This window comes from Paraburkholderia sp. BR10937, from assembly GCF_040965695.1.
Taxonomy (GTDB): domain Bacteria; phylum Pseudomonadota; class Gammaproteobacteria; order Burkholderiales; family Burkholderiaceae; genus Paraburkholderia.
Window position 1 is genome coordinate 1 of sequence record NZ_JBFRCL010000072.1, and the last position, 44,100, is coordinate 44,100.

The 44,100-nt window shown below is 64.0% G+C and carries 36 protein-coding genes and 2 pseudogenes; 21 read left to right on the forward strand and 17 right to left on the reverse strand.

Annotated elements, in window-relative coordinates:
* The first annotated feature begins 108 nt into the window (after window positions 1-108).
* Genes AB4Y44_RS36985 through AB4Y44_RS36995 form a run of 3 tightly spaced genes read left to right on the forward strand, consistent with a single transcriptional unit; the run spans window position 109 to window position 3,901 of the window.
* Window positions 109-1,662, forward strand: a complete 1,554-nt coding sequence (locus tag AB4Y44_RS36985) for an AMP-binding protein (RefSeq protein WP_368702263.1) — start codon at window positions 109-111, stop codon at window positions 1,660-1,662.
* A 41-nt stretch (window positions 1,663-1,703) separates the two neighbouring features.
* On the forward strand, window positions 1,704-2,834 hold the full coding sequence (locus AB4Y44_RS36990; RefSeq protein WP_368702264.1) for an acyl-CoA dehydrogenase family protein: 1,131 nt from the start codon (window positions 1,704-1,706) through the stop codon (window positions 2,832-2,834).
* Window positions 2,835-2,878: 44 nt separating this feature from the next.
* Window positions 2,879-3,901: a CaiB/BaiF CoA transferase family protein gene (locus AB4Y44_RS36995; protein WP_368702265.1), complete on the forward strand. Its 1,023-nt coding sequence runs from the start codon at window positions 2,879-2,881 to the stop codon at window positions 3,899-3,901.
* On the opposite strand, the gene AB4Y44_RS37000 is transcribed toward AB4Y44_RS36995, so the two are convergent.
* From AB4Y44_RS37000 to AB4Y44_RS37035, 8 genes and pseudogenes are all read right to left on the reverse strand, one after another.
* Entirely contained in the window at window positions 3,898-6,009 is a 2,112-nt protein-coding gene (locus AB4Y44_RS37000; protein ID WP_368702266.1) for a putative bifunctional diguanylate cyclase/phosphodiesterase, read from the reverse strand. The genes AB4Y44_RS36995 and AB4Y44_RS37000 overlap by 4 nt on opposite strands.
* A 52-nt stretch (window positions 6,010-6,061) precedes the next feature.
* Entirely contained in the window at window positions 6,062-6,286 is a 225-nt protein-coding gene (locus AB4Y44_RS37005; protein ID WP_368702267.1) for a hypothetical protein, read from the reverse strand.
* Window positions 6,287-6,730: 444 nt separating this feature from the next.
* Window positions 6,731-6,976 carry a hypothetical protein gene (locus AB4Y44_RS37010; protein ID WP_368688769.1) on the reverse strand — a complete coding sequence of 82 codons (246 nt, stop codon included), beginning with the start codon at window positions 6,974-6,976 and terminating at the stop codon, window positions 6,731-6,733.
* A 729-nt stretch (window positions 6,977-7,705) separates the two neighbouring features.
* Window positions 7,706-8,677 carry a T6SS immunity protein Tli4 family protein gene (locus AB4Y44_RS37015; protein WP_368702268.1) on the reverse strand — a complete coding sequence of 324 codons (972 nt, stop codon included), beginning with the start codon at window positions 8,675-8,677 and terminating at the stop codon, window positions 7,706-7,708.
* A gap of 101 nt (window positions 8,678-8,778) precedes the next feature.
* Complete coding sequence (locus AB4Y44_RS37020) at window positions 8,779-9,390, reverse strand: hypothetical protein (protein WP_368702269.1); 612 nt, start codon at window positions 9,388-9,390, stop codon at window positions 8,779-8,781.
* 28 nt (window positions 9,391-9,418) lie between these two features.
* The gene (locus AB4Y44_RS37025; RefSeq protein ID WP_368702270.1) at window positions 9,419-10,351 is read right to left on the reverse strand and encodes an esterase/lipase family protein; all 933 of its coding nucleotides are present in this window, start codon (window positions 10,349-10,351) and stop codon (window positions 9,419-9,421) included.
* A 60-nt stretch (window positions 10,352-10,411) separates the two neighbouring features.
* Window positions 10,412-10,561: a hypothetical protein gene (locus tag AB4Y44_RS37030; RefSeq protein ID WP_368702291.1), complete on the reverse strand. Its 150-nt coding sequence runs from the start codon at window positions 10,559-10,561 to the stop codon at window positions 10,412-10,414.
* Window positions 10,562-10,676: 115 nt separating this feature from the next.
* Window positions 10,677-10,799: pseudogene (locus tag AB4Y44_RS37035) on the reverse strand (DUF2345 domain-containing protein); the annotation flags it as partial.
* Here AB4Y44_RS37035 and AB4Y44_RS37040 point away from each other — a divergent pair.
* The gene (locus AB4Y44_RS37040) at window positions 10,798-11,097 is read left to right on the forward strand and encodes a helix-turn-helix domain-containing protein (protein ID WP_368702271.1); all 300 of its coding nucleotides are present in this window, start codon (window positions 10,798-10,800) and stop codon (window positions 11,095-11,097) included. The pseudogene AB4Y44_RS37035 and the gene AB4Y44_RS37040 sit on opposite strands and share 2 nt — an antisense overlap.
* A gap of 106 nt (window positions 11,098-11,203) precedes the next feature.
* The gene (locus AB4Y44_RS37045) at window positions 11,204-13,060 is read left to right on the forward strand and encodes an acyl-CoA dehydrogenase (RefSeq protein WP_368702272.1); all 1,857 of its coding nucleotides are present in this window, start codon (window positions 11,204-11,206) and stop codon (window positions 13,058-13,060) included.
* A 117-nt stretch (window positions 13,061-13,177) separates the two neighbouring features.
* Here the strand turns inward: AB4Y44_RS37045 and ugpB are convergent, their stop codons facing one another.
* The 3 genes from ugpB to AB4Y44_RS37060 all read right to left on the reverse strand — a co-directional run bounded on the left by ugpB (window position 13,178) and on the right by AB4Y44_RS37060 (window position 15,866).
* Complete coding sequence (gene ugpB, locus AB4Y44_RS37050; RefSeq protein ID WP_368702288.1) at window positions 13,178-14,518, reverse strand: sn-glycerol-3-phosphate ABC transporter substrate-binding protein UgpB; 1,341 nt, start codon at window positions 14,516-14,518, stop codon at window positions 13,178-13,180.
* 218 nt (window positions 14,519-14,736) lie between these two features.
* Window positions 14,737-15,135 (reverse strand): VOC family protein, encoded by a 399-nt coding sequence (locus tag AB4Y44_RS37055; RefSeq protein ID WP_368702289.1) that lies wholly within the window; start codon window positions 15,133-15,135, stop codon window positions 14,737-14,739.
* Between the two features lie 47 nt (window positions 15,136-15,182).
* On the reverse strand, window positions 15,183-15,866 hold the full coding sequence (locus tag AB4Y44_RS37060; RefSeq protein ID WP_342924946.1) for a methyltransferase domain-containing protein: 684 nt from the start codon (window positions 15,864-15,866) through the stop codon (window positions 15,183-15,185).
* Between the two features lie 909 nt (window positions 15,867-16,775).
* Between AB4Y44_RS37060 and AB4Y44_RS37065 the strand changes: the two genes are divergently transcribed.
* Both AB4Y44_RS37065 and AB4Y44_RS37070 read left to right on the forward strand, forming a co-directional pair.
* The gene (locus tag AB4Y44_RS37065) at window positions 16,776-17,948 is read left to right on the forward strand and encodes a porin (protein WP_368702273.1); all 1,173 of its coding nucleotides are present in this window, start codon (window positions 16,776-16,778) and stop codon (window positions 17,946-17,948) included.
* A 353-nt stretch (window positions 17,949-18,301) separates the two neighbouring features.
* On the forward strand, window positions 18,302-19,300 hold the full coding sequence (locus AB4Y44_RS37070) for a sodium:calcium antiporter (RefSeq protein ID WP_342924948.1): 999 nt from the start codon (window positions 18,302-18,304) through the stop codon (window positions 19,298-19,300).
* A gap of 18 nt (window positions 19,301-19,318) precedes the next feature.
* Here AB4Y44_RS37070 and AB4Y44_RS37075 read toward each other — a convergent pair whose 3' ends face one another.
* Window positions 19,319-20,410, reverse strand: a complete 1,092-nt coding sequence (locus tag AB4Y44_RS37075) for an HPP family protein (protein WP_368702274.1) — start codon at window positions 20,408-20,410, stop codon at window positions 19,319-19,321.
* A 163-nt stretch (window positions 20,411-20,573) separates the two neighbouring features.
* Between AB4Y44_RS37075 and AB4Y44_RS37080 the strand changes: the two genes are divergently transcribed.
* The 9 genes from AB4Y44_RS37080 to AB4Y44_RS37120 all read left to right on the forward strand — a co-directional run bounded on the left by AB4Y44_RS37080 (window position 20,574) and on the right by AB4Y44_RS37120 (window position 31,670).
* Window positions 20,574-21,176: a TetR/AcrR family transcriptional regulator gene (locus tag AB4Y44_RS37080; RefSeq protein ID WP_368702275.1), complete on the forward strand. Its 603-nt coding sequence runs from the start codon at window positions 20,574-20,576 to the stop codon at window positions 21,174-21,176.
* A 45-nt stretch (window positions 21,177-21,221) separates the two neighbouring features.
* Window positions 21,222-22,661 (forward strand): MFS transporter, encoded by a 1,440-nt coding sequence (locus AB4Y44_RS37085; protein WP_368702276.1) that lies wholly within the window; start codon window positions 21,222-21,224, stop codon window positions 22,659-22,661.
* Between the two features lie 208 nt (window positions 22,662-22,869).
* Window positions 22,870-23,259 (forward strand): hypothetical protein, encoded by a 390-nt coding sequence (locus tag AB4Y44_RS37090; RefSeq protein ID WP_342924952.1) that lies wholly within the window; start codon window positions 22,870-22,872, stop codon window positions 23,257-23,259.
* Window positions 23,260-23,388: 129 nt separating this feature from the next.
* Complete coding sequence (locus tag AB4Y44_RS37095; protein WP_368702277.1) at window positions 23,389-24,324, forward strand: LysR family transcriptional regulator; 936 nt, start codon at window positions 23,389-23,391, stop codon at window positions 24,322-24,324.
* A 40-nt stretch (window positions 24,325-24,364) separates the two neighbouring features.
* Window positions 24,365-25,039, forward strand: coding sequence for a response regulator transcription factor (locus AB4Y44_RS37100; RefSeq protein WP_042267308.1), 675 nt, complete (start codon window positions 24,365-24,367; stop codon window positions 25,037-25,039).
* Window positions 25,040-25,242: 203 nt separating this feature from the next.
* Window positions 25,243-28,515 (forward strand): efflux RND transporter permease subunit, encoded by a 3,273-nt coding sequence (locus AB4Y44_RS37105; RefSeq protein WP_368702278.1) that lies wholly within the window; start codon window positions 25,243-25,245, stop codon window positions 28,513-28,515.
* Entirely contained in the window at window positions 28,505-29,722 is a 1,218-nt protein-coding gene (locus AB4Y44_RS37110) for an efflux RND transporter periplasmic adaptor subunit (RefSeq protein ID WP_368702279.1), read from the forward strand. Before AB4Y44_RS37105 ends, AB4Y44_RS37110 begins: the two co-directional genes overlap by 11 nt.
* Window positions 29,715-31,169, forward strand: a complete 1,455-nt coding sequence (locus tag AB4Y44_RS37115; RefSeq protein WP_368702280.1) for an efflux transporter outer membrane subunit — start codon at window positions 29,715-29,717, stop codon at window positions 31,167-31,169. The genes AB4Y44_RS37110 and AB4Y44_RS37115 overlap by 8 nt, the downstream gene beginning before the upstream one ends.
* Window positions 31,170-31,397: 228 nt before the next feature.
* The gene (locus tag AB4Y44_RS37120; RefSeq protein WP_368702281.1) at window positions 31,398-31,670 is read left to right on the forward strand and encodes a hypothetical protein; all 273 of its coding nucleotides are present in this window, start codon (window positions 31,398-31,400) and stop codon (window positions 31,668-31,670) included.
* Between the two features lie 139 nt (window positions 31,671-31,809).
* On the opposite strand, the gene AB4Y44_RS37125 is transcribed toward AB4Y44_RS37120, so the two are convergent.
* From AB4Y44_RS37125 to AB4Y44_RS37145, 5 genes are all read right to left on the reverse strand, one after another.
* Window positions 31,810-32,598, reverse strand: coding sequence for a response regulator transcription factor (locus AB4Y44_RS37125; protein WP_368702282.1), 789 nt, complete (start codon window positions 32,596-32,598; stop codon window positions 31,810-31,812).
* Window positions 32,574-34,004: a sensor histidine kinase gene (locus AB4Y44_RS37130; RefSeq protein WP_368702283.1), complete on the reverse strand. Its 1,431-nt coding sequence runs from the start codon at window positions 34,002-34,004 to the stop codon at window positions 32,574-32,576. The genes AB4Y44_RS37125 and AB4Y44_RS37130 overlap by 25 nt, the downstream gene beginning before the upstream one ends.
* Window positions 34,005-34,010: 6 nt before the next feature.
* Window positions 34,011-34,685: a response regulator transcription factor gene (locus AB4Y44_RS37135; protein ID WP_368702290.1), complete on the reverse strand. Its 675-nt coding sequence runs from the start codon at window positions 34,683-34,685 to the stop codon at window positions 34,011-34,013.
* A gap of 152 nt (window positions 34,686-34,837) precedes the next feature.
* A complete protein-coding gene (locus AB4Y44_RS37140) occupies window positions 34,838-35,536 on the reverse strand; it encodes a response regulator transcription factor (protein ID WP_368702284.1) in 699 nt (232 codons plus the stop codon).
* Window positions 35,537-35,539: 3 nt separating this feature from the next.
* Window positions 35,540-37,021, reverse strand: coding sequence for a sensor histidine kinase (locus tag AB4Y44_RS37145; protein WP_368702285.1), 1,482 nt, complete (start codon window positions 37,019-37,021; stop codon window positions 35,540-35,542).
* A 418-nt stretch (window positions 37,022-37,439) separates the two neighbouring features.
* On the opposite strand from AB4Y44_RS37145, the gene AB4Y44_RS37150 reads away from it, so the two are divergent.
* The 5 genes and pseudogenes from AB4Y44_RS37150 to AB4Y44_RS37170 form a co-directional block, all read left to right on the forward strand.
* Window positions 37,440-37,754 (forward strand): DUF4148 domain-containing protein, encoded by a 315-nt coding sequence (locus tag AB4Y44_RS37150; RefSeq protein WP_368702286.1) that lies wholly within the window; start codon window positions 37,440-37,442, stop codon window positions 37,752-37,754.
* A 1,511-nt stretch (window positions 37,755-39,265) separates the two neighbouring features.
* The gene (locus AB4Y44_RS37155) at window positions 39,266-40,639 is read left to right on the forward strand and encodes a replication initiation protein (RefSeq protein ID WP_342924964.1); all 1,374 of its coding nucleotides are present in this window, start codon (window positions 39,266-39,268) and stop codon (window positions 40,637-40,639) included.
* Between the two features lie 984 nt (window positions 40,640-41,623).
* Window positions 41,624-42,313: a ParA family partition ATPase gene (parA, locus tag AB4Y44_RS37160; protein WP_342924965.1), complete on the forward strand. Its 690-nt coding sequence runs from the start codon at window positions 41,624-41,626 to the stop codon at window positions 42,311-42,313.
* Entirely contained in the window at window positions 42,303-43,331 is a 1,029-nt protein-coding gene (locus AB4Y44_RS37165; protein WP_368702287.1) for a ParB/RepB/Spo0J family partition protein, read from the forward strand. Before parA ends, AB4Y44_RS37165 begins: the two co-directional genes overlap by 11 nt.
* Window positions 43,332-43,847: 516 nt before the next feature.
* Window positions 43,848-44,100, forward strand: a pseudogene (locus AB4Y44_RS37170) (hypothetical protein); the annotation flags it as partial.

The window sequence follows — 44,100 nt, forward strand, 5'->3', positions numbered from 1 at the left end:
GCCTCCGTGCGGGAAATCGCCGGGTGTGGCACCGTCCACACCGTGCGGCTCTGGCAGTAATGCTAACCCGCGTTTGATTCCTCATGGCAGGCCAGCCGTCTACCTCGCGTGAAGTCATACTGCCTAGCTGTAGCAGCACCCACGCGGGAAGCCCTGTGCTTCCCCGCACTCAAGCAGATCATCACCTACAAGGAGCTGGACGAACGCGCGGAGCGCATCGCGCACTGGCTCCTCGGCCTCGGCCTGCAACCCGGCGACGGCATCGCGCTGCTGTTCGAGAATCACCCCGCGCTCGCCGTCATCGCCATCGGCGCCGAGCGCGCCGGCCTCTACTACACCCCCATCAGCATCCAGTTGAAAACACGCGAGGCCGCGCACGTCCTCAAGGACTGCGGCGCGCGCGTGCTGATCGTTTCGCAGGCCATGCACGAACTCGCCGTCACGCTCGTGGCCGAAGGCGCCGCGCAGGACGTCGCCTGCTTCGTTGCGGGCGCCGCGCACGCGCTGCCCGGCTTCGCCTCGCTCGAAGCGGCCCTCGCCGGGGTCATTGCGAGCGCGCCATTGCCACCGTTACCGCCGCTGCCGCGCGGGCGCGACTTCCTCTATTCATCGGGCACGACCGGCCTGCCCAAAGGCATCCGCAAGCCGCTCGTGCCGTTCGAGCAGCGCGACGCCGACGACACCGAAACCGCGGCATGGCGCAAGACGTTCGGCTTCGACGCCGACTCCGTCTACCTGAGCACCGCGCCGCTCTACCACGCCGCGCCGCTGCGCTACCTCATGCGCGTGCTGCACACGGGCGGCCGCGCCATCGTGCTGCAGAAGTTCGATGCCGTGGCCGCGCTCGACGCCATCGCGCGCTACCGCGTCACGCACAGCCAGTGGGTGCCGACGATGTTCATCCGCCTCCTGAATCTGCCCGGGACCACGCGCGCGCTGTACGACGTGAGCAGCCTGCGCGTGGCGATCCACGCCGCCGCGCCCTGTCCGCCACACATCAAGGAGCAGATGATCGCGTGGTTCGGCCCGGTGATCTATGAGTACTACGCGGGCTCGGAGAGCGTGGGCCTCACGGCGATCGACTCCGGCGAATGGCTCGCGCATCGCGGCTCAGTGGGGCGCTCGAAATACGGACAGATCCACATCGTCGACGATGAGGATCACGAACTGCCCGTGGGCGAGATTGGCCGCGTGTTTTTCGAAGGCGGTCCCGCTTTCGAGTACCACAACGATCCAGTGAAGACGCGCAGCGTCTACAACCGCCACGGCTGGGCGACCTACGGCGATATCGGCCATGTCGATGCGGAAGGCTATCTATACCTGAGCGACCGGCGCGTGGACCTCATCATCAGCGGCGGCGTGAACGTGTATCCGCAGGAGATCGAGAACGTGCTCGCCGAGCATCCCGCCGTGGCCGATGCCGCCGTGATCGGCGTGCCGCACCCCGAGTTCGGCGAGGCCGTGAAAGCGGTCGTGCAGCCGCGCGAGCGCGACGCCGCGAGCCCGCGGCTCGCCGAGGAACTGATCGCGTTCTGCCGCGAACGCCTTTCGCATATCAAGGTGCCGCGCTCGGTCGAATTCGAGGAGGCGCTGCCGCGCCACGACAACGGCAAGCTGCTGCGACGCCTACTCAAGGAACGCTACCGCCAGCCCGTGGCTTGATACGGATAACGAAATAGCAAGAGACACTGGAGACATCCCAAATGCGCACCGTATTCCGTGACGATCACGAGATTTTCCGCGAACAGGCCCGGCGCTTCATCGAGCGCGAAATCGTGCCGTTCCATCATCAATGGGAACAAGAAGGCATCGTGCCGAAGTCGGTCTGGCGGCGAGCAGGCGAGGAAGGCCTGCTGTGCTGCACGATTCCCGAAGAGTACGGCGGTGGCGGCGGCGACTTCGGGCACGCGGCCATCATGATCGAGGAGCTGGCGCGCGTGAATGCGAGCGGCATCGGCTTTCCGCTGCATTCGGACATCGTCGCGCCTTATATCTTCGCGTATGGCACCGAGGCGCAAAAGCGCGAGTGGCTGCCGAAGCTCGCGCGCGGCGAGCATATCGGCGCGATCGCCATGACCGAGCCTGGCACCGGGAGCGATCTCAAGTCCGTGCGCACCACCGCGCGCAAAGAGGGAGACCACTACGTCATCAACGGCCAGAAGACCTTCATCACGAACGGCCAGAATGCGAGCCTCGTGGTGGTGGTCTGCAAGACCGCGCCCGAACTGGGTGGCAAGGGCGTTTCGCTGATCGTGGTCGAAGAAGGCACACCGGGCTTCAGCAAGGGCCGCAAGCTCGACAAGATCGGCCTGCGCGCGCAAGACACGTCTGAGCTGTTCTTCGAGGACGTACGCGTGCCCGTCACGCAGCGGCTTGGCGAGGAGAACCAGGGCTTCTCGTACCTCATGCGCGAACTGGCGCAGGAACGGCTCGTGATCGCGGTGCGCGCTGCGGCGTCGATCGAGGGCATGCTCGAGCGCACGATCCGCTATACGCGCGATCGCAAGGTGTTCGGCCAGGCCATCTTCGACTTCCAGAACGCGCGCTTCAAGCTCGCGCATGCGCGCGCGAAGGCGGAGATGGTGCGCACCTATGTCGATCACTGCATTGCGCGGCACCTGCGGCGCGAGCTGTCGCCCGTCGATGCCGCCATGGCGAAGCTCAACGCGACCGAACTGCAGAACCAGCTGCTCGACGAATTCCTGCAGCTGCACGGCGGTTACGGCTACATGTCCGAGTACGTGGTGGGCACCGCGTGGGTCGATGCGCGCGTGATGCGCATCTACGGCGGGACCGACGAGATCATGAAGGAAATCATCGCGCGCACGCTGTGAAGACGCGTGAATCGGCACACCAGCAAGCAGGCAGGAAGGCACACATGATCAAACCTCTGGAAGGCGTTACCGTCGTGGAATTCGCGGGGCTGGGCCCCGCACCGTTCTGCGGCATGCTGCTCGCGCAAATGGGCGCACGCGTGATCTGCATCGGCCGCGACGGCGCCCCCGCGCCGTCCGGACCGCTCGCGCGCGGTCGCGAATACGTCGCGCTCGACCTCAAGAGCCGCGACGACATGGCACGCGCACTCGATCTGATCGCGAGCGCCGATGCGTTGATCGAAGGCTTTCGCCCCGGCGTGATGGAGCGGCTCGGGCTCGGTCCGCAAGTGTGCCGCGCGCGGCGCGCCTCGCTCGTCTACGGACGCATGACGGGCTGGGGGCAGACGGGGCCGCTCGCGCACACGGCGGGCCACGACATCAACTACATCGCGATTTCAGGGGCGCTGCATGCGGTGGGTCTCGCGGGCGGCGAGCCCGTGGTGCCGCTCAATCTGGTCGGCGACTTCGGCGGTGGCGGCATGCTGCTCGCGTTCGGCGTGGTGGCGGCGGTTCTGCGCGCGCGTTCGACGGGCGAAGGCTGCGTGGTCGACGCCGCGATGACCGACGGCGCAGCCATGCTCATGAGCATGATGTACGGCTTCTACGCGGCGGCGCACTGGCAGGACGAACGCGGCACGAATCTGCTCGACGGCGGCGCGCCCTTTTATCGCACCTATCGTTGCGCGGATAACCGCTATATCGCCGTGGGCTGCATCGAGCCGCAGTTCTATGCGGCGTTCATGAAAGGCATCGGCGCCGAAGACCTGCTCGAACTGCCGCAGCGCGACCGGGCGCACTGGCCGCGCGTACAGGAACGCATCGCCCAGGCGGTCGCCACGCGCACGCGCGACGAATGGACCGCCGTGTTCGAAGGCAGCGACGCATGCGTCACGCCGGTGCTGAGTCTTGCGGAAGCGCCGCTCGATGCGCACAACACGGCGCGCGGCGCGTTCGCCCAGAGCGGCGGCGCGTGGCAGCCGCAATGCGCGCCGCGCTTCGTGGACTACGGCGGCGAGGGCGGTTAGCCTCGCACCGTGCCCAGCGCTGTTTCGTCGTCGGCGAGCAGCGACAGCTGCCCGCTCGCCACGAGATGGCTGAGCGGCGCCGGGCGGCCGAGCAGATAACCCTGCACTTCGTCGCAGCCTTCGTCGGCGAGCAGCGTGAGCTGCGCCTCGGTTTCGATGCCTTCGGCCAGCACGGGAATGCCGAGGCTCTTGCCGAGCGCGAGCACCGCGCGAATGATCGCAGTGGCCTGGCGGCTCGACCCGGCCTCGCTGATGAAAGACTGGTCGAGCTTGATCTTATCGAACGGGAACGAGCGCAGCGTGTCGAGCGACGAGTAGCCGGTGCCGAAGTCGTCGAGCGCGATACTCACGCCAATCGCCTTGATTCGCTGCAGCACGTCGAGCGAGCGCTCGCGGTCCGCGAAAATGGTCGTCTCGGTGAGTTCCAGTTCGAGCCGCTCGGGCGCGAGGCCGGTCTCGACCAGCACGGTCTCGACGAGCTTCGGCAGGTCCGCGTGCGAGAACTGCACGGGCGAGAGATTCACGGCCACCTTGTAAGGCGGCGACCACGAAACGGCACGCGTGCACGCCTCGCGCAGCACCCAGGCGCCAATGCCGAGAATGAGGCCGTTCTCTTCGGCCAGCGGAATGAATTCGGCGGGCGAGATGAAGCCGAGCCGCGGATGCTCCCAGCGCAGCAGCGCTTCATAGCCGCAAATTTCGCCGTTCGCAATCGAGGTCTGCACCTGGTAGTGCACGCTCAGCTGCCCGCGCGCGAGCGCCTCGCGCAGGTCGTGCGTGAGCGAGCGGCGCGCCCGCGCGATCTCGTCCATCGCCGGCTCGTAAAAGCACACCGACTGCGCAAGGTCCGCCTTCGCGCGGTACATGGCGAGGTCGGCGTTGTTGATGAGCACGGTCTTGGTGGTGGCGTCGTCGGGGTAGATGGCGACGCCCAGGCTCGCGCCCGAGAGCACTTCGGCGTCGTCGTAGCGCACCGGCCGGTACAGCGCGGTTTCGAGGCGCGAGAGCAGATCGCCGAGTTCCTCGCGCGAGGCGAAGCGCGTGAGCGCCACGAACTCGTCGCCGCCCACGCGCGCCACGAACTCGCCTTCGCGCATCAGGCTCGAAAGACGCCGCGCGAGAATGCGCAGCACTTCGTCGCCGGCATGATGGCCGTGCAGGTCGTTGATTTCCTTGAAGCGGTTCAGGTCGATGCCGATGAGCGCGAGCTTGCGCGTGTCCTGCGTGCGCGCCAGTTCGGCGTCGATGCGTGCGTTGAAGCTCGCGCGGTTGGGCAGGCCGGTGAGCATGTCGCTCATCGCCATCGTGCGCAGATGCTCGACCGATTCGGCGCGCACGCTGTCGTCGAGCAGAAAGCTCACGCAGCCCGCGCCCGCGATCACGAGCGCCATGCACGCCACGGCGAGCGCGAGCGCATGCAGCGCGGCGGGATTCGAAAAGTGTCCGTCGATCGGCATCGGCACGACCTGGAACGCGGACATGCCGGTGAAGTGCAGCGCAGCGATGGCGAGGGCGAGCACGCCCGCCACGAGGCGCGCGGACGCTTCGGCGCTGACCCGCGCGCTGGCCGCGTTCTCCTGCGGGCGCCGCGCGGCCACGCCCGCGAGATGCAGTGCGAGCGCGCTGATCGCGACCGCAAACACGAACGACAAGGCGATCCCAATGCGATTCCAGATCACGATGCCTTCCACGCGATACGCGAGCATGCCCGCGTAATGCATCAGCGCGACCGCCAGCCCGACGATCGCGCCGCCCAGCGCGGGCGCCGCGCGCGTGAGACGGTTCGCGGCCTGGCTCGTGGCGAGCAGGAATCCAGCGAAACTGCCCACGAGCGCGATGAGCAGCGACGTGATGGTCATCACGGGGTCGAAGGTGATCGGCACGCCCGGTTCGAAGCCGAGCATGGCGACGAAGTGCGTGCACCAGATATCGGCGGCGGCCACGACGGCGGCGATGAACGACCAGCCCATGCGCTGCAGCGAATGCGTGGCGAACGCGCGCAGGACGAGCCGCGCGGTGACCCACGAGCCCGCGGCGCAGATCAGCAGCGCGACGAGGACGAGCCACAGGTTGTGCTTGTAGACGATGCAGCCCGCCACGCTCATCATGGGAAGATCTCCTTGTTCACCACTCGTTCACCCCGGACGTCGCACGACATTATCACGACAATGCGACGAGGCCGAACACCTCTCGCAGCTTCGCGCTCGTCGCGTGCAGCGACGACGACGCGGCGGCCGCTTCGCTCACCAAAGCGGCGTTGCGGCGCGTGGTGTCGTCCATCTGCGCGACCATGGCGTTGACCTGCGCGGTGCCCTGCGCCTGCTCGTGGCTCGACGCCGTGATCTCGCCCATGATGTCGGCCGCGCGGCCAATGCTGCGCACCACGCCTTCTATCGCGGCGCGCGCCTCGCCGGCGAGCTGCGCGTGCGCAAAAGAATACGAAGCTGCCGGCGCCGAGGATCAGCGCGGCGCCCACGAGCGCGAGCTGCGGTTCGTAATAGACGAAGCCGATCAGTACCGCCGCGATGGCGGAGAGGACGAGCGTGGAATACATCACCGCGTCGGCGGCGCGCGCGACGTCGTCGAGCGCGCGAATGGCCCCACGCGGTTGCGAGCCGGACGGTCGAAGCGACTGCGCGCGACCCGGCGAATCTGCCAGCATGAACGACACTTGGATCAGGAAAAAAAGTTGCGGGTAGGCGTTAGTGCGGCGGCGGCTGGTGGACCTTGATGCGCCTGATTGAATTCGGCTGCAAAAAGAGCCGCCGTAATGGCGTCGGCGCGACTCGTTTGCGGGCTCGACAAGAGAATCGGGACCCGCGCACGAGTTTACGGCAGCAAATCAATAAACTTCAGGAAACCCTTTACGGGACAAGTATTTGCAAACGTTTGCAGCGATTTGATCGCACTTCCTCTTTGTATTTGGCTCGAGCCCCAGTTATTTGAGCGTGTGAAACGTGTATTGACGACGTGCAAGATCCGGAAGGCGCGTCCGTCTTCGCCAAGTGATTTGATGATCGCCCGCTGACCGCGCGCTTCAGCCACTACCCGCACCACACGCTCTTCGTAACGCATCAACACACCGATCTTCGGGCAGGCCGCCTTCCGCCGACTGCATCCTGTACGACTCGTAACTTCACGCCGGACTTGCGGACAGCTTTCACAGGGGCCGGCGGATTGCCGGGCCGCGCGTCGCGGAAACTGCCGTGCCGCACTGCCCGGACCGGACGCGTTCCGCCGCAGGAATTCGCGCTCCTGCGCCTGTGCAGCGTGGCTCGCCCGCATTGCATCAAATCGCCCGTCCAGCATAACCGTCTGATGGTGGCCCCCCCGGGTTGTGTCTGCAGGGACAGGATCTCGGCCTGCACGCGCTTGCCATCGCGAGACGCGCGTTGCTGTGCCACCTTTGAGTTCGCGTTGCGGACGCGCATTCGTTGTGCGTTCGCGCTCGATCTCGAGGAACTCGCGTTTCTCTGCAGCCTGGTCCGACTATACCCATTGCCTGTTCCAGGTCGCCAGCGACTCGTCCGTGTCGACCATGCCCGGTAGCATCAACTGGACCTTCAACCCTAAGTCTGGTGGCAACGAACGTACTGCTTCCGCGACCGCGTCGGCCGTCACACAGGTCCAGAACCAGGGCGTCTGGGTTGGTTCGCCCTTTGGCCAGACAAACAGCACGACGAAAACGCCGACGATCACGATCAGGAAAAAGACAATCGTCCAGCGTAGACGCGATGGTGGGTTATCGGTACAGGCTCTTCAGGGGGCAGGCTTGCGCAGTACTGGCATTGGCACTCCACTTCCTCAGAAACCGTTCGGGCGCGGACGAAGCGTGCGGGACACAATATCCCACACGGCGACGGCTTCGCTCTCGCTCATGGACGCAGCCTTGATGCGATCCTGCATAAAGGCATTGGGCGAACCCGTATTAAAATCCATCGTCAGCAACGGCGACTGCGCACTGCTCGTCATCGAGTTCGCCTCAAGGGTAAACATGCTCCCTGGCACCTCCAGATCTGTCTCCCCAACGATGAGCCATTCTTCAGCATCAATTCCTTGCAACTTGACGGCACCTTTCCGTATGGCTCGCCCCTCCTTCATGGACCTCAGGCCGGCATTGATCTGATCACCGCGCTGCAGGAGCGTGTTGGGTTCACGAATGCTCGAATTGCTCTCGAGTCCAAGACTCACGTCCCGGTTGTTGGGAAACACAAACTGTGCCCCGACATCTTCCTTGTCTGTTGCTTTTCCAGGAAGAAAGGCACCAAGAAAACAAAGTCCAGGTTCCGTGGGTATTTCATCCTCGCTGCGCCAGCGGAGTCTTTTGACAAGGTCGAATATGAGAGCGGTTTTCACCGGAACATCGTTTTTTACGTCCAACGCCTGGATATAAGGCTTACTCGTTTGATCGGGATGGAGGTAGTCACTGCCCTCGATTCCAAGTTTGAATCGATACCCATGATCCCACTTGTATGCTTCGAAAACGCGATTCGCCGGTCCATCACTCAAGTTCCCTCGATAGACAAAATAGTGTGTATCCGGACCATCGATCGCGTCATCGGCATAGAGAAACGGATACGGGTCAATGCTCTTCGTCCCCCGGAGCTCCGCCTGGCGGCTCGCAATCTCCTGCAAATACGCTTCATGCGTCATTGCTTCCGAATCGATCATCACGCCTTGCACCGTCGCATCGCCCGACACCAGTACTTCGGCCGGCATGTCAATCAGATACCGCCCCACGCAATACGGCTTCAGGTTCTGGGTCAGTTCACTCATGTGATGTTTCTCCTGCTCGGTCAAGGGTGCCAGCTGGCGTCCGCACGCGGAAACGACCAGCAATGGAAGCAATAAAAGCCATTTGTTTGTTCGGAGGGTCATCACTTGTATTCCAGTACGGTACCCTTGACGTTGGAGACAATCCTGGAGACGGCCCATAATGCGAAGTACTGCTGTGGACGGTTCTTGTACGCACCCTCGTGGTCAACCCCCGGGTAGGCCACACAGGCCTGCACACCGGATTGCCCCGCAGGCGCGCGACCGGACCGGATCGGTACCGTTCCATCGCCGTTTTCAGCGGGGGGCATCAGGTTATATTGCATATTGACGGGATTGCCTCCACTGCGCTGGAGAAGCGACTGGCTGCCAGTCCCGCTGTCCTGTAGTACCTGTCCATTTTCGAGGTGGTCGACTTTCGCATATGAATCGGTCCACTTCAGTACCGGATTCAGCTTGCTCTCCCAGACCACATCACCCCAGGTCTTGTGCTTCTCATCGTTGCCATAGAACGCATAGGTGGCGCGATGAAACTTCCCGCGCATCGCTTCATGGAATGGCTGTACCTTTTTGTTTATTAAGGAAACGTATGCGGCCCAATCCGCATCGATGTTTTTCTTCGCCGGATCCATCGGATTGATCAGTTTGTCATTGACGAGACTCCACCACTGCCCACGTCGCAGATACACCTCCGCATAAGGATCGGCCAGTGGCAATGAGGTCTGCTCCTTGCCGTTCCTGAGTTTAAGCCACCCCGTCCCGTACTCCACGGCCGGAAGCAGTTGCAGCGGCCCCGGAGACTGCGCAAACACCGGTGTCATCGTGGAATTGTCCGACCCGAGCACCGGGCCAGCAGACCCTTCGCTGCCGGACGTGACACGCTTGGAGGCTGTCGCTGACCCCGTGGTTGGCATCACGCCGTGGACGATCCCCCAGTACCTTGTCACGATGCCCATCGACTTCCGAGTAATACCGCGCCACCAGCCCACCCATGGAATGGGTGACAATAATGACTTTTTCGCAGAGCTTGTTCTGCTTTTTGTAGTAGTCGGTAAATTCCTTGATCTTGGCCGCAAGATGTTTTGCCGAATCCGAGTTGGATTGCAGCCAGTTGTATCCGACTGCGTGAACCGGCATGGAATACTTGTATGACAGCGCAACTTCATCGTGTGACAGCACACTCACGCCCGGTGCCTCGGCCACGAGTTCTTTCATGAGGCCCGCCCGGAAACCCGCCTTGCACTCATGCGCATCGTTCAGAGCATTTTCCAGGAAGGGAAGGAACGTTCCATAACTCATCTTCGCCACCGTCCCCCAGCCTCGTCGGCGCAGTTCCGCCACACTATGCGCGGTCCCGGACGCAATATCACCACCTTCGTAGACATCTGTAGTCTTCGGATCGAGCTTTTGCTTCCGGGTCTCCGGGCCGCGCCATAACCATGCCTTCGCGGCACCCGCGCCACCGTTGACCAGCCAGACGGGACTTCCCTTGTTTATTCCTTTAATCGCTATGAGGTTACTTCCCATGACCCCCGGAACGAAGATCACGGGAATAACCCGATTGGGGACCATGTAGCACACAGCAGTGCTGTCGTCAGGCTTTGACATGACGGAGGTGTAGTGGGCAGATCCGTCGTCCGCTATGGTCGCCGGGATGATACGTTCAGTTGTGGCCATGTCCAGGAGTTCCTTTGTCGAAGCAAATGTTGGCGTCCGGCGTTTTGCGCGCGATCAGGATCACGAGGGATCACCGTCAAGCCGAAGGCGCAAGCTTTCAGCAGCCAATCCGCGCTGCAGCCCAGTCTTGCCCGATACATCTGTCCAGCCCTGGATAACGCTGCCGTCGTCGCGAATAATCGAGAACTTCTGGTTGTAAACCCACTTCAAGGTGTACTCGTCGTCGAAAGGCGCATGCTTCCCCGGTTTCCGCGAGTGAACTGTGCCCCTGGCGGCTGAAGGCCGTCGATTTGGTAGTCTGGTTACCTTTCGTTCCATCCTCGATACCAGTCGATGAAATTTGGACGCACGATCCACCGCATTTTAGAAGGAGCTCTTCCTTTGCCTCGATAGTGACACGTCCATTGGTACTCCTGATTTGCATGTTCTTGTCGGAAATCAAGGCCATGTCGTCGCTCTGTGACTGGAATCACGGCATCGGCAGTGCGCGTCTCTTCACCGACGTGTGCTGCAGCGCTGATACAAGTCTTCCTTCATCGGACAACTTTCGCGAACAGCTGGGAACCCCGTTCGTTGCCTGGCGCGAGCAGGCGTGCCTGATCGAGGCGGTTGCCCGGCTGAACCGGGGCGAGTCGGTCACGCACGTCGCGTATGAACTGGGGTACGGCAGCCCCACGGCGTTTTCGACGATGTTCAAGCGCGTCATGGGCGTGTCGCCGCAGCGCTACCTCGGCGGCGAGCCGTAAGGCCGCGCGGGATCTCTGCGTCGCTGGCGAAACTACCAATAGCACGATCGTTCTATTTTAGGTACGCTAGACGCCTTCTCCTCCCAAGATGCGAGACCGTTCCGCCATGTCGCTGATCCTTTCCCGCCGCGATCTGAACTTCCTGCTTTACGAATGGCTCGATGTCGAAAGCCTCACGCGCATTCCGCGCTACGCCGACCACACGCGCGAGACCTTCGACGCCGCGCTCGACACCTGCGAGAAGATCGCCACCGACCTCTTCGCGCCGCACAACAAGAAGAACGATCAGCACGAGCCGCACTTCGACGGCGAAACGGTCACGATCATCCCCGAGGTGAAGACGGCGTTGCAGGCATTCAGCGACGCAGGCCTGATGGCCGCGGGCCAGGATTACGAATACGGCGGCATGCAGTTGCCGCTCGTCGTCGAGAAGGCGGGCTTCGCGTGGTTCAAGGGGGCGAACGTCGGCACGAGCGCCTATCCGTTCCTCACCATCGGCAACGCGAACCTGCTGCTCGCGCATGGCAGCGCAAAGCAGATCGACACCTTCGTGCGCCCCGAACTGGAAGGCCGCTACTTCGGCACGATGTGCCTTTCCGAGCCGCAAGCGGGTTCGTCGCTTTCGGATGTCGCCACGCGCGCCGACTTCGAATGCGATTCCCCGCTCGGCGCGCAGTATCGCCTGCGTGGCAACAAGATGTGGATCTCGGGCGGCGAGCACGAGCTGGCCGAGAACATCGTGCACCTCGTGCTCGCCAAGATCCCCGGTCCCGACGGCAAGCTCATCGCGGGGGTCAAAGGCATCTCGCTGTTCGTCGTGCCGAAGTACCTCGTGAACGAGGACGGCTCGCGCGGCGAGCGCAACGACGTCGTGCTCGCGGGCCTCAATCACAAGATGGGCTATCGCGGCACGACGAACTGCCTGCTGAATTTCGGCGAAGGCACGCAGCACACGCCGGGCGGCCGCGCGGGCGCGATCGGCTATCTCGTGGGCGAGCCGCATCACGGGCTCGCGTACATGTTCCACATGATGAACGAGGCGCGCATTGGCGTGGGGCTCGGCGCGACGATGCTCGGCTATACCGGCTATCTGCATGCGCTCGATTACGCGCGCAACCGTCCGCAAGGGCGTCCGGTGGGCGCGGCGGGCAAAGATCCGGCTTCGCCGCAGGTGAGGCTCGTGGAGCACGCCGACGTGCGCCGCATGCTGCTCGCGCAAAAGAGCTACGTGGAAGGCGCGCTCGCACTCAACCTCTGGTGCGCCAAACTCGTGGACGAAGCGGGTGCCGCCAGCGGCGCGGAACGCGAGCCGCTCTCGCTGCTGCTGGACCTGCTCACGCCCATCGCGAAGAGCTGGCCTTCGCAGTGGTGTCTCGCAGCCAACGATCTCGCCATCCAGGTGCACGGCGGCTATGGCTACACGCGCGAGTACAACGTCGAACAGTTCTATCGCGACAACCGTCTCAATCCGATCCACGAAGGCACGCACGGCATTCAGGGGCTCGACCTGCTCGGCCGCAAGGTCGTCATCAAGAACGGCGCGGCGCTCAAGATCTTCGTGGAGCGCGTGCAGGCCACGCTCGAACGCGCACACGCTTCGGGCGCGGCAGACGAGGCCAGCCACGCGAACGCGCTCGCAGCCGCACTCGAGCGGCTCACGCGAGTCACGCGGCAGTTGTGGGCAGCAGGCGACCCGGCGGTGACACTCGCCAATGCTTCGGTGTACCTGGAAGCGTTCGGCCACGTGGTGCTGGCCTGGGTGTGGCTCGAACAGGCGCTCGTGGCACGCGCCGCGCTCGCCGCGTCCATTGGAATGCACGGCGAGGAGGCGGACTTCTATCGCGGCAAGCTCGCGGCAGCCGCTTACTTCTTCGCATGGGAGTTGCCGAAAACCGGCGCGCAGTTCGATCTGCTCGCCTCGCTCGATCGCACCACGCTCGACATGCAGGACGCGTGGTTCTAAAGCCGCGGCCACGGAGCCCAAGCAAAGCGCCCCAAAAGACCGGACTGGCGTCGGCTTGTTGGGGCGCTGCCCGATGCCTCGCCCGAGGCATCGGATTACTTCGCATGCATTGGACCGTCAGTTCGCTGCCTGGCGCTCGAATCGCCTGAGCAGGTCGTTGCCGCGCGAATTGGCCGAATCGAGCGCCTGCTGCGGCGTCTTCGCGCCCGTCCAGACCTGTTCGAGTTCCTCGTCGACGATCGTGCGGATCTGCGGCATGTTGCCAAGGCGCAGGCCCTTGGTCCACGGCAGCGGCGGCTTGTTGAGCATCTGCTTCGTCGCCGTGTCGGCGCCCGGATGCGACGCGTAAAAACCCTGTTGCTGCGTGAGTTCGTACGCGGCCTTCGTCACCGGCAGATAGCCCGTGTCCTGATGCCACTTCGCGGCCACGGCCGGCGAGCTCAGGTACGCGAGGAACTTCGCCACGCCCTTGTAGACCTCGGGGTTCTTGCCGCCCAGCACCCACAGGCTCGCCCCGCCGATGATGGCGTTCTGCGGCGCGCCCTTCACGCTCGGGTCGTACGGCATCATGCCGGTGCCGAACTTGAACTTCGCATACTGCTGCACGTTCGCCAGCGCGCCCGACGAACCCATCATGATGCCGCAGTCGCCGCTATAGAACTTGGCGGTGGCTTCGTCCTTGCGGCCCACATAGGTGAAGGTGCCCTGCTTCGCCATGTTCTGCAGGAAGGCGATGTGCGCGACCTGCAGCGGCTTGTTGATCTCGAGTTGCGCGTCGAGCCCGTCAAAGCCATTGTTGCGCGTCGCGATCGGTGCGCCATGCCACGCGCTGTAGTTCTCGATCTGGATCCAGCCCTGCCAGCCGGTGGTGAAGCCGCAGCTCATGCCCGAGGCCTTGAGCTTCGCGGCGGCCTCGGCGACTTCGGGCCAGGTTTTCGGCGGCGCGTCGGGCAGGCCGGCCTTCTTGAAGGCGTCGCGATTGTAGTAGAGCACCGGCGTCGAGCTGTTGAACGGCATCGACACCAGATGGCCCGTCTTCGCGTCGCTGTAGTAGCTCGCGATGGTGGGCACGAAGGCCTTTTCGTCGAGCGGCACGCCGGCGGTCTTCATCACGTCGTACACGGGCAGCACGGCCTTCTTCGCGTTCATCATCGTGGCGGTGCCGACTTCGTACACCTGCAGGATGGCGGGCGCGTCGCCGCTGCGATAGGCCGCGATGCCGGCGGCCAGCGTCTGGTCGTAGGTGCCCTTGAAGACGGGCACGATCTTGTATTCGCTCTGCGACGCGTTGAATTGCTCCGCGATCGCATTCACGCGCTCGCCAAGCTGGGACTCCATGGCATGCCAGAACTGGATCTCCGTGGCGGCCTGCGCGGCTTGAGCCGCGCCCGCCAGCGCCACGGCCGCGAACAGCGCGCGCAAGCGGCCGCGCGAACCCGCGCGTTGTATCTCGTGCATTTTCATCTGGGTCTTCTTCCTGTTATTGGTCGTTGTCCCGGCGCCTGCGCGCGATGAGGCGCGACGCGGGACTTTGGTTCAGGACTTCGATCTTCGACTTCGATACATCGGGCCGTCCGCCGGCGGTCGTTCGCACGCGCGCACGGCACCCTCGGCCCAAGGCAGGGCAAGGGTAGCACAGCGAATGGGACGCCCGTGTGATGGCTTGCCGCGCGGTGTCAACGGTCCGCGGGATCGTGGCAACAGACGCAGAGCTTGTTGCCTTCGGGGTCGCGAAAGTACGCGCCGTAGTAGTTCGGGTGATAGTGCGGGCGCAGGCCGGGCGCGCCCTCGTCGGTGCCGCCGTGCGCGAGCGCGGCGGCGTAGGCGGCGTCGACTGCCGCGCTCGAAGGCGCGAGCAGCGCGACCATCTGGCCGTTGCCGGGTTGCGCGGCATTGCCGTCCCACGGCCGGCCGACGAGGAAGAGCGGACGCGGCACGCCCGGCTCCATCCAGCCCGCCCAGGGGTAGTCGGGCTCGCGGAATTTCAGCACGAAGCCCAGCGCCTGCATGAGCGGGGAATAGAACGTGAATGCCTGCTCGAAATCGTTCACGCCGATATACACGTGAGAAATCATCGCCATCGTCTTTGCCTCCTCGTTTGCAGCGGCGCGCGGGGGCGGTGTCAGCCGCGCCGTTGCGCCATGAACAGCACGGAAGCGGGCTTGCCGCTGCGCGGGTCGAGCGGCTCGCGCAGCGCGCGCAAGTCGAGACCGCTCAAGTCGAGCAACGCGATCCAGCTTTCGAGCGTACGAAAGTACCACGGCGGCGCATCGCGAAACGCACTGCTGAATCCGGCCCACGATCCGGCGCGCCAGCTGTCGACATAGGGTTCGTCGCCGCATGCCACGAGTGGATGCAGCGTCTGCACGATGAGCGCGCCTTGCGGCGCCAGCAACGTGGGCACCGCGCGCAGCAGAGCATCGACACTGGTCGAGCCGATGAGCGAGAAGTTGCACACCACCGCATCGGCGCGGCAGTGTAATGCGCCCTGCGCGACCTGCTCGTAGGTTAGCAGGCGGCAGTCCGTGAGCCCCGCCGCGCGCGCGGCGTCCACGAGTTCGGGCACCGCGTCGACGCCCGTGACAGCGACGCCGCGGCGCGCGAGCGCCAGTGCGAGCCAGCCTTCGCCGCAGCCGAGATCGATCACGCTGCGCGGCGCGCACGCAAGCACGGCGTCGAGCACCGCGGCGTCGGTCACGAGCCGGCGGCTCGCGATCTCGCCGCCGCGCACGGCCGCGATCCAGGGCGTCGCGTTGCGCTGCCATGATGCGAGGACTTCGGCGTCGGTGCGGACATCGCGACTCATGGGTCTCCTTGTCAACGCAGATCGTGGTTGTGCCATCGAAACGCGTATTATGCGCGCCGCCGGAGACCCGGAACGGCGCGCGAACACGGCTGAAGTAGACCGGTCTCGCGACTTACGAACCGAAAAACGGCACGCAGAAGCCGGCCGGCCCGACGCAATCACCGGGACCGTTGGGCTGCGGATGCAGGTTCGCGCATCCGGAGAAGGCAGCGGCGACCGTAACGCACAGAGCAGCGCGCAACACATAAGAAAGCATGCGTGATTTCATGAATGAGATGGTGTGAGCCGACGTTGACTGGCCGCGATGCGAAGTTCCGTCACGGCGCGCGGCCTGCTTCGCCACGACGGAAGTGCTGCGCTGGCGTCAGTGATGCGCGTACAGCGTTCGATCGAGAGTATGCGCGAGCGCCGATATCGACAGCATGATTGCGGCGCATGCGCCGCTCTTGACTATCCTCACCTCGTTTCTCCTGTGCGGCCTCGCGGGCCGGGGCTAGCGGTCATGGCCGGAAGCTTTGCCCGTTCCGGCCTCGAATCAGGTTGCGACTCGTGAGGCAAGGATAGAAGCGCGACTTTCGCCAAACATCCGCACGAAAATGAAGAAATGTTTAACCGCTCACGTGCAAATATCGGCCGCAATATTCACTTAGTCATTCTTATCAATTATGAAAATGCGCCGCGAAAAAAACAACGCCAGCACCGGTCACGGCCTTGTGAAGCCGCACTGGCCGCGCATTCGCGCTCATGCGTCTTCTGAAACTCAGTCTTTCCGTTTTTCAAATTCGTCCACGGAAGGCGTTACGCATAATCGCCCCTGAATTTCGGGGCCGTCTGCAACGCCGTGTCTTAGTGCCTTCGCGCGCCGCGATTTCATTCTCACCCATGCCACTCATCAACGAAGACCATTCAATGAAAACAACCGCTCTCGCCGCCGCCCTCACACTGGCATCGTTTGCCTCCATCGCGCACGCGCAAAGCAGCGTGACACTCTACGGCTCGCTCGACACCTCCGTTGCCTGGTTCGGCAACCAGCAAGGCAAGAACGGCTCGGGCGGGACGTTCCAGATGATGTCCGGCAACATGTCGCCGAATCTCTGGGGCCTGCGCGGCACCGAGGACCTCGGCAACGGCCTCTCGGCGATCTTCAAGCTCGAAAGCGGTTTCAACATCGACAACGGCAAGCAGGGCCAGGGCGGCCGCCTGTTCGGCCGCACGGCCATGGTCGGCCTCAATTCGAGCACCGCGGGCAGCGTCACGCTCGGCCGCCAGTACGACCCGCTCATCGACCTGCTGCAGCCGCTCACCAACGACGGCGCATTCGGCTCCGCGTTCGCCACGCCCGGCGACATGGACAACTACGACAACAGCTACCGCACCAGCAACTCGATCAAGTATGCGAGCCCCTACTTCGGCGGCTTGCAGATGAGCGCGATGTACGCGTTCGGCGGCCAGCCTGGCAGCACCGGCGCGGGCCAGACGTGGGCCGTGGCGGCCGCGTACAACCATGGTCCGTTCGGTTTCGGCGCGGGCTATTTCAAGGCCAACAGCAACGGCGGCACGGCCGCGACGTTCGACGGCCTGAATCCGAACACCGACGTCAACGTGGATTCCGCCGCCATCACGGGCGGCTTCGTCTCCGCGAATTCGCTGCAGATCATTCGCGCGGCCGGCGACTACGCGTATGGGCCGGTGACGGCGGGCCTCGCGTACAGCAATGTCGAGTACGCGAACTACCAGAGCGCGTACGGCGCGAACGGCAGCACGAAGTTCAACACGGGCCAGGCCTTCATCAACTATCAGGTCACGCCGGTCGCGCTCGTGGGCTTCGGCTACAACTACACCAAGGGGCACGGCAACGGCGTGGACGCGAGCTACAACCAGTTCAGCCTGGGCGGCGACTACTTCCTCTCGAAGCGCACTGATATCTACGCGCTCGCGGGCTACCAGAAGGCGTCGGGCAAGACGATCGATGCGGACACGGGCGAGCTCGTCAACGCAGTCGCCTCGTTCGGCGACTTCGGCAACGATGCGAGCAACGACAAGCAGGCGATGGTCATGGTCGGGCTGCGTCACAAATTCTGATTCGCGTTGCGCGAGGCGCGCGAGGCGCGCGCGCAGGAAATCGCTCGCCGCCATGAACTTCGGCTATAATCGCCCCCTGTCTTAGGGGAGTAGTCTGCGACGCCTGCTTTGGCGTTGCGCCGCCGTCAACATAATTGGTGCCCCTGCACCATGGCGCCGGCAGCCGTATTGCGGATCATTGCAGCGAATCGCTGCAATAGCGCGGCCTGACGAGACCTATGACGTTTTCCCTTTCACCCGGGCCGGGCGAAGGGAAGCGTCATGGTTTCGGTGCCCGGCTCGCACATCACGGCAATAACAATGACTCGTCTCGCCCCGCATCAACTCCTCATTTGCGCCACGGAGCGTTCGTCATGATCTTGACGTTCGCCTTGCTCATTGCCGCGGCCGGCATCATCTACTTGTCCTGCGAGACCTTCGTCAATAGCGTCGAGTGGCTCGGCCACAAGCTCAAGGTCACGCAAACCGCTACCGGCACGATCCTCGCCGCATTTGGCACGGCGCTGCCCGAGAGCGTGGTCACGCTCGTCGCCGTCGCTTTCGGCGGCGATCCCGCACACAAGGAAATTGGCATAGGCGCCGCGATTGGCGGGCCGCTCGCGCTAAGCACGATCGCCTATGCCGTAGTGGGCTTCGCTCTGCTTGCGACAGCGAAGCGCGTGGGCCGCGAGCGCGCGGCCACTGTCGACGTCAATACGCGCCGTCTGCGCCGCGACCAGCTCTGGTTCCTCGCGATCTTCGTCGCGAAGATCGCGCTCGGGCTCGTGGTGTTCAGCTTCAAGCCGTTGCTGGGGATTGCGTTTCTCGCGGCCTACGCGTTCTACTGCTGGAAGGAGCTTTCCGCTGAAGATAGCGGCGAAGTGGAAGGCGATCTCGAGCCGCTGAAGCTGCGCCCGCACGACGACAATCCCGCCATGGTGTGGATTCTGCTGCAGACGCTGGGCGCGCTCGCGGTGATCTTCGCGGCCTCGCATTTGTTCGTGCAGCAGATCGGTGCCGTGGGACCGTGGCTTGGCCTGAGCCCGCAGTTGACCGCCGTGTTGTTCAGCCCGATCGCCACCGAGCTGCCCGAGATCATGAACGCGATCATCTGGGTACGCCAGGGCAAGGAGCGGCTGGCGTTGGCGAACATCAGCGGCGCGATGATGATTCAGGCCACCATTCCTACGGCGTTCGGCCTCTTCTTCACGCCGTGGCATCTCGGCACGCCTTCGATTCTCGCGGCCGTGACGACCATGATCGCCATCCTGATCCTGCAATGGGCGTTTCGCGCGCCGAAGGTGCGTAGCCGTCAGCTCACACATGTCGGCTGGCTCTATGCGGTGTTCGCGGTGTTGCTGTTCGTGGTGTGACGCGGCCAGGCGCCTGGTTCAGGCTGCTCCGCCGGCGGCCTGGGCGGCGCCCGCGTGGTGATGGAGCCAGCGGATCATGTCCGAATGCCTGACCACGCCAACCAGCCGACGCGCGTCGTCCATCACCGGAATGTCGTGGTAGGCGTGCTCGATGAAGATCGGCACCAGATGCGCAAGCGGCGTGGCCCGATGAACCGCGTGCACGCCGGCCGCCATCACGGCTTCGACCGTTTCTTCCACGCGCGCCGACTCGCGCAGCACCGCGCGGCGCAGCGCACTCCAGATGCGCTTGAGGCCCGCCGCCGGCGCAAGGTCGCCGAGCGCATGATGCGTGACGACGCCGACCACGCGATCCATGGCGTCGACGACGGGCAGCGTCGAAGCACCGTGGCGGCGGAACATCTCGTGCGCCGCCCGCGCGCCCATTGTTGCGGGCACGGCGGGACAGCCAACCGACATGATTTCCTCGCAAGTTAGTTGTTCGAACGACTTTTGCGGAAAATCCAACGGCTCGAGCAGATGTTGCGAGAGCGCGGCAAGCGGCGCGGCAGCGGCTTCCGGCGTGGGACGAAACGCGGCGCGCGGATAGCGGTGCCCGGTCAGCGCGTGGAAGGCGAGCGCCGCACTGAGCAGCGCAAAGGACTGGAACACGATCGGCGCGAGCACGAAGTGAAAGCCGAGCGCATGCACAGCGGGGCCGCCGAGCACGGCGGTCAGCGCGACCGCACCTGAAGGCGGATGCACGCAGCGGCACAGGAACATCGTGCAGATGGCGAGCGCCACCGCCACGGAAGCCGCCGCAACCGGCGACGCGATCCAATGGGCGCACGCCACGCCCACCAGCGCGGAGACAAAGTTGCCGCCAAGAATCGACCACGGCTGCGCAAGCGGGCTGTCCGACGCGCCGAACAGCAGCACCGCGGAAGCGCCCATGGGTGCCACGAGCAGCGGGATATCGCCCGCCGCGCCGAACATCACGTGGGTTGCGAGTCCCGTGAACGCGATGCCGATCAACGCTCCGGCACAGCGCCGCCCCCGCTCGCGCCATTGCGGCGCGGCCGGGTTGGGCACGAAACTCGTCAACCATTCGATGAGCGCGATGCGGGACATAGCTGGGGCTGGCTGGTCGGTATGTCGGCCAGATTACCGACGCACGCCGAATATCAACAATTGATATTTCTGTGCGTACATATAATTCATCCTGTATGCATGTTTGGATTCACCGAGCGAATTTTTCCCGGCATTTTGGAATCGATTGGTCTAGAATGTGGGCATGAAATCCGATACCCGTTCTGGCCCCGGCCGTCCACGCGAATTCGACGAGCAGGAAGCCGTGCAGAACGCGCTCGAGGTATTCCGCGCGCGCGGCTATGCCGCAACGTCGCTGCCCGATCTGATCGAGGGTACGCAGCTCTCGCGCGGCAGCCTCTACAAGGCGTTCGGCGACAAGCACCAGCTCTTTCTCGCGGCGCTCGACTTCTACACCGAGCGCGGTATCGCGCGGCTCACGCGCAATCTGCGACACGCCTCGGCGCGCACCGCGCTGCGCGAGGCGCTGCATCATTACGTGCGCTTTTCCGCCGGCCTCGAAGGGCTTGCGGGCTGCCCGGTGACAGCCGCCGCCACCGAGTGCCTGCCCTTCGATGCCGAAGTGAAAGCCCGCGTCACGGACATGTTCACGCGCATGCAGGCGCTGCTCGCCGGCGCGATCCGGCGTGGCCAGGCCGCGGGCGAACTGGCCGCCGACCAGAATGCCGACGATCTCGCGCGCTTCCTGCTCTGCACGATCGAAGGCATGCGTGTGCTGGGCAAGACCGACCTCGGCGAGGACGCGATAGATGCCATTGCTGAAATCGCGCTGAGCGCCATCCGCTAGTTTTTTTGGCTAATTAGGAACTGATTAGTTCCATATGGAGGCCGCATGACGAACCTTTCGACTGTAGAGATATCTCCCACGCAAGCGGGCGCACGCACCTGGTGGGCGTTGACCGTGCTGCTGATGGGCACGCTGTTGCCGCCGCTCGACTTCTTCATCGTCAACGTAGCGCTGCCGTCCATGCAGTCCGGCCTGCATGCAAGCGCCGCCATCGCGCAACTGGTGATCTCGGCCTATGCGGCGACCTACGCGATCTTTCTCATTACCGGTGGCCGGCTCGGCGACCTGTACGGGCGGCGGCGCATCTTTCTCGTGGGGATCCTCGCGTTCGCGGCGGCTTCGGCCGTTTGCGGGTTCGCCAGTTCGTCCGCTGCGCTGGTGACGGGACGCATCCTTCAAGGCGCCGCCGCGGCCGTCATGGCGCCCCAGGCGCTTGCGTCGATCCACGCGCTCTTTCCGGCGCATCAGAAGGGGCTCGCGCTCAGCCTTTTTGGCACAGCTTATGGGATCGCTTCGGTCGCCGGCCAGGCGCTCGGCGGCGTGCTCGTCTCGGCCAATGTATTCGGACTGGGCTGGCGCAGCATATTTCTCATCAACCTGCCCGTCGTGATGGTGGCCGCGCCCGCGGCGTACTGGCTCGTGCGTGAAAGCCGCTCAGACCACCCCGCGAAGCTCGATCCCGTCGGCATGGTCTTGCTCGCCGTGGCGCTGGCTGCGCTCGTCGTGCCGCTGATCGAAGGCCGCGAGCGCGGCTGGCCAGCCTGGACGTGGGCGTTGCTCGCTGCCGCCGCGCCCCTGTTCGCGATCTTCTGGCGCTACGAGGCGCGCGTCGCGTCCGCCGGGCGCGATGCGCTCGTGCCGCCCGTCATCTTCGCCGCGCCGGGTCTCGTGCGCGGGCTCGTTGCCACGCTCTTCTTCTATTCGCTCGCACCGTTCTTCATGATGTTCGCGATTTACGTACAGCGTGCGCTCGGGCTCGCACCGCTCGAAGTCGGATTGCGTATTCTGCCCCTTGGCGTCGGCTTTCTGGTCGGGCCGCTGCTCAATCCGCTGATCGTGCGCCACTTCGGGCACCGCGCGGCGGCGGCCGGCATGGCAATCGAGGGTTGCGGATTACTTTGGACTGCCATGCTTGTTCACGATGCTCAACTGCACGCGCTGAACGCATCGCTCTTTCTGATCGGCTTCGGCCAGGGCGTGGCGCTGCCCGCACTCGTCAGGCGCAATGTCGAATGTGTCGATCAACGCTGGTCCGGTCTTGCCGCCGGGCTCGTCAGCTCGGTTTTGCAGGTGAGTGCCGCGCTCGCCGTGGCGCTGCTCGGTGGCTTATTTTTCGCGCTTGCCGGGCCGGATTCGAGCAGCGCACACGTGGCTCGCGCGTTCGCGACAACCGTTGCGATTATCGGCATTCTGCTTTTCGTCGCAGCGTTTCTCGTCGGCGGGCGCAATAATCACGTGCCGCAATTGCGCAAACAGCACGTATAAGAATAAGTGAGCCCGGCGCGCTGCATGAAACGATGGCCATTCGCCGGGCCGCGTGATTAACACGGCCTGCGCGCAATACTGCCATGACGGGAAAGCAAATCGTCGCTTTCTAAACTAGTTTTCATCTGGAGTGCGCCGCAACTTAAAGCATGCGTTCCGATTGGGCACCGATAATGCCTTCCAGTTTCAGCACTGCGAGGAACGCAACATGCAAAAGCCGATGTCGATCGAACTCGTCAACGAATACGGCCAACACGCGGTGTGCGTGAAGGTCAGCGGTCAAGCCGCCCTGCTCGACGCGCCCGATGTGGACGGCCTGATCGAAGAACTCAGCAAGCTGCGCGCGCTCATGCAGCCGGCGGTTCCCGAGCAACCGTTGCGCTCGCATCAGTATGTGCTCGAGATCGATCCGTGCTGGTACACGGAACGCAATCCGCTCTTCGACGGCGCCGTGGTGTTTCTGCGCCATACCGGCCTCGGCTGGGCGGGTTTCGCCATTCCCAGCGAAAGCATGCATCGGCTCAAGGCCGCACTCTCGGCCCACGAAGCCGCCACGCAGCACGAAGCGCATGCCTATGCGCAAGCGCTGCCCAATTAGGCGCGCTGCCGGCCCACCCATTCTTCCCGTCTGACCCCGCACGTAGCGTGGATGAAACGTCGCCGCCACGCGCGGCGTCGATGCCCGCGCTCGCCCTCGTGGCGGCGCGTCTGCCCAGGACTATCGCCCATGAACCAGCTCCAAGCCATGCGCGTCTTTACGCGCGTCGTCGATCTGAGCAGCTTCAACCTGGCCGGCAAGCAGCTCGGCATGTCGGCCGCGGCCGTCACGCGCAGCGTCGGCATGCTCGAAGCGCATCTGAACATGCGCCTCCTGAACCGCTCCACGCGCAGCCTTTCGCTCACCGAAGCGGGACGCCTCTATCTGGATGGCTGTCGCGCCGTGATCGAGAAGCTCGATGAAGTTGAATCGGAACTCGTGCGCGCCACGCGCGATCCGAGCGGCGTACTGCGCATCGCCGCGCCCGCGGTGTTTGCAAGCTCGGGGCTGCCCGCCGTGCTCGGCGCGTATCGCGCGGTCAATCCGCGCGTGGAATTCGACGTGACGGCGTACGACACGCACATCGACCTGATCGAAGGCGGCTTCGACGTGTGCTTCGCGACCGACCGCCAGAGCGTGAATGCCTCGCTCGTGAGCCGCACGCTCACCTCGATCAAGGAGATGCTCGTGGCCACGCCCGCCTGGCTCGCGCGCCACGGCATGCCGCGCGATCCCGCCGAACTGGCCGGGCACGGCCTGCTCGCGGTTTCCGATGCGCCGCGCCACTGGGAGTTCTCGAACGCCGAGGGCGTGCAGCGCATCAACGTGAACGGCCCGATGACGGCCAACGGCTACGCCACCGTGCGCGCCGCCGCGCTCGCGGACATGGGCATCGCACTGCTGCCGCTGCCCCTCGTCGCCGACGACCTCGCACGCGGTGCGCTCCTGCCCGTGCTCAATGCGTTCGACGTGAACGGCGGCGTGCAGCACATCTCGATCGTTTATTCCGGCCGCAATTACCTCACGATGAAGATCCGCAGTTTCATCGACTTCGCAGTGGAACAGTTCCGCACGAACGTAGCACAGACGCGGTCCGCGCCGACGCCGCTGCGCGCGGTTGCCTGATGCGGCTTCCCGTTCTTTTCATCACAACGCGTGCAAAGCCATGCCCAGAATACTAACCATTGAAGACGACGCCGTTACCGAGCGCAGCGTCGTGCCCACGCTCGCCTCGACCGGCTTCACCGTCGACGTCGCCCGCTCGGGCCGCGAAGGCATTGCGATGGTGATGGCGGGCGACTATGACGTCGTCGCGCTCGAGCGGCGCCTGCCCGACCTCGACGGTCTCACGATCGTCACGACCATGCGCGGCGTGGGGATCGAAACGCCCGTGATCGTGATGAGTTCGACCACCGGTGTGGAGGAACGCATCCAGGGCCTGCGGGCCGGCTGCGACGACTACCTCACACGGCCGTTTTCGATCGACGAGATGTCCGCCCGTGTCGAGGCGCTGGTGCGCCGGCGCACGCGCCCCGCCACGACGGAAACCGTACTGCGTGTGGGCCCGCTCGAACTCGATCTCGTCAAGCGCCGGCTCAGCTGCCGCGACAAGGTCCTGCGCCTGCGTCCCACCGAGCTGCGCGTGCTCGAATTCATGATGCGCCATGCGGGCCAGGTGCTCACGCGCACCATGATCTTCGAAGGCGTATGGGGCGGCCGCTTCGACCCGGGCACCAATCTCGTGGACGTGCATGTGGGACGTCTGCGCAACCGCGTGGACACACCCGGCCAACCCTCACTGATCCGCACGATACGCGGCTCGGGTTATCTGCTCGGTTGACGCGATCCTCAACTTTGCCGCCGCTCTCCTTGTCGAGTTTCATTTCGCACTCCTGCTAGCTTCACGAGATCGGCGCGCAGCTAAATCTTTTTTCATTTGCCTGGCTCCCGCGTGTTAGGACGCGCCCGACACAATACCGGCGTCGGCTGCACCCACGCGTGGCGCGCAGCTTGGCGCCGATGTTCTGAACGGAGCCCCATCTGATGCTGAAAATCGTCCGGCTAGCCTTGAACCGTCCGTATACGTTCATCGTGCTGGCCCTCCTGATCCTGATCGCGGGTCCGCTTGCGGCGTTACGCACGCCTACCGATATCTTTCCCGACATCCGCATCCCCGTTATCAGTGTCGTGTGGAACTACGCGGGGCTGCAACCCGACGACATGGCGGGCCGCATCGTCAGCTACTACGAGCGCACGCTCGGCACCACCGTCAACGACGTGGCGCATATCGAGTCGCAGTCGTTTCGCGGCTACGGCGTGGTGAAGATCTTCTTCCAGCCGACGGTCGATATCCGCACGGCCACCGCACAGGTCACCTCGGTTTCGCAAACGGTGCTCAAGCAGATGCCGCCCGGCACCACGCCGCCGCAGATCCTCAACTACAACGCGTCCACGGTGCCGGTGCTGCAGCTCGCGCTCACGAGCAATACGCTCGACGAGCAGAAGCTCGCGGACTACGCGACCAACTTCATCCGTCCGCAACTCCTTTCCGTCGCGGGCGTCGCCATTCCCACGCCTTACGGCGGTAAAGTGCGCGAGGTACAGATCGACCTCGACCCGCAAGCATTGCAGGCAAAAAAACTGTCGGCGCAGGATGTGGCGACCGCGCTCGCCCAGCAGAACCAGATCATTCCCGCCGGTACACAGAAGATTGGCCGCTACGAATACAACGTACGCCTGAACAACAGCCCGCTCACGATCGATCAGCTCAACGCGCTACCCATCAAGACCGTGGATGGCACGGTGATCTACATGCGCGACGTGGCCCACGTACGCGACGGCTATCCGCCGCAAAGCAATATCGTGCGCGTGGACGGCCACCGCGCCGTGCTCATGAGCATCATGAAGAACGGCTCGGCTTCGACGCTCGACATCATCGCCGGCGTGAAGGCGAAGCTGCCGCTCATCGAGCAGTCCTTGCCACCGGGGCTCAAGCTCGTGGCACTCTCCGACCAGTCGGTGTTCGTCAAGGGCGCGGTCAGCGGCGTGGCGCGCGAAGGCCTGATCGCGGCCGCGCTGACCTCGGCGATGATCCTGCTCTTTCTCGGCAGCTGGCGCTCGACGCTCATCATCGCCGCCTCGATTCCGCTCGCCGTGCTCGCCGCGATCGCAGGGCTCGCCGCGTGCGGCGAAACGCTCAACGTGATGACGCTCGGTGGCCTCGCGCTCGCGGTCGGCATACTCGTGGACGACGCGACGGTCACGATCGAAAACATCAACTGGCACCTCGAGCAGGGCAAGGACGTGCGCAGCGCGATCCTCGACGGCGCGGCGCAAATCGTCATGCCGGCGCTCGTTTCGCTGCTTTGCATCTGCATCGTCTTCGTGCCGATGCTGCTGCTCGACGGCATTGCGCGCTTCCTGTTCGTGCCGATGGCCGAAGCCGTGATCTTCGCGATGATCGCTTCGTTCGTGCTCTCGCGCACCTTCGTGCCGATGATGGCACGCTATCTGCTCAAACCGCACGCTTCGCAAGGTCACGCCTCGGGCGAACTGGCCGCCGTCATGGCACCGCATGGTGCGCACGACCACGCGTCCCCCACGCGCAATCCGCTCGTGCTGTTTCAACGCGCGTTCGAGCGTCGCTTCGAACGCGTGCGCGCGGGCTATCGCGTCGTACTCGGTCTCGCGCTCACGCACCCGCGACCCTTCGTCGTGGGCTTTCTCGCGATCGTCGCGCTTTCGTTCGCGCTCACGCCGTTCCTTGGCCGCAACTTCTTCCCCGATATCGACTCCGGCGAAATCGCACTGCACGTGCGCGCACCCATCGGCACGCGCGTGGAGGAAACCGCCGATTTGTTCGACCATATCGAGGACTCCGTTCGTGAAGCGATTCCGCCTGACCAGCTCACCAGCGTGATCGACAATATCGGACTGCCGAACAGTGGCATCAACCTGACTTACAACAACAGCGGCACGATCGGGCCGCAGGATGGCGACATTCTCATCTCGCTCGCCAAGTCGCACGCACCCACCGCGCAGTACGTGCGCGAACTGCGTACGGAATTGCCGCGCCGCTTTCCGGGCACGACGTTCTCCTTCCTGCCTGCCGATATCGTGAGCCAGATCCTCAATTTCGGCTCGCCCGCGCCGATCGACGTGCAGGTGAGCGGACCGAACCAGGCCGCGAACAAGGTCTACGCGAACGAACTGCTGCACAGGATCGCGCGGATTCCCGGCATTGCCGACCCACGCATCCAGCAGGCATCGACTTATCCGCAACTCACGGTTGCCGTCGACCGCTCGCGCGCCGACGAACTCGGCATCACCGAGCAGGACGTGACCAATTCCGTGGTAGCGAGCCTGTCGGGCACGAGCCAGGTGTCGCCCACCTACTGGCTCAATCCGAAGAATGGCGTGTCCTACCCGATCGTCGCGCAAACGCCGCAGTACCGCATGACCACGCTCTCCGACTTGCAGAACCTGCCGGTGACGGGCAAGAGCGGCGGTGCGCAGATTCTCGGCGGCATTGCCACGATCACGCGCGGCGTGAGCGACGCGGTCGTCTCGCACTACAACATCGAGCCGCTCTACGACATCTATGCGACCACCCAGGGCCTCGATCTCGGCGCCATCTCCTCGCAGATCAACAAGGTGATTCACGCGACCGTGAAGGACTTGCCGAAGGGTTCGACGCTCACGATGCGCGGCCAGGTGCAGACCATGAACAGCGCGTTTGTGGGTCTTCTGCTGGGTCTCGCCGGTGCGGTGGGACTCATCTATCTGCTGATCGTCGTGAACTTCCACTCGTGGAGCGATGCGTTCGTGATCGTGAGCGCCCTGCCCGCCGCGCTTGCGGGCATCGTCTGGATGCTGTTCACCACGCACACGCCGCTCTCCGTGCCGGCGCTCACCGGCGCGATTCTCTGCATGGGCGTGGCGACCGCGAACAGCATTCTCGTGGTGTCGTTCGCGCGCGAGCGTCTCACCGTCACGGGCGACGCCATGCACGCCGCGCTCGAAGCGGGCTTCACGCGCTTTCGCCCCGTGCTCATGACCGCACTCGCCATGATCATCGGCATGGCGCCGATGGCGTTCGGCATGGGCGACGGCGGCGAGCAGAACGCGCCGCTCGGACGCGCCGTGATCGGCGGCCTGCTCTGCGCGACTTGCGCGACGCTGCTGTTCGTGCCGGTGGTGTTCAGCCTCGTGCACAAGGGCCAAAGTAGCGAAAGCCGCCGCAACGGCGATAGCAAGCATGACGAATCATCCACGGATCAACCTGCCCTCGAATCGGGAGAAGCCCATGTCTACTGAAATCGACATCGCCTCGCCGCAGCCGCTGCGCCACCTGAAATCCACTGCCGCCATCGCGTTGATGGTCGCGGCCGGCATCGTGTCCGGCGGCATCTTCAGCCGCGTTCACGCGCATCAGGAACTCGCCACGTGGACCGACGCGCAGGCCATTCCCACCGTCGCCACCGTGCAGCCGCAAGCGAGCCCGGCATCGGAGCCGCTCGTGCTGCCGGGGCGCCTCGCCGCCTACATCACCGCGCCGATCTATGCGCGCGTGTCCGGCTATCTGCACGCGTGGTATGCCGACATCGGCACGCACGTGAAGGCGGGCCAACTGCTCGGCGTGATCGACACGCCCGACCTCGACCAGCAGCTTCAGCAGGCGCGCGCCGATCTGCAGAACTCCGTCGCCAACGAAAGGCTCGCCGCCACCACGGCGAAGCGCTGGATCGAGATGCTCAAGCAGGACTCGGTCTCGCAGCAGGAGGCCGACGAGAAAACCTCCGACCTGATCGCCAAGCAAGCCACCGTGGAGGCGAACGAAGCCAACGTGCGGCGGCTCGAGGCGCTCGAATCGTTCAAGCGCATCACGGCCCCGTTCGATGGCATCGTCACCGCACGCAAGACCGACGTGGGCGCGCTGATCGACGCTGGCAGCGGCAGCGGCCCCGATCTCTTCACCGTCTCCGATGCGAGCCAGTTGCGCGTGTACGTGAGCGTGCCGCAAAGCGACGCGGCCTCGATCAAGCCCGGCATGCACGCCACGCTCACCGTGCCCGAACGCCCCGGCGTGAAGTTCGACGCGAAGCTCGTGGACACCGACGGGTCGATCTCGCCCGCTTCGGGCACGATGCTCGTGCAGCTCGCCGTGGACAACCAGCAAGGCCTGCTCTTCCCCGGCGAGTACACCGAAGTCCATCTCGCCATGCCGGGCGACACACACGCGCTCTTCGTGCCCGCAAGCGCGCTGATTTTCCGCGCAAACGGCATGCAAGTCGCCGTCGCGGACGCACATCAGCACGTGCAGTTGCGCGATGTGACCATCGGCACCGATCTCGGTACGCGCGTGGAGATCACTTCCGGCCTGCATGCGGGCGAGCGCGTGATCGACAATCCGCCGGATTCGCTCGCGAGCGGCGACCTCGTACGCCTCGCGGCCACCAACGCTCAAGGTGCACAATCGACGCAAACCGCGGCCATGCACGACCCGGAGCGTGCGCATGGCTAAGCAGTCCGTGCCTGCGCACACGTTGCGCGCCGTTGCGCTTGCAGCGGCCCTGCTGCTCTCGGCGTGCTCGTTCGCGCCCACGTATCATGCGCCCGCCACGGCCATCCCCACGCACTTCAAGGAAGCGGGCGACTGGCAGACGGCACGCCCAGCGGACCAGCTCCCGCGCGACGGGTGGTGGCGTGCGTTCGACGACCCCGTATTGAATCAGCTCGAACCGCAGGTGGCGAAGGCGAATCCGAATGTCGCCGCAGCGCTCGCGCGTCACGACGAAGCCGATGCGCTCGTCGCGCAGGCGCGCTCGGCCCTGCTGCCGACCGTCGGCGCGGAGGCGAACGTGTCGCGCGAGCGCCAGTCGGCGCTGCGCCCGCTGCGCGGCTCGGCTCAGCCCAACGTGTACAACTCGAACACGCTCGACGTGGGTATCGGCTACGACCTCGATCTGTGGGGCAAGGTGCGCAACGAGGTGAAGGCAGGCGAGGCCTCGAGCGTCGCCAGCGAGGCCGATATCGCTTCGCTGCAACTGAGCCTGCAGGCGAAGCTCGCCACCACGTGGTTCGACCTGCTCGGTCTCGACCAGCAGTCGAAGCTGCTCGACGACACCATCGCCGCCTATCGTCACGCGCTGGAGCTGACCGAGAGCCGCCATCGCGGCGGCATCGCTTCGTCGCTAGACGTCTCACGCGCGAAAACGCAGCTCGCCTCGGCGCAGGCCGCAGCCGACGACGTGAGCGCCCGCCGTGCGCTCTACGAGCACGCCATCGCCACACTCATCGGCGTGCCGGCCTCGCAGTTCAACGTCGCCCCGGACACGATCCGTCCGCACTTGCCGAATCTGCCCGCGGGACTGCCATCGGCGCTGCTGCAGCGGCGGCCCGACATCGCTGCGGCGGAGCGGCGCGTCGCCGCCTCCAACGCCCAGATCGGCGTGGCGAAGGCCGCGTTCTTCCCCGATCTTTCGCTCGGCCTCGACGGCGGCTTCCAGAGCGACACCTTCTCGCCGTGGATCGTCGCGCCCAACGAGATGTGGTCGATCGGTCCCACGCTCATGATGACGATCTTCGACGGCGGGCGCCGTGCGGCGGTCGTGCGCGGCGCGCAGGCGAAGCTCGCCGAAAACGGGGCGCAGTACAAGGCCACGGTGCTGGGTGCGTTCCAGCAGGTCGAAGACAACCTCGCGCTGCTGCACCATCTCGGCGACGAAGCACAGCGCGAAGATGAGGCGCTCGCCGCCGCGCAAAGCACTCTCACGCTTTCGATGTCGCGCTACCGCGACGGCGTGGTGAGCTACCTCGACGTCGTGACGGCGCAAACGACCGAACTCTCCACGCAGATTGCCTCGCTGGAACTGGACACGCGGCGCCTCGATGCCACTGTGGGCCTCATACAGGCGATAGGCGGCGGCTGGAGCACGGAGGATCTGCACGAGGGGAAGGCGGCTTCCTGAACGCATCTGGCGCGGCCGTAGCCGCATTGATCGCCGCTCGAACCCCGCCTGCGCGCGGGGTTTTTACTTTCACCGAATCCTCTCGCGCCGATAAACATTTCTTCATGGTGCTGCATCGGGTTCGATAGGGTGACCTAACTATTCTACTCACACCGGGATGCGATTTATCGCATTCGCTAACCGGCTAACCGATCTCACCCCTGGAGGTATAGTCACATGAAGGCTCTCATGATCATCGCTGCAATCACCGGTGTCGTCGCCACCACGTCCGCTTTCGCACAGACTTCGGCACCAGCGGCCGGCGCGCAAGCCAGCCAGCCCGCGGCAGCCACCCAGGTCGCGGCGAACGACACGGCCCCCACCGTTGCGCCCGGAGCATGGGTACCCCCTTATGGGCAAGCGGTCCATGAAAAGACCCGCGCCGAGGTGTACCACGAGCTCGTTCAGGCGGAGCAGGACGGCCAGCTTGCGTACCTGAACTCCACGCTCTACGCGCACTAAGCACGACAGACGGGGCTTTTCAGGCACAGGTGAACGGCACGCGCTCAGCGTGCCGTTTGCTTTTCGATGTTAACAAACTCACGCGTCCGGACGCGGATAGGTAACCGGTTCCCACAAACGGTTACCTCAGCGCGGCGAGTCAGTCGAACGTCGGCAAGGTCAGTTGATAGCCGTAGCGGCTGATGGTGTCGATGCGCGCTTCGATGCGCTCGCGCGCGAGCTTGCGCCGCAGCCGCGAAACGAGGAGGTTGACGGTCGAAGCGTCGAGGTCGTCCTTCTCGGGCCACGCGTAGCGGATCATCTGGTCGCGCGGCACGGGCACATTGGTTTGACGCAGCAGGCATTCGACGAGCAGGTACTCGCGACGCGTGAGCTCCGCGCGGCGCGCACCCTCCACGATCTCGCGCGTACCGGCATCGAGCTGCGGCGCGTTCTGGACGGGCTGTGCGCCGCTTGCGGCCGGCGCGGACTGTACGCCCTGCACGAGGCCGCCGCACGCCGCCGTGGTGCGCAATAGCGCGTGCATGCGCTCGTGCATTTCGATGAACGAGAACGGGTAGCGAAAGCACGCGTCGGCGCCCGCGCGCAGCACCTTCGAGCGCTCGCTCGCGTTCGCTTCGATGCCGAGCACGGCGATGATCGTCGCGCCAGCCGCGACCCTGGCGAGCCCGGGCAGGATGCCGTGCAGTGCAGGCAGCAGCGCGCCGTCGAGCGCCATGACGATCACCGCATCGAATGGCTCCTCTCCGGCGACGAAAAGCCCGTCGCGCAGATCTTCCGCGCGCTGCAGGCTATGCGCGCTCTCCTGCAGGGCCTTCTGCAGCCAGGCGCCTTCGGCGTGATTCGGGGAGATGAGCAGGATGCGCATGACGGCGAGTGTGCTCGACGGCTGGACGGGAGGTGTCAGGCGAGCGAGCGCGGCCAACATTCCACGCTCATGCGCGTACCCGGGCCACCAGGCTTTTCGCCCGCCAGTTCGCGTGCGTCGTCGATACGCAGCGCGAAATCGTGGACGCGCAGCACGGCGGCCACGACGCAAAGCCCCAGGCCCGAGCCGGCGATATGACGCACCGCCTCGCCGCGATAGAAGCGCTGCAGGACGGCCGCGCGCTCGCCAGGCGCAATGCCGGGACCGTTGTCCGCCACTTCGAGCAAGGGGCCGAGCGGCGTCGAGCGCAGCGTCACGCTCACCACGCCGCCTTGCGGCGCGAACTTGATGGCGTTGTCGATGAGATTGTTGAACGCCTCGAACAGCAGCGCGCGGTCGCCATGAATCTCGGCGACGGGCTCGGCCGCGATGCGCCATTCGAGTTCACGGCTCTCGGCGAGCGGCTCGTAGAGGTCGGCGAGTTCCTGTACCAGTTCGCGCAGGTCGACGGTCGCGAAGCCGCCGCGCCGTTGCAGCGTGCCGATCTCGGAGATCCGCAGCAGCGCGCGGAAGCGTTCGAGCAACTGGCCGGTTTCGGTGCGTGCCTGATCGAGCAGCACCGCACCGACGGCGTCGCCGCGCACGCTGTCGCGCTCGGCCACGCGCGCGAGCAGCGTGTGCAGATGCACGAGCGGCGTACGCAGGTCGTGCGCGATGCCGTCGCAAGCGCCCTTCACTTCGCCCATCAGCCGCTCCACTTCGTCGAGCATGTGGTTCACGAGATGGGCGAGCATATCGAGCTCGTCGTCTCCGCCCACGGGCAGGCGCCGATCGAGGTCGCCTCGCGCGATGCATTCGGTCACCTGGCGGATTTCGCTTACGCGCCGGATCTGGCGCATGCCGAGCACGAGGCCGCCTGCTGCGGCCGCAAGCAACGCGAGCACGGCGCCCGCAGCGAGCGTGCGCACCATGATCTTGCGAATGCGCAGCACGCTCGTCATGTCGCGCGCGACGACGAGGCGCAAGCCGCTCGGCCGCACCTCGCCCATGGCGCGGACCACGGGCGAAACGTCGCGATCGAGCAGCCTCACCGTATGGGCGTGCGTGCTGCCTTCGCGCGTGTAGGTCAGGTGCGGCGGCGGCGCGAGCAGGTCGCCCGCGACATAGCGGCCGTCACTCGTAAAGAGTCCACAATAATTGACGTGCATGCGCTCGTGTTCGAGCCGCTGATGAATCGCCTCGGGCAACTGCGCATCGGGAATCGAATCGAAGTAGATGAGTTGCCAGCCCATGATCGAATCGGCGTCGCGCTCGATCGTCGTGCTCGCGGTCCACGCGATGAAGCCGACCAGCAGCGTAAGAAAGACGCCGAACAGCGCGGTGTAGGCGCACAGCCAGCGGAATGTCGTAGTGGGCCAGCGCCGGCGCAACGGCGCGGACGCGACGGAAGGAGAACGACTCGACAAAGCGGTTTATCCGAGAATGTAGCCGGAGCCGCGCACGGTCTGAATCAGCGGCGGCACGCCCGGCGGATCGATTTTCTTGCGCAGGCGGCCCATGTGCACGTCGATCAGGTTGGTGCCCGGATCGAAGTGGTAGCCCCACACGGCTTCGAACAGCATGGTGCGGGTGATGGTCTTGCCTGCATGGCGCATCATGAATTCGAGCACGCGATACTCGGTGGGCAGCAGCACGACTTCTTCGCCGTCGCGGCGCACCTTGCGCGAAATGAGGTCGAGTTCGAGCGGCCCCACGCGCAGCGCGGTCTCGCGAGCGACGCTCGCGGCCTGGCGGCGGCGCAGCAGCACCTCGAGGCGTGCGGTGAGTTCTTCGGGGTCGAAAGGCTTGGTGAGGTAATCGTCGCCGCCCGCGCGCAGGCCGCGCACGCGTTCGTCGACGTCGCCAAGCGCGCTCAGCATCAGCACCGGCGTCTGAATGCCGACCGTGCGCATGGCCGTGAGGATCGAGAGACCGTCCACGCCCGGCAGCATGCGGTCGAGCGTAATGGCGTCGTATTCGTCGCTCATCGCGCACGCCATGCCGTCGCGGCCGTTATCGACCCATTCGACCGCAAAGCCGCGCTGCGTCAGCTCGCTGACGATCTCGTTGGCTGTGACGGCATCGTCCTCCACCGTCAAAACGCGCACCTGACTCATCTTTCTCGCACTCCGTCGTGCCGGCGGCACGACTATTCAGGAGCCTCGAGTTTACCGTCGCGCCCGCGCCGCACCGGGATACCTTTCATGAAATTAAATTTAAGGTTGCAACGGCAATACGGCCAAGCCCGGTGCCCTGGCGCTTACGTATCGATTACGCCGATGATTGGCTCCCGCGCGTGCAGATCGAGTTGATAGCCGTAGCGGTTCACCGTCTCGACGTTCGCATGCGCGCCGTGCGACGCGAGTTTGCGCCGCAGACGCGACACGACGAGGTTCACGCTCGACGGCTCGACGTCGGCTTTGTCGGGCCACGCATAGCGAATCAGCTGCTCGCGCGCGACGGGCGCGCCCGCATGGCGCAGCAGGCATTCGACGAGCAGATACTCGCGCGTGGTGAGCGGCACGCGCCGGATACCCTCCACGAGGTCGCGCGTGGACGGGTCGAGGCGCACGAGCGGTGCGCTCGCGTGAACGAGCGCGCCACGGCGCAGCGCGAGCATGCGCTCCTGAATTTCGATAATGGACCAGGGCTGCACGAAGCACGCATCGGCACCCGCGCGCAGCAGGCGCGCGCAGTCCGCGGGCGTCGCGCGCGCGAGCGCAACGACGATCGCCGGCGCGTCGGGCAAACGCGTGAAGGCCGCAAGCGCGCTGGCGATGTCATCGTGCGCCTCGGACGCGGCAGCGCAGAGGAACACCGTATCGAACGGCTCCTGCGACGCGAGATAGACGGCGTACTCGACGTTGTCGGCGACCTCGACGCTGTTCAGGCTCTCGCTCAACGCCTTGTAAAGGTAACTTCGCTCGGCAGCCGATGACGAGCACAGCAGGAGTCTCATCGCTTACGGGCCCGCGTGGCCGTGGCGCGCCTGATGCGTCCAGCAGTCGATCGTGACGATCGTCCCCGGATTCGCCGCGTCAATGGCAAGGCGAAAATCGTGCAGCCGCACGATCGCCGAGACGATGCCGAGCCCGAGGCCGGTGCCAGGGAGGTGGCGGGTGCGCTCGCTGCGATAGAAACGCCCCAGCACCGCGGCGCGTTCGCCGGGCGCGATACCGGGTCCGTTGTCGGCGATGGCGAGCTGCGGTCCGCATGAGCCCGTGCGCAACTCGACCTGCACCGCGCCGCCGCGCGGTGCGAATTTGATGGCGTTGTCGAGCAGATTGCTCAACGCTTCGAAGAGCAGCGCGCGGTCGGCGTGAATGGGTTCGACCGGCGCGACGCTGGCGTACATGTCGATGGCTTTTTCCTCGGCAAGCGGGGCGTAGAGTTCGCAGAGCTCGTGGACGAGATCGGCCAAGGCCACGCTCGCAAAACCGCGGCGGCGATCGATGGCGCCGATCTCCGAAATGCGCAGGAGTGCAGAGAAACGGTCGAGCACGGCATCGGCCTCCCCTCGCGCGCCAACCAGCACGCCGGCGAGTACCGCCTCGCCGCGCTGCTCCATCGCTTCGGCGGCGTGCGAGAGGCGCAGGCGCAAGCGCGTGAGCGGTGTGCGCAGATCGTGGGCGATGCCGTCGCAGGCGCTCTTCACCTCGCCCACCAGGCGCTCGACTTCGTCGAGCATGCGGTTCACGAGATGCGCGAGCATGTCGAGTTCGTCGCGCCCGGCGACCGGCAGCCGCATCGCGAGGTCGCCGTTCGCGATGCGTCGCGTGGCGCGCTTGATCTGGGCGACGCGCCGGATCTGCCGCATGCTCAGCACGAGTCCGGCGCACAGGCTGCCGGTCAGACACAGGAGACCGCCGCCGATCAACGCCTTCATCAGTTCGTCATGAACGTGGCGCACGTCGGAGAGCGTGCGCGCGACGACGAGGCGCGCACCATCGGGTCGAATCTCGCCCATGGCGCGCAGGGACGATCGCGCGGAGCCGGGATCGGGCGCAAACGTCTGGCCGCGCGTGTGCTCGTGCGACTGGCCGTAGTGTCCAAGCGCAAGACCCGTGGGTATCGTGCGGATATCGCCGGCGAGCCAGCGCCCGTCCGGCGCGAACAGGCCGTAGAAGTTGTCGAACCGGTCGGGGCGTCTGAGGCGCGCGTCGATGGCGCCGGCGAGGCTCGCGTCGCTGCGCGAATCGAAGTAGCGCAGTTGCCAGCGCAGGCCGCTGTCGGTCTCGCGGATCATCGCGCGCGTCACCGAGTATTCGATTACGCCGAGCAGCGCCATGAACGCGAGCGAGAAGATCGCTGCATACGCGGTGAACCAGCGGAACGTGGTCGTCTGCCAGTGGTCGCGGCCAGTGTCCCGCACGTCCGGCGCCGCCCGCGACGACGCCGGAACGAACAGGCCACGCCCGAGCGCCACCCAGGCGGGCAGGTTCATCGCGCGCCTCGCATGCAGGGCCCCGAGTCGGGCAAGGCCGGCGCGCGTGCGCGCGGTGCTTTCTCGCAGACTGACATGGCTACCCCCGATGGCAATGAATGGTCGCCTCGCCGACTCACTGGCGAACCCACGAACGCGGATGCGCTCGAGCCTGGCCATCATAGAGGCGCGCCCCCGACACAACGGCATCACGGCAATGAAGAGCGCGTCATGTTCTTACTGGCGCGTGACGTGAACCTGTCATTTTGTCAATTCGTGCGTACGCGAGGTCTCGCGTCACGCGCGAGTGGGGTAGATGAACCTTCTGTCATCCGGCTGAGCCCGATCCTGCATCGGCATCTCCTTATCCTCGAATCCGCTTTTTCGCGCGTTTGCGCTTTGTCATTTCGTTGCGGGTTCATCAAAAGGAGGATTCATCATGAGGTCATGGCTGAAGTTCGTATGGGTGCCGTTTGTGGGAGCGTTGAGCGTAAGTGCGGTCGCCGCGCCGCATCTGACTCAGCAGGAATGCCACAGCTACCCGTTCGTCAAACCGGCCCACGAGGTCACGCATACGGACCTGATACGGGAACTCAAGGAACTCGAGGCGGTAGGCTACGAACCGAACGAGGACAACGAGAACTATCCCGCCGATATCGAAGCCGCGCAGCAGCGTCTCGCGGACGTGTACCGCAGCGATTGCCTGCCGCAGCACACCGCGGCCGCGGTGACCTTTCCCGCGAATTCAGACTGAGATCGGGGTACTCGGCGGCCCGTAGGTCACCGGTGGTCTTTGTGCAGTGCACCTTGCCCGGTTTCCTCCGAGCTTTCCGGGATCGCTTTGGGTCGCCGCTCATGTGGACCTTTGGCTGATCCCATATTTGGTGACCTGAGGTGGGTAACCGGAAATGGGAAGAACGGTTGGCTCACGCGTGCGTTCTCCAGGTTGCTAGTTCCTGCGACCTGGATTGAGTGGGCGTCCAGGGCGGGCAGGACGCTTCGTGGCCGTGTTCCGCAGGGTTCTGTAGCAGTTGAGCCGATCCCATAGGCAGTTACCTTTGAGCGAAGAACAGCACCATAGGCGGAGACCATTAGAGTCTTTTTTCCATCAAATCAATGAGATGCTTAGCGCTCTAAATGTTGATTCTCAAGAAGAGGGGGCTTAGGTAATGCTCTATGGTGCCCGCAGAGCATTGATAGACCGGCTAGGTAACCAGGAATGGGGTTACGGAGGTTGGTGACCACTCACATGCATTAAGGTCCCCGGTTTTGGGAGACGTCTTTCTCATCGAACGCGTGTTTCAGTGTTTACCTTTTACGCTTTAACAACTTTAGTAAACCTTTAGGCGCCTCAAACCCTTACCAGGCAAGGCTTTGCGGCCGATTTGGTGGCGTGTTATGGGATTTGCGGTCCCGGGTATGGGAGTTCGGGGTTGTGGATATGGGACTTCGGTAGCCGGGCATGGGGTTTACGGGTTGTGGATATGGGGGGAAGGTTGCCCACTATGGGAAAAGGAGCGGTTTTGCCTTCAGGTCGCCGTTTATGGGAGTCATGGAAGGTCGCCGCTTATGGGACGGGCGCCTTTCCTGAAGGCGTTTTAGAGGCCTGCTCGCCTGGATTCAGGTAACCGTCTTTGGGAATCGGCTTGGGTAACCAGATATGGTGGCTTCGCGGGAGAGGAATTCCTGCGTCATCGAGCGGCGAATCGGCTCCCCCGCATGAATCCTTGCATGTGGAGACGCCAGCTCGACCAAGGTAACAGCCTATGGGATCCGGTATGGGTCACCAGCTATGGGGGCAACTGCTGATTCGCGGATCTCCGGAGCCGCATTTTGCCCCGTGTGGGTAGCCATCTATGGGAGCCAGCTCAGGTCACCATTTATGGGCGTCAGGAACGTGGCTTCGCTTGGCCCACCTGCTCCGAGCTACAGCCCGACTAGCCACATGAAAAATCCCATGGATGGCTACCTGTCGAGGCTCAATTCACTGAGTGAGTACTCACATCCTGCCTAAAGGTCACGAGCTATGGGACGCGTTTCCGGGTTCGGCGATACAAAGGTCACCAGTTATGGGTTCATGCGCGGGATCTGCTCTGAGCGCTGCGGAGCGCTTCGCGGTGGCCGTCGAGGCAGAGAATCAGCGGCTGTCAATGCTCTTCGCGCTTGGGTGTCGTGCCGCGTCACGATTGCGTTTGCGGCCTTGAGTCACCTGGTCGCTTGGTATACAGTTACCAACCGACCAGGTTCCCTTTCAACGTGGGTCATATGGCAAGAAAAAAGGCCGAAGCCGGCGACGCCGACAAACAAGGTGCACTCGTATTCCAGCAAGGCCAGCCGCCTGATCTGTTCCGCAAGGCCGTTCCGGCGATTCATATCGCTCCGAAGTCCGGATCGATCAGCCTGCAGCAGCGCAAGATGTTCAGCTCGCTGATCAAGAACGCCATTCGCCAGGATTCCCTCGACCGCGGCCGCTCGTCGTTCGAGATCACGATCTCCGCCCTCTCCCAGGACGTCGATCTGAACAGTAACAACACCGAGTACGTCAAGGAAACGATCAACTCGCTCATCAGCACGGTCGTCAACTGGGACTACCTCACGCAGGACAAACGCAGCATCTGGAAGGCCTCCGGTTTGCTCGCCGGCGCCGAACTCGAGCGATCGGTATTGCGCTACACCTTCTCCGAACAGATTCGCGGCGAACTGCTCAATCCTGAAATCTACGCGATGATCGATATGCGCATCACGCGTCAGTTCAGGAAGGCGCATTCGCTCGCGCTGTGGGAGAACGTCGTTCGCTACGAGGCCGTGGGTGTGACGGCGCGCTTTCCGCTCGCGACGCTGCGCGACCTGATCCTTGGGCAAGATACTTCGGCGCAATCGTACAAGCTCTACAAGCAGTTCAAGAGCCGAGTGCTGGTGCCCTGCATCAAGGAAGTCAACGAGATATCGGATCACAATTTCGAGCTCATCGAGCACAAGGTGGGACGCTCGGTCGTCGCCCTGCAGTTCCGTGTGACCCGCAAGCCGGAGACCGATCCGTCCCAGGAACTGCGGGCAAACGAAACGCTGCTGATCGGCGAGATGTCGAAGTTCAGCATCCCGGTTTCCGAGGCGCGGCGCCTGCTCAAGCAGTACGGCGAGGACAAGATTCGCACGGCGGTGGCCTATACCGCGGCGCGGGTGGCGCAGAAAAATTCGGCGCCGCTCGCCAACGTGGCGGCGTATTTCCGCAAGGCGCTGACCGAGGGCTACGAGTTGCCCGGTGCGAATGCCGCCTCGCCCGCCGCCGACGCTGGCCGCGCGCGCGAAAGTCAGGATCAGGTGAAGGACCGCTATATCGCCGCGAAGATCAATGAGGCGCGCGCCTACTTCAATGAGCTCGAGTACGACGACCAGACTGCGCTGATCAAGCGCTATAACGAGACGGTCGGCATGGACAAGCTCAAGGTGTCGACGGCGAAGGTGCCGAGCAAGATGGCGTCGACGAACTTCTTCCGTTGGGTGGTGCTCGACACCTGGGGCCAACCGACTGCTGCCGATCTGCTCGAATTCCTCTTGAGCGGACAACAGGCGCCCGCTGGGGGCGAAGGCCTGCAGGCTGCGGAAATCGATCTTGCGTTGAAAGCGCGAGACGAGTGAAGGCGATCGAAGAAGCGGGACGGCGGCTTCGGCCGCCGTTTTTTTTGTGCGATTCGCTGTGAGGACACACGGGCCTCGGGCAAGGAAATTTGGCTAAATATAACGACGTAGAAATCGTAGCTAAATATATATTCTGATTCTTCTGCTTGTTAGACAGGGTGGATTTCTTCGTGGTGGGCCCGGCTTCGACTGCTTGAGTGCCGCGGAGTGATATTCGTGATTCGTCTCGGCTCGCAGCACGCTGCTGATGCCGCTTGGTTACCTGGTGCTGTTCGCGTTGATCTCCACGTGGAGAGTCGCTGCTTTAAATAATCCTGAATGTACAGGTTCGCAGACTCACTCGTAGTGGACAGTACTCGCTTGCTGTGACAACCCATCCTGCCATCCTGGATACCAGCTACTCACGCGCTAGTATTTTTCTCGAATGGCGATTGCTGAATCTCCACGTGGAGATTCGCTGGCTACCCGTACAGGCTGATCGTTTCTGGCTCAGTCACTGCGCACTCACAGCGAGGGGCAAATTGAGGTCAAGCCGATGACTCTCCACGTGGAGATTTGCTCGATAGCCCTCAACGCCCTCCGCGGGAAAATACTGCTCCGGTGCTTCCTCCCAATTCAAACCTTCTCCCTCCCCACCGTCACAAACGCATTACAGGACTGTGCAAAGATCTTGTGTCTAATTGAGCTACGAGCGCGCGGGCTCGGCATCCACGATGGCAGCAGTCTGCGATCTCCACGTGGAGATCGGCTTTCACTGTCGTTGAAATATCGCAATCCAGTCAATCCGCCCGCTCGCCAACCTTCTCCGGTGCGTCCAATCCTTATCCGTTCGACCAATTGGTTGTGAACTGACAACGTCTGAGACGGAAATCCTAGAATTTACTTTAAGTTGCCATTAGACTCTCGAATGACTTGCTGGAGTCTCCACGTGGAGAGTGCGCCTCGGAGGCTCGTCCGCTGTTGAACAATTGCATGGAGAAACGAATGGGTCTCGTGATAGCCGTAGCGAACCAAAAAGGTGGGGTTGGCAAAACCACCACCAGCATGAATCTGGCTGGGGCATTTCAGGCGGAAGGCTATAAGGTCTACGTCGCCGATGCCGACGGTCAGCAATCTTGCATGAGTTGGTGTGCAGCGGCAGGTCCCGAAACGCCTCTGCCGTTCCGCGTCGGCAGCATTCACAAGCTGGAGAAGATGATTGGGCCGGAGATCGCCGCGTTGGCGAACGACTACGACGTCGTCATCGTCGACTGCCCGCCCAATATCAACGATCTGACTACCGCACGAGTGCTTGCCGTCGCCGACGCCACTGTCATTCCGACGGATGCGTCGCCGATCGACATCTGGAGTAGCGAAGGGATGATGGAGTTGGTCGAGCGAACCCGCGTGGCCAACCCGGCCGGAAAATTCGCAATTTTGCTGAATAAATCTAATTCGAAGACGCTCCTGCACACGCAGATGAGCGCCATCCTTGCCGAGAGCAACGTCCGCGTATTTTCGGCAACCATCAAACAGCGAGAGCTCTATCGCCAGACGGCAGCGCTCGGCCGCACCGTCTTCGACGTGCGCGGCGTGCGCGGGACGAAAGTCGCGAAGGACGAAATCAGCGCCGTCTACAACGAGATCATCGCGCTGGTTCAGGATGAAGAAGAGGAGATGGTCGATGGCCGCTAAGCTGAATTTCACCAGCAAGGTCCGCGCAGGCATGGCTGCCGAGCGCGTTTCGGCTGGCGAGCGTCTCGCCGAAGCCGATGTCGTCAATATCGCGCAGCGCGACGCGGGCGCGCCCAACGTCGCGGACACGCCGGCCGCCCAGCCTGCCGAAGTCATCGAGGCACCGCTTTCGCTGCATGCGGTCCGAAAGATTTCGGTCGAAGATGTCGTCTCCAATCCGTACAATCCGCGCGCGTTCTACAGCGCCGAGACGATCGACGAGCTGGCCGAAAGCTTTGCCACGCAAGGGCAGATCACGCCGATCCTGGTCACGAGACTCGCGGCGTTTCCCGGCCAATATGTGATCGTCGACGGCGAGCGGCGTATTCGCGCTGCGCGTTCGCGCGGCGACAAGTTCATCGACGCCGATGTCCGCGAGGGTCTCGACAACCAGAACCTGTACCTGCGCGCCTATCACGCCAACAAGGAGCGCGAGGAGCAGACGGTATTCGACGATGCGCTCGCGTGGAAGAAGCTGCTCGACGATCGTGTCTACGTCGACCAGATCGAGTTGGGAGTGGCCGTAGGCGAAGATCCGAAGCACATCAGCAAGGTGATTGCGCTCACGTCGCTGCCGCCTTATCTGCTGCAGAGAATGGCGCAGAATCGCAAGGACGTCGGACTCGGACACGCCTACAACATCAAGCTGATCTTCGACCGGGCCGGCGCAACGGTCGCCGAGCATTGGCTTCAGCAGGTGATCGAAGGGAAGGCGAGCGTGCGCAAGCTCGAGGCGGCGGCTTCGGCTGAAGCGGGCGCGCGCAGCGTCGGACCGCGCCGTACGCACTACCAGTCCCGCGTCCAGTTCAACCGACCGGACGGCGTCGCGTTGGGCGAACTGAAGCTGTTCGGCGACGGGCGCGCGGAGTTGAGCCTGAAGGGCATCGCGCCTTCCGATCAGCAACGTCTGGCCGAGCGCGTGAAGGCGGTCATCGAGCAGTGGGCTTCGGAAATGGATACGACCGGGACGGCGGCCTGAGTATCGCGAACGTCGGCTAACGGCAGCAGGGGAGGGCGTCGTCAGACGCCCTTTTTTGTTGTAGCGGCGACGCCGGCCGTATGCGAGCCACCACCGGGGTCGAATCCGTGAAACAGACGAGAGAAAATATCGGATCGAGCATACTGATTTAAAATCAAAGGGTTAGATGCAGTTTTCTAGAATGTTTCACGAAACATGTTAGCTGAGGCAAGGCTGTTTTGCGTTTTTTGGCGTGCCAGCCATGGAGATCTCCACGGCAAGCGAAAAACGTAGCAAACAAGACGTAATTTGTAGTGCATTGCAATCAACGAGATTGTGAGCAATTGACAAGGCCCGCCCCCCAGGTCATCCTTGCTCGGATGAACTGCCGCCTTTTCACGATTGCGCTGATTATTAGCACCATTCAACGAATGGTGGGTTAGCGTACGTCTGGCAGCAGTGACAACAACCCGCCCAAAGAGGCGGGTTTTTTGTTTCCGCCTCCTGGCCAAAACGAAAGTGAGTACAGGAGCCGTCATGCAGGTGCATCAACGCCGCCCCACCGCCGAAGCAAACGAGGCCACCGAAGTCGCCGAAGCCATTGATTACGCTCAGCCTCGTCGCGACGAAAACGACTATCTCCGCAAGATTCTCACGGCGCGTGTCTACGACGTTGCCCGCGAGACCGAACTCGAGCGCGCCCCGAACCTCTCGGCGCGCCTGCGCAACGCCGTGTTCCTCAAGCGCGAGGACAACCAGCCGGTGTTCTCCTTCAAGCTGCGCGGCGCGT

What these genes read in the sequence shown, in the direction of transcription:
- AB4Y44_RS36990 (WP_368702264.1), top strand. Translation starts at nt 1,704, where the DNA reads ATGCGCACCGTATTCCGTGACGATCACGAGATTTTCCGCGAACAGGCC.
- AB4Y44_RS36995 (WP_368702265.1), top strand. Translation starts at nt 2,879, where the DNA reads ATGATCAAACCTCTGGAAGGCGTTACCGTCGTGGAATTCGCGGGGCTG.
- AB4Y44_RS37000 (WP_368702266.1), bottom strand. Translation starts at nt 6,009, where the DNA reads ATGATGAGCGTGGCGGGCTGCATCGTCTACAAGCACAACCTGTGGCTC.
- AB4Y44_RS37010 (WP_368688769.1), bottom strand. Translation starts at nt 6,976, where the DNA reads ATGCGTTACGAAGAGCGTGTGGTGCGGGTAGTGGCTGAAGCGCGCGGT.
- AB4Y44_RS37015 (WP_368702268.1), bottom strand. Translation starts at nt 8,677, where the DNA reads ATGAGTGAACTGACCCAGAACCTGAAGCCGTATTGCGTGGGGCGGTAT.
- AB4Y44_RS37025 (WP_368702270.1), bottom strand. Translation starts at nt 10,351, where the DNA reads ATGGCCACAACTGAACGTATCATCCCGGCGACCATAGCGGACGACGGA.
- AB4Y44_RS37040 (WP_368702271.1), top strand. Translation starts at nt 10,798, where the DNA reads ATGTCGTCGCTCTGTGACTGGAATCACGGCATCGGCAGTGCGCGTCTC.
- AB4Y44_RS37045 (WP_368702272.1), top strand. Translation starts at nt 11,204, where the DNA reads ATGTCGCTGATCCTTTCCCGCCGCGATCTGAACTTCCTGCTTTACGAA.
- ugpB (WP_368702288.1), bottom strand. Translation starts at nt 14,518, where the DNA reads ATGCACGAGATACAACGCGCGGGTTCGCGCGGCCGCTTGCGCGCGCTG.
- AB4Y44_RS37055 (WP_368702289.1), bottom strand. Translation starts at nt 15,135, where the DNA reads ATGATTTCTCACGTGTATATCGGCGTGAACGATTTCGAGCAGGCATTC.
- AB4Y44_RS37060 (WP_342924946.1), bottom strand. Translation starts at nt 15,866, where the DNA reads ATGAGTCGCGATGTCCGCACCGACGCCGAAGTCCTCGCATCATGGCAG.
- AB4Y44_RS37065 (WP_368702273.1), top strand. Translation starts at nt 16,776, where the DNA reads ATGAAAACAACCGCTCTCGCCGCCGCCCTCACACTGGCATCGTTTGCC.
- AB4Y44_RS37070 (WP_342924948.1), top strand. Translation starts at nt 18,302, where the DNA reads ATGATCTTGACGTTCGCCTTGCTCATTGCCGCGGCCGGCATCATCTAC.
- AB4Y44_RS37075 (WP_368702274.1), bottom strand. Translation starts at nt 20,410, where the DNA reads ATGTCCCGCATCGCGCTCATCGAATGGTTGACGAGTTTCGTGCCCAAC.
- AB4Y44_RS37080 (WP_368702275.1), top strand. Translation starts at nt 20,574, where the DNA reads ATGAAATCCGATACCCGTTCTGGCCCCGGCCGTCCACGCGAATTCGAC.
- AB4Y44_RS37085 (WP_368702276.1), top strand. Translation starts at nt 21,222, where the DNA reads ATGACGAACCTTTCGACTGTAGAGATATCTCCCACGCAAGCGGGCGCA.
- AB4Y44_RS37090 (WP_342924952.1), top strand. Translation starts at nt 22,870, where the DNA reads ATGCAAAAGCCGATGTCGATCGAACTCGTCAACGAATACGGCCAACAC.
- AB4Y44_RS37095 (WP_368702277.1), top strand. Translation starts at nt 23,389, where the DNA reads ATGAACCAGCTCCAAGCCATGCGCGTCTTTACGCGCGTCGTCGATCTG.
- AB4Y44_RS37100 (WP_042267308.1), top strand. Translation starts at nt 24,365, where the DNA reads ATGCCCAGAATACTAACCATTGAAGACGACGCCGTTACCGAGCGCAGC.
- AB4Y44_RS37105 (WP_368702278.1), top strand. Translation starts at nt 25,243, where the DNA reads ATGCTGAAAATCGTCCGGCTAGCCTTGAACCGTCCGTATACGTTCATC.
- AB4Y44_RS37110 (WP_368702279.1), top strand. Translation starts at nt 28,505, where the DNA reads ATGTCTACTGAAATCGACATCGCCTCGCCGCAGCCGCTGCGCCACCTG.
- AB4Y44_RS37115 (WP_368702280.1), top strand. Translation starts at nt 29,715, where the DNA reads ATGGCTAAGCAGTCCGTGCCTGCGCACACGTTGCGCGCCGTTGCGCTT.
- AB4Y44_RS37120 (WP_368702281.1), top strand. Translation starts at nt 31,398, where the DNA reads ATGATCATCGCTGCAATCACCGGTGTCGTCGCCACCACGTCCGCTTTC.
- AB4Y44_RS37125 (WP_368702282.1), bottom strand. Translation starts at nt 32,598, where the DNA reads ATGTTGGCCGCGCTCGCTCGCCTGACACCTCCCGTCCAGCCGTCGAGC.
- AB4Y44_RS37140 (WP_368702284.1), bottom strand. Translation starts at nt 35,536, where the DNA reads ATGAGACTCCTGCTGTGCTCGTCATCGGCTGCCGAGCGAAGTTACCTT.
- AB4Y44_RS37145 (WP_368702285.1), bottom strand. Translation starts at nt 37,021, where the DNA reads ATGAACCTGCCCGCCTGGGTGGCGCTCGGGCGTGGCCTGTTCGTTCCG.
- AB4Y44_RS37150 (WP_368702286.1), top strand. Translation starts at nt 37,440, where the DNA reads ATGAGGTCATGGCTGAAGTTCGTATGGGTGCCGTTTGTGGGAGCGTTG.
- AB4Y44_RS37155 (WP_342924964.1), top strand. Translation starts at nt 39,266, where the DNA reads ATGGCAAGAAAAAAGGCCGAAGCCGGCGACGCCGACAAACAAGGTGCA.
- parA (WP_342924965.1), top strand. Translation starts at nt 41,624, where the DNA reads ATGGGTCTCGTGATAGCCGTAGCGAACCAAAAAGGTGGGGTTGGCAAA.
- AB4Y44_RS37165 (WP_368702287.1), top strand. Translation starts at nt 42,303, where the DNA reads ATGGCCGCTAAGCTGAATTTCACCAGCAAGGTCCGCGCAGGCATGGCT.